This is a genomic window from Paenibacillus aurantius (genome assembly GCF_032268605.1).
GTDB classification, from domain to species: domain Bacteria; phylum Bacillota; class Bacilli; order Paenibacillales; family NBRC-103111; genus Paenibacillus_AO; species Paenibacillus_AO aurantius.
The window spans coordinates 15001-71325 of the sequence record NZ_CP130318.1 but is presented as its reverse complement, the minus strand read 5'-3'; the positions used below and the strand labels follow the sequence as shown (position 1 = coordinate 71325).

The 56325-nt window shown below is 56.4% G+C and carries 58 protein-coding genes, 3 tRNA genes, 2 rRNA genes and 1 riboswitch (2 of these 64 cut by a window edge); of the genes, 10 read left to right on the top strand and 53 right to left on the bottom strand.

Annotation, left to right across the window (positions count from 1 at the left end; translation table 11 throughout):
• The 25 genes from MJA45_RS00365 to upp all read right to left on the bottom strand — a co-directional run.
• Positions 1–401, bottom strand: the 5' portion of a protein-coding gene (locus MJA45_RS00365; RefSeq protein ID WP_315605344.1) for an NADH-quinone oxidoreductase subunit N. The gene continues 1114 nt to the left of window position 1, outside the view; the window shows 401 of its 1515 coding nt (coding positions 1–401); it begins with the start codon at positions 399–401; its stop codon lies off the left edge, out of view.
• Between the two features lie 4 nt (positions 402–405).
• Entirely contained in the window at positions 406–2004 is a 1599-nt protein-coding gene (locus MJA45_RS00360) for a complex I subunit 4 family protein (protein WP_407083134.1), read from the bottom strand.
• Between the two features lie 16 nt (positions 2005–2020).
• Positions 2021–3916, bottom strand: a complete 1896-nt coding sequence (gene nuoL, locus MJA45_RS00355; protein ID WP_315605343.1) for an NADH-quinone oxidoreductase subunit L — start codon at positions 3914–3916, stop codon at positions 2021–2023.
• A 275-nt stretch (positions 3917–4191) separates the two neighbouring features.
• Positions 4192–4503 (bottom strand): NADH-quinone oxidoreductase subunit NuoK, encoded by a 312-nt coding sequence (nuoK, locus tag MJA45_RS00350; protein WP_315605342.1) that lies wholly within the window; start codon positions 4501–4503, stop codon positions 4192–4194.
• Positions 4504–4506: 3 nt separating this feature from the next.
• Complete coding sequence (locus MJA45_RS00345; protein ID WP_315605341.1) at positions 4507–5034, bottom strand: NADH-quinone oxidoreductase subunit J; 528 nt, start codon at positions 5032–5034, stop codon at positions 4507–4509.
• Positions 5024–5479: an NADH-quinone oxidoreductase subunit NuoI gene (nuoI, locus tag MJA45_RS00340; RefSeq protein WP_315607908.1), complete on the bottom strand. Its 456-nt coding sequence runs from the start codon at positions 5477–5479 to the stop codon at positions 5024–5026. Before nuoI ends, MJA45_RS00345 begins: the two co-directional genes overlap by 11 nt.
• A 22-nt stretch (positions 5480–5501) precedes the next feature.
• The gene (nuoH, locus tag MJA45_RS00335) at positions 5502–6512 is read right to left on the bottom strand and encodes an NADH-quinone oxidoreductase subunit NuoH (RefSeq protein WP_315605340.1); all 1011 of its coding nucleotides are present in this window, start codon (positions 6510–6512) and stop codon (positions 5502–5504) included.
• Complete coding sequence (locus MJA45_RS00330) at positions 6512–7612, bottom strand: NADH-quinone oxidoreductase subunit D (RefSeq protein ID WP_315605339.1); 1101 nt, start codon at positions 7610–7612, stop codon at positions 6512–6514. The genes nuoH and MJA45_RS00330 overlap by 1 nt, the downstream gene beginning before the upstream one ends.
• 3 nt (positions 7613–7615) lie before the next feature.
• Entirely contained in the window at positions 7616–8668 is a 1053-nt protein-coding gene (locus MJA45_RS00325; RefSeq protein ID WP_315605338.1) for an NADH-quinone oxidoreductase subunit C, read from the bottom strand.
• Entirely contained in the window at positions 8665–9183 is a 519-nt protein-coding gene (locus MJA45_RS00320; protein ID WP_315605337.1) for a NuoB/complex I 20 kDa subunit family protein, read from the bottom strand. Before MJA45_RS00320 ends, MJA45_RS00325 begins: the two co-directional genes overlap by 4 nt.
• Positions 9168–9533: an NADH-quinone oxidoreductase subunit A gene (locus tag MJA45_RS00315; protein WP_315605336.1), complete on the bottom strand. Its 366-nt coding sequence runs from the start codon at positions 9531–9533 to the stop codon at positions 9168–9170. The genes MJA45_RS00320 and MJA45_RS00315 overlap by 16 nt, the downstream gene beginning before the upstream one ends.
• 206 nt (positions 9534–9739) lie before the next feature.
• Entirely contained in the window at positions 9740–10801 is a 1062-nt protein-coding gene (locus MJA45_RS00310) for a Gfo/Idh/MocA family protein (RefSeq protein WP_315605335.1), read from the bottom strand.
• A gap of 430 nt (positions 10802–11231) precedes the next feature.
• A complete protein-coding gene (locus MJA45_RS00305) occupies positions 11232–12617 on the bottom strand; it encodes an extracellular solute-binding protein (protein ID WP_315605334.1) in 1386 nt (461 codons plus the stop codon).
• 199 nt (positions 12618–12816) lie between these two features.
• The gene (locus MJA45_RS00300; protein ID WP_315605333.1) at positions 12817–13218 is read right to left on the bottom strand and encodes a F0F1 ATP synthase subunit epsilon; all 402 of its coding nucleotides are present in this window, start codon (positions 13216–13218) and stop codon (positions 12817–12819) included.
• Positions 13219–13387: 169 nt separating this feature from the next.
• Positions 13388–14794, bottom strand: a complete 1407-nt coding sequence (gene atpD, locus MJA45_RS00295) for a F0F1 ATP synthase subunit beta (RefSeq protein WP_315605332.1) — start codon at positions 14792–14794, stop codon at positions 13388–13390.
• A 41-nt stretch (positions 14795–14835) separates the two neighbouring features.
• Positions 14836–15702, bottom strand: coding sequence for an ATP synthase F1 subunit gamma (gene atpG / locus MJA45_RS00290; RefSeq protein WP_315605331.1), 867 nt, complete (start codon positions 15700–15702; stop codon positions 14836–14838).
• Positions 15703–15815: 113 nt separating this feature from the next.
• Positions 15816–17330, bottom strand: coding sequence for a F0F1 ATP synthase subunit alpha (gene atpA / locus MJA45_RS00285; protein WP_315605330.1), 1515 nt, complete (start codon positions 17328–17330; stop codon positions 15816–15818).
• Between the two features lie 16 nt (positions 17331–17346).
• Positions 17347–17898, bottom strand: a complete 552-nt coding sequence (locus MJA45_RS00280; RefSeq protein ID WP_315605329.1) for a F0F1 ATP synthase subunit delta — start codon at positions 17896–17898, stop codon at positions 17347–17349.
• Positions 17895–18380: a F0F1 ATP synthase subunit B gene (gene atpF, locus MJA45_RS00275; protein WP_315605328.1), complete on the bottom strand. Its 486-nt coding sequence runs from the start codon at positions 18378–18380 to the stop codon at positions 17895–17897. Before atpF ends, MJA45_RS00280 begins: the two co-directional genes overlap by 4 nt.
• Positions 18381–18471: 91 nt before the next feature.
• Positions 18472–18696 carry a F0F1 ATP synthase subunit C gene (atpE, locus tag MJA45_RS00270; RefSeq protein ID WP_315605327.1) on the bottom strand — a complete coding sequence of 75 codons (225 nt, stop codon included), beginning with the start codon at positions 18694–18696 and terminating at the stop codon, positions 18472–18474.
• 113 nt (positions 18697–18809) lie between these two features.
• Positions 18810–19613, bottom strand: a complete 804-nt coding sequence (gene atpB, locus MJA45_RS00265) for a F0F1 ATP synthase subunit A (protein WP_315605326.1) — start codon at positions 19611–19613, stop codon at positions 18810–18812.
• Positions 19613–20023 (bottom strand): ATP synthase subunit I, encoded by a 411-nt coding sequence (locus tag MJA45_RS00260; protein ID WP_315605325.1) that lies wholly within the window; start codon positions 20021–20023, stop codon positions 19613–19615. The genes atpB and MJA45_RS00260 overlap by 1 nt, the downstream gene beginning before the upstream one ends.
• Positions 20016–20249: an AtpZ/AtpI family protein gene (locus tag MJA45_RS00255; protein ID WP_315605324.1), complete on the bottom strand. Its 234-nt coding sequence runs from the start codon at positions 20247–20249 to the stop codon at positions 20016–20018. The genes MJA45_RS00260 and MJA45_RS00255 overlap by 8 nt, the downstream gene beginning before the upstream one ends.
• Before the next feature lie 194 nt (positions 20250–20443).
• Positions 20444–21595, bottom strand: coding sequence for a non-hydrolyzing UDP-N-acetylglucosamine 2-epimerase (wecB, locus tag MJA45_RS00250; protein WP_315605323.1), 1152 nt, complete (start codon positions 21593–21595; stop codon positions 20444–20446).
• Positions 21596–21673: 78 nt separating this feature from the next.
• Positions 21674–22303 carry a uracil phosphoribosyltransferase gene (gene upp, locus MJA45_RS00245; RefSeq protein WP_315605322.1) on the bottom strand — a complete coding sequence of 210 codons (630 nt, stop codon included), beginning with the start codon at positions 22301–22303 and terminating at the stop codon, positions 21674–21676.
• 90 nt (positions 22304–22393) lie between these two features.
• Here upp and MJA45_RS00240 point away from each other — a divergent pair, with 90 nt between their 5' ends.
• A complete protein-coding gene (locus tag MJA45_RS00240) occupies positions 22394–22540 on the top strand; it encodes a hypothetical protein (protein WP_315605321.1) in 147 nt (48 codons plus the stop codon).
• On the opposite strand, the gene MJA45_RS00235 is transcribed toward MJA45_RS00240, so the two are convergent.
• The 7 genes from MJA45_RS00235 to spoIIR form a co-directional block, all read right to left on the bottom strand.
• A complete protein-coding gene (locus MJA45_RS00235; protein WP_315605320.1) occupies positions 22537–23790 on the bottom strand; it encodes a serine hydroxymethyltransferase in 1254 nt (417 codons plus the stop codon). The genes MJA45_RS00240 and MJA45_RS00235 overlap by 4 nt on opposite strands.
• A gap of 61 nt (positions 23791–23851) precedes the next feature.
• The gene (locus MJA45_RS00230; RefSeq protein ID WP_407083094.1) at positions 23852–24472 is read right to left on the bottom strand and encodes a TIGR01440 family protein; all 621 of its coding nucleotides are present in this window, start codon (positions 24470–24472) and stop codon (positions 23852–23854) included.
• Positions 24473–24587: 115 nt separating this feature from the next.
• A complete protein-coding gene (gene rpiB, locus MJA45_RS00225) occupies positions 24588–25046 on the bottom strand; it encodes a ribose 5-phosphate isomerase B (RefSeq protein ID WP_315605318.1) in 459 nt (152 codons plus the stop codon).
• A gap of 143 nt (positions 25047–25189) precedes the next feature.
• Positions 25190–25271, bottom strand: a riboswitch (ZMP/ZTP riboswitch).
• A gap of 157 nt (positions 25272–25428) precedes the next feature.
• Complete coding sequence (locus tag MJA45_RS00220; protein ID WP_315605317.1) at positions 25429–26001, bottom strand: low molecular weight protein arginine phosphatase; 573 nt, start codon at positions 25999–26001, stop codon at positions 25429–25431.
• A gap of 133 nt (positions 26002–26134) precedes the next feature.
• Positions 26135–26692, bottom strand: a complete 558-nt coding sequence (locus tag MJA45_RS00215) for a manganese efflux pump MntP (RefSeq protein WP_315605316.1) — start codon at positions 26690–26692, stop codon at positions 26135–26137.
• A 331-nt stretch (positions 26693–27023) separates the two neighbouring features.
• Positions 27024–28094 (bottom strand): L-threonylcarbamoyladenylate synthase, encoded by a 1071-nt coding sequence (locus tag MJA45_RS00210; protein WP_315605315.1) that lies wholly within the window; start codon positions 28092–28094, stop codon positions 27024–27026.
• 176 nt (positions 28095–28270) lie between these two features.
• The gene (gene spoIIR / locus MJA45_RS00205; RefSeq protein ID WP_315605314.1) at positions 28271–29059 is read right to left on the bottom strand and encodes a stage II sporulation protein R; all 789 of its coding nucleotides are present in this window, start codon (positions 29057–29059) and stop codon (positions 28271–28273) included.
• Between the two features lie 206 nt (positions 29060–29265).
• On the opposite strand from spoIIR, the gene MJA45_RS00200 reads away from it, so the two are divergent.
• Entirely contained in the window at positions 29266–31200 is a 1935-nt protein-coding gene (locus tag MJA45_RS00200) for an ATP-binding protein (RefSeq protein WP_315605313.1), read from the top strand.
• A 70-nt stretch (positions 31201–31270) separates the two neighbouring features.
• The gene (locus MJA45_RS00195) at positions 31271–31552 is read left to right on the top strand and encodes a hypothetical protein (RefSeq protein WP_315605312.1); all 282 of its coding nucleotides are present in this window, start codon (positions 31271–31273) and stop codon (positions 31550–31552) included.
• Between the two features lie 173 nt (positions 31553–31725).
• Here the strand turns inward: MJA45_RS00195 and prmC are convergent, their stop codons facing one another.
• From prmC to MJA45_RS00170, 5 genes are all read right to left on the bottom strand, one after another.
• Positions 31726–32610, bottom strand: coding sequence for a peptide chain release factor N(5)-glutamine methyltransferase (gene prmC, locus MJA45_RS00190; protein ID WP_315605311.1), 885 nt, complete (start codon positions 32608–32610; stop codon positions 31726–31728).
• 7 nt (positions 32611–32617) lie between these two features.
• A complete protein-coding gene (gene prfA, locus MJA45_RS00185; protein ID WP_315605310.1) occupies positions 32618–33685 on the bottom strand; it encodes a peptide chain release factor 1 in 1068 nt (355 codons plus the stop codon).
• Between the two features lie 42 nt (positions 33686–33727).
• Positions 33728–34828, bottom strand: coding sequence for a redox-regulated ATPase YchF (ychF, locus tag MJA45_RS00180; protein ID WP_315605309.1), 1101 nt, complete (start codon positions 34826–34828; stop codon positions 33728–33730).
• A gap of 173 nt (positions 34829–35001) precedes the next feature.
• Positions 35002–35208 (bottom strand): hypothetical protein, encoded by a 207-nt coding sequence (locus MJA45_RS00175; protein WP_315605308.1) that lies wholly within the window; start codon positions 35206–35208, stop codon positions 35002–35004.
• A 285-nt stretch (positions 35209–35493) separates the two neighbouring features.
• Positions 35494–37134, bottom strand: a complete 1641-nt coding sequence (locus tag MJA45_RS00170; RefSeq protein ID WP_315605307.1) for a PAS domain S-box protein — start codon at positions 37132–37134, stop codon at positions 35494–35496.
• Positions 37135–37654: 520 nt separating this feature from the next.
• Between MJA45_RS00170 and tadA the strand changes: the two genes are divergently transcribed.
• The 6 genes from tadA (at position 37655) to MJA45_RS00140 (ending at position 41995) form a co-directional block, all read left to right on the top strand.
• A complete protein-coding gene (tadA, locus tag MJA45_RS00165; RefSeq protein WP_407083093.1) occupies positions 37655–38125 on the top strand; it encodes a tRNA adenosine(34) deaminase TadA in 471 nt (156 codons plus the stop codon).
• Between the two features lie 20 nt (positions 38126–38145).
• Positions 38146–39396 (top strand): ArnT family glycosyltransferase, encoded by a 1251-nt coding sequence (locus tag MJA45_RS00160; protein WP_315605306.1) that lies wholly within the window; start codon positions 38146–38148, stop codon positions 39394–39396.
• Positions 39397–39492: 96 nt separating this feature from the next.
• Entirely contained in the window at positions 39493–40419 is a 927-nt protein-coding gene (locus tag MJA45_RS00155; RefSeq protein WP_315607906.1) for a phosphatase PAP2 family protein, read from the top strand.
• Between the two features lie 149 nt (positions 40420–40568).
• Positions 40569–40645 (top strand) — tRNA-Arg (locus tag MJA45_RS00150).
• Positions 40646–40653: 8 nt separating this feature from the next.
• Positions 40654–40730 (top strand) — tRNA-Pro (locus tag MJA45_RS00145).
• Between the two features lie 281 nt (positions 40731–41011).
• A complete protein-coding gene (locus tag MJA45_RS00140) occupies positions 41012–41995 on the top strand; it encodes a Gfo/Idh/MocA family protein (protein WP_315605305.1) in 984 nt (327 codons plus the stop codon).
• Positions 41996–42163: 168 nt separating this feature from the next.
• Here MJA45_RS00140 and MJA45_RS00135 read toward each other — a convergent pair whose 3' ends face one another.
• Complete coding sequence (locus MJA45_RS00135) at positions 42164–43216, bottom strand: acyltransferase (protein WP_315605304.1); 1053 nt, start codon at positions 43214–43216, stop codon at positions 42164–42166.
• A 156-nt stretch (positions 43217–43372) separates the two neighbouring features.
• Here MJA45_RS00135 and MJA45_RS00130 point away from each other — a divergent pair, with 156 nt between their 5' ends.
• Positions 43373–44167: an alpha/beta fold hydrolase gene (locus tag MJA45_RS00130; protein WP_315605303.1), complete on the top strand. Its 795-nt coding sequence runs from the start codon at positions 43373–43375 to the stop codon at positions 44165–44167.
• A 115-nt stretch (positions 44168–44282) separates the two neighbouring features.
• Here MJA45_RS00130 and MJA45_RS00125 read toward each other — a convergent pair whose 3' ends face one another.
• From MJA45_RS00125 to MJA45_RS00055, 15 genes are all read right to left on the bottom strand, one after another.
• A complete protein-coding gene (locus MJA45_RS00125) occupies positions 44283–44948 on the bottom strand; it encodes a hypothetical protein (RefSeq protein WP_315605302.1) in 666 nt (221 codons plus the stop codon).
• Positions 44945–46108, bottom strand: a complete 1164-nt coding sequence (locus MJA45_RS00120; RefSeq protein WP_315605301.1) for a hypothetical protein — start codon at positions 46106–46108, stop codon at positions 44945–44947. The genes MJA45_RS00125 and MJA45_RS00120 overlap by 4 nt, the downstream gene beginning before the upstream one ends.
• Positions 46098–46658 carry a hypothetical protein gene (locus MJA45_RS00115; protein ID WP_315605300.1) on the bottom strand — a complete coding sequence of 187 codons (561 nt, stop codon included), beginning with the start codon at positions 46656–46658 and terminating at the stop codon, positions 46098–46100. Before MJA45_RS00115 ends, MJA45_RS00120 begins: the two co-directional genes overlap by 11 nt.
• Positions 46655–47233, bottom strand: coding sequence for an RNA polymerase sigma factor (locus tag MJA45_RS00110; RefSeq protein ID WP_315605299.1), 579 nt, complete (start codon positions 47231–47233; stop codon positions 46655–46657). The genes MJA45_RS00115 and MJA45_RS00110 overlap by 4 nt, the downstream gene beginning before the upstream one ends.
• A gap of 372 nt (positions 47234–47605) precedes the next feature.
• Positions 47606–47755 (bottom strand): small acid-soluble spore protein P, encoded by a 150-nt coding sequence (locus tag MJA45_RS00105; RefSeq protein ID WP_315605298.1) that lies wholly within the window; start codon positions 47753–47755, stop codon positions 47606–47608.
• Positions 47756–47795: 40 nt separating this feature from the next.
• Positions 47796–47948 carry a hypothetical protein gene (locus MJA45_RS00100; RefSeq protein ID WP_315605297.1) on the bottom strand — a complete coding sequence of 51 codons (153 nt, stop codon included), beginning with the start codon at positions 47946–47948 and terminating at the stop codon, positions 47796–47798.
• Between the two features lie 12 nt (positions 47949–47960).
• Positions 47961–48308: a hypothetical protein gene (locus tag MJA45_RS00095; protein ID WP_315605296.1), complete on the bottom strand. Its 348-nt coding sequence runs from the start codon at positions 48306–48308 to the stop codon at positions 47961–47963.
• Positions 48309–48454: 146 nt separating this feature from the next.
• A tRNA-Ser gene (locus tag MJA45_RS00090) sits at positions 48455–48544 on the bottom strand.
• 60 nt (positions 48545–48604) lie between these two features.
• Positions 48605–49885, bottom strand: coding sequence for a serine--tRNA ligase (gene serS, locus MJA45_RS00085; RefSeq protein WP_315605295.1), 1281 nt, complete (start codon positions 49883–49885; stop codon positions 48605–48607).
• Positions 49886–49951: 66 nt separating this feature from the next.
• Entirely contained in the window at positions 49952–50524 is a 573-nt protein-coding gene (gene pdxT, locus MJA45_RS00080; RefSeq protein ID WP_315605294.1) for a pyridoxal 5'-phosphate synthase glutaminase subunit PdxT, read from the bottom strand.
• A gap of 39 nt (positions 50525–50563) precedes the next feature.
• Positions 50564–51445 carry a pyridoxal 5'-phosphate synthase lyase subunit PdxS gene (pdxS, locus tag MJA45_RS00075; RefSeq protein ID WP_315605293.1) on the bottom strand — a complete coding sequence of 294 codons (882 nt, stop codon included), beginning with the start codon at positions 51443–51445 and terminating at the stop codon, positions 50564–50566.
• Between the two features lie 104 nt (positions 51446–51549).
• A complete protein-coding gene (locus MJA45_RS00070; protein WP_315605292.1) occupies positions 51550–52830 on the bottom strand; it encodes a D-alanyl-D-alanine carboxypeptidase family protein in 1281 nt (426 codons plus the stop codon).
• Between the two features lie 168 nt (positions 52831–52998).
• Positions 52999–54459, bottom strand: a complete 1461-nt coding sequence (gene guaB, locus MJA45_RS00065; RefSeq protein WP_315605291.1) for an IMP dehydrogenase — start codon at positions 54457–54459, stop codon at positions 52999–53001.
• Positions 54460–54877: 418 nt separating this feature from the next.
• Positions 54878–54994: ribosomal RNA gene (gene rrf, locus MJA45_RS00060) — 5S ribosomal RNA — on the bottom strand.
• Positions 54995–55068: 74 nt separating this feature from the next.
• Positions 55069–56325 (bottom strand): 23S ribosomal RNA (locus MJA45_RS00055); it runs 1669 nt beyond the window's last position.

Here is a 56325-nt window from a genome sequence, read left to right as displayed (position 1 = left end):
ATGAGATCGGCCGAGGCCGCCATGACCATGCCGCCCAAGGTAGCCGGTAGAAGCAGGTAATAATACTCCCCAACGTGGGGAATCTCTTCTTCCCGCACCGAGCCCAGGCTCATGAAGAGGACGAGGGCCGTACCGGTGAGCAGGACCAGCTTCAGCAGGCTTCCGAAGTCGTCCACCCGGAGGCTTTGCCCGAGGAGGGAGACCGGCTCGGCCGGATTCACCTGCCCGATCACGAATACGGCAGAGATCAGGACGCCCGCTAACGAAAGCCAGCCCAGCAGGGTCCGGCTCACCGTCCGCGGAAGGAACATATCCAGCAATGAAATTACGATAGCCGAGATGACCAAGGTCAATTCCGGCGCCAGATGAGTCAAATCGGCTAACTGGAGTCCTTGTGGCATTGGTCTATTCTCCTATCTTCGGGGTGGATTGAATAAAGTCGGTAAAGCCGGTCACCGTCTGCTCCAGCGGCTGGCTGAGAATCCCCGGATACACGCCAAGCAGCAGAATAAAAGCAACCAGCACGATCATCGGCACCGCCTCGATCAGTCGGGCGTCCCGGATCCCGGGGCGCTCCTCCTTCTGCGGTCCGAACGTGATGCTCAGCACCCCGCGAAGAACGTACACCGCAGCGAGAATAATGCCAAGGGCACTGATGATGGTCAGGGCCTTCATCGTGCCGAACAAGCCAAGGAAGGCGAGAAATTCGCTCACGAAGCCCGAGAGCCCCGGAAGCCCGAGCGAGGCCATCCCGGCCACCAGCAGAATGCCGCTCATGAACGGAAGGGACGAAGCCAGTCCGCCGAGCTTAGAGAGCTCGGTCGTTCCCGTGCGTTCATACAGACTTCCGACCAGCAGGAACATCAGCGCGGAGATCAGGCCGTGGGAGACGAGCTGGAACACCGCCCCCTGCATGCCGATCTGGTTAAAGGCGGCAAGGCCTAGAAGAACGACGCCCATATGGCTGATGCTGGAGTATGCGAGCACGAGCTTGAAGTCCTTTTGCACGAAGGCCAGAACCGCCCCGTACAGAATGTTGATCAGCCCGAGCAGTGCCAGAACAAACGCCCAGCTCTTCGCCTGTTCAGGGAACAGAAGCACGCCGAATCGTATCAAGCCGTATGCCCCCATCTTCAGCAGAATGCCGGAGTGGATCATGACGATGGAAGGCGGCGCTTCCGTATGCACCTTAAGCATCCACGTATGGAAAGGGAAGATCGGCAGCTTGATGCCGAACGCCACCAGGAGCAGTGCGAACAGAGCGCTCTTCGCCCCGGCGCTTAGGTAGAACGGAAGATTCTGCTCCTGAATGTGAACATAGGCATTCGGATTGTTATAGAGGTTATCCGTGATGTCCCGCAGGCTGCCGCTGAAATAGAGCGACGCCCCGTTCGCATCCTGAACCGCCGAGAAGCCGGCCGTGGTCACCAGGATGAGGAACACGATCAGCATGACGGCCGAGCCGAGCCCGTTGTAGATCAGGAACTTGTTCGCCGCCTGCTCCCGGTTGATGTAGCCCCAAATGCCGATCAGGAAGAACATCGGAACGAGGGTAATCTCGAAGAACAGGAAGAACAGGAACAGGTCCTGGGCCATGAATACCCCGAAAATACCGGTTTCCAGAAGAAGAAAAAGAATGTAGTAGAGCTTCCAACGCTTTTTGATATAGACCGAGGCCAGTGCCGCCATCGTGCAGATCAGCGCCGTCAGGAAGACCAGGGAAAGCGACAAGCCGTCCACAGCCAGGCTGTAATCGAATTTGAAATAAAGCGAGGTGATCTCGCTTAAGTGCTGAGCCTCTTTGTTAAGGGGAACCGTGATCCAGTTGTGAAGCTCGGAGTACTGGAAGCCTCCCTCCTGCTGGTTAAAGTCGGCATACAGCAAGCCGGCCAACACAAGCGGGATGAACGTAGTGGCCGCCCCGATGACTTTGATCCATTTTCCTTGATCCTTTGGCATAAAAAGCAGGATGAGAACCCCAAGCAAGGGAGAGAAGGCAATCATGCTCAGAATGGGTAAATTAGCCAAGATGGATGAACCTCCTTCCCGCCAGGGCCAGAACCAGAATGACAAAGCCTAGAAGCGTGACGAGCCCGTACGTTTGAACCTGACCGTTCTGCAGACGCGTGCCCAGGCGGCCGAGCCCGACCGCCATTCCCGTCAGCAGCTTAACGATTCCATCCACGACATAATCGTCGAAGACGTTCAACAGCGCTCCGAGTCCCTTAAGAGGAGCCACGATAACGGCTTGGTACAGCTCATCGATATAGAACTTCCGCTGAACGATCCGGTGCAGCCACGGAAGCGGGCCCGCGACCAGATCGGCCGGTACGGAACGCTTGGCATACATCGCCCAGCCGAGCCCAATGCCGCTCAAGCCGGCCAAGGTAGACAGCCCCATAACGAGCCAATCGGCCGATTCCTCCAGATGCTCTCCGGTCAGCCAGCCGCCAAGCCAAGGGTTAACCCCCGGGATCATGACGAAGCCGGCAACCACGGCAAGAGCAGCCAAGACGATTAGAGGCAGCGTCATGGAAGGCGGCGATTCGTGCGGCTCCACTTGGGTGCGCAGCTTGCCGGTGAAGACGAGGAAGAACAGCCTGGCCATGTAGAAGGCGGTGAAGAAGGCCGCAATCAGGCCGACCCAGAACAGCGGCTGGCTGTGATGATAAGCCTCGGTGAGAATGGCATCCTTCGACCAGAAGCCCGACAGCGGGAAGATGCCTGAGAGAGCCAACGCTCCGATCCCGAAGGTCCAGGCGGTTATCTTCATGCGGCGGCCCAGCCCGCCCATCTCGTGGATATCCTGGGTATGTACGGCGTGAATGACGCTCCCTGCCCCAAGGAACAGAAGAGCCTTGAAGAACGCATGCGTGAACAGGTGAAAAATTCCCGCGGAATAAGCCGCCCACGTTCCCAAGCCAAGCGCCATCATCATGTAGCCGAGCTGGCTGACCGTGGAATAGGCGAGAATCCGCTTGATGTCATTCTGGGCCGTGCCGATAATAGCGGCGAAGATGGCGGTAAATCCGCCCACGACCGCTACTACGGTCAGCGCATCCGGCGAGGCCCGGAAAATATCGAACGTCCGGGCGACCAGGTATACCCCGGCGGCGACCATCGTCGCGGCGTGGATAAGGGCGGAGATCGGCGTCGGCCCTTCCATTGCATCCGGAAGCCACGTATGCAGCGGGAACTGGCCCGATTTGCCCATAGCGCCGATAAAGATCAGAATGGCGATGGCCGTAATCACTCCGGCGCTAATGGCTGATGCTTCCGGATTAGCGAACGTATTGTGAAGGGAAATGAAATCGAGCTTGTGCTCGGGCATGTACCAGAACAGGAGCAGAATGCCAATGAACAGCCCCACATCCCCGATCCGGGTGACGATAAACGCCTTCTTCGCCGCCGCCCGCGCCTCCGGCTTGAAGTACCAGAAGCCGACCAGGAGGAAGGAGCAGACCCCTACCAATTCCCAGAAAATATACAGCTCGATCAGGTTAACGGATAGGACAAGGCCGAGCATCGAGAACGTAAAAAGCGAAACATAGCTGTAGAACACGGTGATGCGCTCGTCATCGTGCATATACCCGCGCGAATAAACATTCACCAGCAGGCTGACCAGCGTAACCACCACCAGCATCAGCGCGTTGAGGTTGGTCACCTCGAAGCCCATGTTCAAGGTAAAATCGCCGATTTTGAGCCATTCCCAATCGTCCCACGTATAATCGGCGACCCCGCTGCCCAGTCGTCCTGCCAGGATGAGAAGGGCAAGGACGAAGGAAACGGCCGCCGCCGCGATGCTCACCGCCACCCCCACCGTTTTCATCTGTCTCCCGATGGCGGTTAGGACGAGGAAGGCCGCGAGCGGGAAAAGCGGCACCAGCCAGGCGTATTGCGATAAGTCGGATGACATGATTTTGCCTCCTAAAAGCTTACTCGTAGAGTAAGGTGACTTCGTAAGCATTTGCTGGGTTTTCCCAGAGGGAAAGCCACTTCGTAAGGAAGTGCTAAGCTTACTCGTAGAGTAAGGTGACTTCGTAAGCATTTGCTGGGTTTTCCCAGAGGGAAAGCCACTTCGTAAGGAACTGCTAAGCTTACTCGTAGAGTAAGGTGACTTCGTAAGCATTTGCTGGGTTTTCCCGAAGGGAAAGCCACTTCGTAAGGAACTGCTGGAGCGGAAAGCCCCGGTTAATGCTTCATCGAGTCCATCTCGGTCACGTCGGCCGTGCCTTTGTTGCGGTACAGCGCAATCAGAAGGGCAATGCCCACCGCCGCCTCCGCCGCCGCGACCGTAATGTTGAACAAGGAGAAGATTTGACCCGTCAGGGACGGATTGACGCCCATCTTGGAGAAGGCGATCAAGTTCAGGTTAACGCCGTTCAGCATAAGCTCGATGGACAGCAGCACAACCACGGCGTTCTTCTTCGCCAAGGCGCCGTACAAGCCGATGCAGAACAGAATCGCCCCGAGCGTCAAATAAGGAGTCAGCACGTCGCTCATCCGTTAATCCTCCTCCCTCTTCGCCACCACGATCGCCCCGATGAAGGCCACGGTCAGCAGCACCGACATCAGCTCAAACGGAATGACATGAACGTTAAAGAGCAGCTTGCCAATCTCAAGGGTATTTTTCTCCTGGACCTCCAAAGCTTGAGCCGGGAATGTCGAGTTCTGGATGGCATAGAACAGAAAGCCGAACAGCCCGAGAACCCCTACGAGCAGGAGACCGTTGTGCCACGGACGCTTGGGCTCTTCTTCCTCTTCCCCCTGGTGCTTGGTCATCATGATACCGAAAATCATCAGGATGGAGATGGCTCCCGCGTAAATCAGCACCTGGACGAACGCGACGAACTCCGCATTAAGCAGCACATAGAGTCCGGCCAGACTGATAAAGGTTAAGGCCAGCGCCGTAACCATGTGCACGACCCGGGTCAGGCTGATCATGGAGACCGCCCCGCCGATGGCCAGCACGGCAAAGATAAAGAACATGATGTTGCTTCCGCTGGACAAATAGTCCATCAGATTAGTCAGCATCCTTCTTCGCCCCTCCCTTCGGAAGTGCGGAATTGTTCTCCTGCCGGATGTTCACGTTGTTGTCGTTCAGCCATTCGAGGTTCTTGAACAGCTCGTCGCGGCTGTAAGACGCAAGCTCGAAGTTGTTCGTCATCACAATGGCTTCCGTCGGGCAAACCTCCGTACACAGGTCGCAGAGAATGCAGAGCTCGAAGTTAATGTCGTACGTGTCGATGACCTTTCCCTTCTTCTCAGGATCGGGATTCTTCTTGCCGGTCAGCGTGATGCATTCCGTCGGACAGATCCGGGCGCACTGGTTGCAGACGATGCACTTCTCCGGGTCAAAATGCTGAATCCCCCGGAACCGGTCCGGCATTTCGAGTGGGACGTCCGGGTAGGCGTATGTGATTTTTTTCTGGGTCATGTTTTTGAGGGTTATGCCCATTCCCTTGATCAGGCCCTTCACAGCCATCACCTCTCTAGGCTCGTTATTTCACGAACAGCTCCATGTAGGCAGCGGTAACGAAGATATTAACCAGGGACAACGGCAGCAGAACCTTCCAGCCCATTCCCATCAGCTGATCGACCCGGATTCTCGGCATGGTGGCGCGCAGCCAGAACAGGAAGAACACCACAAAGGCAAACTTCAGCAGGAACCACAGAATGCCCGGGATGAAATCCAGGAAGCCGAAGGGAGCATGCCAGCCGCCCAGGAACAACACCGTGGTCATGGATGCAATGGCGAACACGTAGACGTACTCCGCCAGCATGAAGAAGGCAAAACGGAATCCGCTGTACTCGACGTGATACCCCGCCACAAGCTCCGATTCCGCCTCCGGCAGGTCAAAGGGCGTCCGGTTCAGCTCGGAGATGGCCGCGATGACGAACACGATGAATCCGATAATCTGGGGCAGAAAGTTCCAGTGCCAGAACCCGCCTGCTTGCCAGGCGACAATGTCTCTGAGATTCAAACTGCCTGCCATCATGATGACCCCTACCACGGAGATGACCAGCGGGATTTCGTAGGAAATCATCTGGGCGGCGGACCGCATGCCTCCGAGCAGCGCATATTTGTTGTTGGAGGCCCATCCCCCGAGCACGATCCCGATCGTCGAAATGCCCGACAAGGCTACGTAGTACAGAATTCCCACGTCAAGGTTCGCGTTGTACAAATTTTCAGAGAACGGAATGGTGGCCAGCACAACGAACGAAGGAACGAACGTAATGATCGGAGCGATAATAAAAAGGTACCTCTCCGCCTTGTTCGGAATCGTGTCTTCTTTAATGAGCAGCTTCGTCACGTCCGCCACCGTTTGCAGCAGTCCCAGCGGGCCGACCCGGTTCGGGCCGATCCTCAGCTGCATCCAGCCGATGACCTTGCGTTCAAAATAGATGGCGTAGGTAACGAATCCGAGAACGAGCAGCAGCATGATGATCCCGAAGAGGAGAAAGAGAAAAAAGGATCCCCACGTCAAGCCCTGCGTCAGAAGATCGCCCATCAGCAGTCTACCTCCCCGACGACAATATCGATTCCACCCAGTATCGTGATCAGGTTCGTCATCGTTTCCCCGACCAAGAGCTTCGGTAAAATTTGCAGGTTTACAAAGGATGGTCTACGGAACTTCAGCCGGTACGGCTTATCCTTTCCTTTGGAAACGATATGCACGCCGATTTCCCCCCGGGGGGACTCGATGCCGGCGTATACTTCCCCTTCGGGTACCCTCAGGACACGCGGTACTTTGCCCATCGTTTCCCCGCCTTCGGGGAACTGCTCCAGCGCCTGCTCCAGAATACGGAGCGACTGCTTGATTTCTTCCATACGGATAAGATAGCGGTCATAGCAATCTCCTCCGTCCCGCACCGGCACGTCGAATTCGAAGCGGTCGTAGATGCAGTAAGGCTGAGCCTTGCGCAGGTCCCAATCCACACCGGTGCAGCGAAGGTTGGCTCCGCTTAGTCCGAAATCGATGGCCGTTTGGGCATCGTATTTGCCGATCCCCTTGATCCGCGCCAGGAAAATCTCATTTCCGCTCACCAGATTATGGTATTCCTCGAGCTTTTCTTTCATGTACGGGACGAATTCCCGCACCTTCTGGATCCAGCCATCGGGAGCATCCCATTTCACGCCTCCAACCCGCATGTAGTTGTAGGTCAGCCGCGCTCCGCACAACTCGTTAAACAGATTGATGATGATCTCCCGGTCCCGGAAGGCAAAAAGAAACGGGCTCATCGCCCCGATGTCGAGCAAATACGTTCCCCACCAAACCATGTGGCTCGCAATCCGCTGGAGCTCCATGACGATGAGACGAAGAAATTCCGCCCGTTCGGGAATTTCCAGGCCCATCAGCTTCTCTACCGCGTTCACCAGGACATAGTTGTTGGTCATCGCGGATACATAATCCATGCGGTCCGTATAGGGAATGATTTGGGTATAGGTCAAATTCTCGGCCAGCTTCTCGGTCCCGCGGTGCAGGTATCCCATCACGGGGATCGCTTCGGTGATGATCTCCCCGTCCAGCTTGACAATGATGCGGAACACTCCATGCGTACTCGGATGCTGCGGGCCTACATTAAGCAGCAGCTCTTCTGTGCGTATCACTGGTTACACCTCCGGGTCAATCGGTTCGTAATCTTTGCGCAGCGGATACCCGACCCAATCATCCGGCATCATAATGCGGCGCAAATCGGGGTGGCCCGGAAAATCCACTCCAAGCAAGTCATAAATCTCCCGCTCATTCCAATTCGCCGTCGCCCAGACGGGAGTAACGGATGGCACCGAGGGCTGGTCGCGGTCCGTTTTCACCTTGACGCAGTATTCCTGCTTCGTTTCCAGGGAGATGAGATGGTAAACGACCTCCAGATGCGTTTCCATGTCCGTCCCGGTCACATTGCGCAAGTAGTTCTGCCTGAGCTCCTCATGGGTCTTCAGAAGCCCGGCGGCGGCCACCCAATGCTCCGGAGCCATCACGAGAGTCGGACAGTCCCCGTCCTTCTCGTTGATGTAGGCCTCCGCGACCGCCTCGGCTCCCACCGCCTCCTTCAGCAGCTCGACCACGCGGTCGAGCCTCGGCTGGTTCGGCGAAGGTGCCTTCGGCTCCGCGGGCGCGGCGTCCTCGGCCGCCTTGGCGGCTCTTGCCGCAGCCCGCGCGGCGCGCGCCTCTTCGGCGGCCTTGGCCTTCGCTTCCGCGTCGCCGCCAGCCGGCGCGCCGTCGCCTGCGGCTCCCGCAGCGGCCGCTCGAGCCGCTCTTGCCGCGGCACGCGCTTCGCGGGCTTCCGCCGCCGCGCGCGCCTTCGCCTCGGCCTCCGCGTCGCCATCGGCAGCCGCGCTCCCGCCGCCGGCATCAGCCGCCTTCGCCGGCTCACCGCCCGCCGGGGCGGGCTCTGCGCTCGCTTCGTCCGATGACGGCTTGGCTGCCACGAGCGGTGCTTCCTCGCCCTTCACCGGCTCAGCCGGCTCCGCTCCTTTCGCCGGGGCTTCGCTTCCTCCGACCGGGACGGAAGCCTCGCCTTCTACCGGCAAGCCTGCCGTCTCGGATGTTTTCGGCTCTAGTCCCGCCTCCCCGCCTTCCACCGGCTTGCCTGCCGGCTCGGATGCTTTCGGCTCTTGTCCGGTTTCTCCCCCGGCGGGGACGGAATCCTTTTTCTCCTCGGTCATCGGCTGGTCACCCGCTTCCCGGTCTTCGCTTCATAGCGGATTTTCTCCTGCAGCTTGTTGATGCCATAGATAAGCGCAGCCGGATTAGGCGGGCAGCCCGGGATGTACACATCGACCGGCACGACTTGGTCGACTCCTTTGACGACGGCATAGGACTTGATATACGGTCCCCCTGCCGTTGCACAGGAGCCCATGGCGATAACCCATTTCGGCTCCGGCATCTGGTCGTACAGCCTTCTGAGCAGCGGGGCCATTTTCTTCGTGACGGTTCCCGCCACAATCATCACGTCCGACTGCCGGGGCGAAGTCCGGAAGATTACCCCGAACCGGTCCAGGTCATAGTGAGAAGCTCCGGTTCCCATCATCTCGATGGCGCAGCAGGCCAGTCCGAAAGTAAGCGGCCAGAGGGAGTTGCTGCGGGCCCACGCCTTCAGTTGTTCGAGGGTTGTTAGGAATACATTGCGTTCGAGCTCTTCCCGTTCCTCGGGAGTCACCGATTCTAAAGAGAAGTCCATTGCAGCACCTTCTTCTTCCAGGCATAGAGTAGACCCACCACAAGGAGGGCGACGAAAATACACATTTCCACGAGCACAAACAACCCGAGCTGGTTATACGCAACCGCCCATGGGTACAGGAAGACCGTTTCCACATCAAAAATAACAAACATTAACGCAAAGAGGTAATACCGGATGTTGAACCGGACCTGCCCCTCGCCGACGGGTTCGTTACCGCTTTCATAAGTCGTCAGCTTCTCCGACAACGGCTTGCTGGGCCGGAGCAGACGCCCTATCGTGAGTGCGGCCGCCGGAAGAAACAGACCCAACGCCAGAAAGATGGCCACAATCACATAATTGTTGGTATACATTCGACCGGATCCCCTCCGTTCTTCTGTTATAAACACCTTCACAATTATATCAAATGTCTCAATTTTTTGTCTAACTAATTCCTGATCCATCCAACATTGCGCTTTCTTAACCAGCTTTGTTCCAAAAAATTGAACCGGGAGAAGGAATACCCCCGGTTCAAATGGTCAGATCCCTATAGACGCATGCCGTTTCCCAATCGCTTACTTCAGGAGAAGCGGACTTCCTTGCCCGTTTCGGCGGACTCATAAATGGCGCAAAGAATTTTCATCATCTCGACGCCATCCTCCACCGGACTTCTCGTCTCTTTCTGTCCGAGTAAAGTATCAATAAAATGATTGATTTCATTCTGAAAGGCATCCTTGAAATCGAAACGTAAATTGTTCACCTGGGGGGTAATATTCAGAATGGTATCATGATTTTCCGTCACCAGATGTAGTTCCGGCTCCAGCTCCGCGCCTCCCCGTTCGCCAAATATCGCCACGGACAGAACATCCTGCTTGGCATGAAGCGTAAAACTTACGTCCACCATCAGGGAAGCCCCGTTCTCGAAGCGGATCAGCGCGTTGGCAAGATCCTCTACCGTGTTTTTCGAAGCATCGTAATCGGACGCCTTATAGAAGTCCAGGTTTTTGATGTTGGATCGATTGCCCAACCGGTTATAGGTATTTCCGGATACGGACTTTACTTTGGGCTGCCCCATGAGATACCAGCAAATATCAATGAGATGAACTCCAAGGTCGATCAACGGACCGCCGCCGGAACGTTCCGCATCGGCAAACCATCCCCCGGGGTTGCCCAATCTGCGCAGGCAGGAAGCCTTGGCGTAATAGATCGGACCCAGTTCCTCATGATCGATAAATTGCTTTACAATTTGGTTGTTGCTTGCATATCTCCTGACAAACCCTACCTGAAGCACCTTCCCGCTGCGGCGAACGGCCTCTTCTACACGCAAAGCCTCCTCTACCGTTATGCAAAGCGGCTTTTCCACCAATACATGCTTACCCGCCTCCAACGCGGCAATGGCAATTTCGGCATGGGAATTGTTCCAGGTACAGATGCTAACCCCCTGCAGCTCCGGAAGGGCAAGGATCTCCTTGTAATCGGTAAAAACCTTCTTAGCGCCATAGGCTGAGGCTTTCGCCTTCGCCCTTTCCTCATTCAAATCACAAACCGCATAGATCTCCGCATGGGGATTGTTTTGGTAAGAGTTGAAATGAACCTCCGAAATGGAACCCGCGCCGATAATGCCAATTTTTAATTTTGTCATAGCCAATCCTCCCTCATAATCAAAACCTTCTCAAAACGGCCAAGCCAGCTCAATTCCTTGACGGACAATCGGCGACTGGAAACCCGCCCCCCTCTATCACATGAAGCTCCCCTGCATGACGAACCTTCACGAAGCGAACCCGTTCCAACCGATCATCCCTGACACCCTTTTTGACCATTAATCGGAATCGTTGGTACTTATGTAGTTTATTTACCTCGCAAACATACTACCATTTACATTTTTATATAGTCAACTGGTTTTTATGTGGTTCATTAAGTGGTTGGTCTTAGTACTTTATCCACGCATTTCTCCTCAGGACTTCCTAATTTCGGGATTCCGAGCACACAAAAAAAAGCGGACCCGAATTGTCCGCTTTTCGTTCATATCGCTCAAAAGATAATAGGAAAATTCTCTTCGCTTGCCGCTTCTCCTATGGCATTGATGGCTCAGGCTCTAGTTTTAATTGTTTATTAAACAGCCGAATCAGCCCTTCCTCGTCGACCAATTGGGAGAAATATTCTCCTAAACATTCTCCCAATACTTTCAATTCTTCCATGGTTAACTGAAGCCGATCATGGGTCGCATAATAGGAAATCAATTCCCTATGAAGCTCCAACCGCGCAGGTTGATTCGGCAATTCGGTCTGTACGGATTCCGCAACCAATCGATTGGCCGGCAGGCTGAACGTATGACGGCGAATGTTCCTCTGGCTTTCTTCCGAAAGAAGGTAATCCGCAAAGCACTTTGCTTCTTCCTTGTTGGCGGACATGGCCCCTATGGCAATGCCGGTTGTCAACAGAAGCGTATCATGGGTACGAAACTTCGGGAGAGGGGAAATGTCGAAGGGAAAATCGGCATCCTTTAGTTGATTCAGACGGTAATAGGTCGTCAGGATGACCGATACCTTTTGCTGCTTGAACAGTTTCTCGGCATCATGGTCACCGAACGAAATCACCAGGGGGTATAAGCCGTCTTCATGGATCAGAGAACGGATAAATCGCAGCAAGGCCAGCATTTCCGGATCCTCAGGCTTCAGAAAATCGTTCTCATCCCTCCGAAATTGCGCAAGGTTCTGCAAAAGAAAGATAGGCCAACGGGTATACGAGGATAAGTGAAAATACAAGCCAAACCGATTCGGAGCCACCACCTTGGCCAATGTTTCGCGCAACTCCTGCCAATCCCAGCTGCTGTCGGGCTCAAACAGCCGGCGTTCCCGGAAATGATCTTTGTTGTAACAAAGGACAACCGGCGAAAAAACAAACGGCCTCACGAACAAGGCACCCTCTTCCATCGCGAATAAGTCATTCAAGAAGGGGTACGTTTCCTGCTGGGGGGGTAACGGTTCCAGTACGTTCAATTGATTCGTTTCCCGGAAGTGAACGTAATCATTATGATTTAGGGTAAGTACGTCAACGATTCCGGATTCCAGCAGCTCCTTGACGTTATCCGCTTGAAAATAGGGAAGTTTTAGCGCCTCTATTCGGATATGGGGATGCTCTGCCTGGAACTTTTCGATAAGCTCGCCCATATTAGCTTCTTCGTACAGGGACGGGTACACACCAAAGCGAACTACCTTTTGCTGGGGAGCCATAACCTGGGAGCCAACCCTAGGGAGCTTGACGATCATCTTTTCTTCTACCAGTTTATCCAGTATGAGACGTACGGAGTTCTTGCTCAAATGGAACTGTTCGGCCAATGCCGTCTCCGCAGGCAAATAATCGCCGGGCTTGTAAACCCCGGTCAAAATGTTATGACGAATGGAATTCAGCATCTCGTTTAATCGGTTCTGAAAAGTATTACGGTCCGGTTTGGCCATCCTGCTTGCTCCTTAAAGAGAAAAATAATTCCCATTCTGCCCTCGATTAGTCTATTCTAGTCTATGTATAGTATACAAAATTATCGAAATGATGACCAGAATGTGCGGTTTATAAACCAGACGACTGATTTAGCCTTCACATCGTTTTCCGCATACAAAAAAAGCAGAGGGAATCCCTCTGCTTTTCGGTGGTCTTGCTTTATTTGCCGGCCACGTCCAACCGGTTCAAGGCCCGCTGAAGCGCCATTTCGGCACGGCGGAAGTCCAGCTCGTCCTGTTTGCTTCCTCCCAGACGCTTCTCGGCTCTCTCCTTGGCGGAGCGGGCCCGTTCCACGTCGATATCGGCAGGCAGCTCGGCCGATTCGGCCAGGATGACGACCTTGTCTTTGCGCACTTCCATAAAGCCGCCGTTTACGGCGATGAGCTCCGTGGAATTGCCCTTTTTGATTTTGACGGGAGCGATCTTAAGAGGAGTCACCAACGGAATGTGGTTTGGCAAAATCCCCAGCTCACCGGCTACCCCTTTGACAACGATCATATCCGCTTCTTCCGCGTATACTTTGCGCTCCGGGGTAACGATCTCCAACAAGAAAGTACTCACGTGCAACCCTCCTTCCAGGTTTCCCGGGGGAAACCCCTTCATGAAGCAACTGCTTTATACAATTCATCCACCGACCGGGGGAAGCGTGCCCGGGGAACCGGCGTCGGCGCCGCTTCGTTTATGCCTTTCCGGATCGTTTTTCCCGCTTTCGATGGATGAGGAATGGGTCTTACAGGGTTTTGGCTTTCTCTACCGCTTCTTCGATCGTCCCTACGTACATGAAGGCTGCTTCCGGAAGATCGTCGTGCTTGCCTTCCAGCAGTTCTTTGAAGCTGCGGACGGTTTCTTTAACCGGAACGTATTTACCCGAAATCCCCGTGAACTGCTCGGCTACGTGGAAAGGCTGAGACAAGAAGCGCTCGACCTTACGGGCACGCTGTACGGTCAGTTTGTCCTCGTCGGACAATTCGTCCATACCGAGGATGGCGATGATATCTTGAAGCTCTTTGTAGCGCTGAAGCAGACGCTTAACGCCTTGAGCCACTTCATAGTGTTCTTCCCCAACCACTTCCGGAGCCAGGATCCGCGAGGAAGACGCCAACGGGTCAACCGCCGGGAAGATCCCTTTCTCGGAAATTTTACGCTCCAGGTTGGTCGTAGCGTCCAAGTGAGCAAACGCCGTAGCCGGAGCCGGGTCAGTGTAGTCATCCGCCGGAACGTAGATCGCCTGTATCGACGTAACGGAACCGGTTTTGGTGGAGGTGATCCGCTCTTGCAGCTGGCCCATTTCGGTAGCCAGGGTTGGCTGGTAACCTACCGCCGAAGGCATACGTCCCAGAAGGGCCGAAACCTCGGAACCGGCTTGGGTAAAGCGGAAGATGTTGTCGACGAAGAGCAGCGTATCGCGGCCTTCTTGGTCACGGAAGTGCTCGGCCATGGTCAGACCGGACAAGGCGACGCGAAGACGTGCACCCGGAGGCTCGTTCATCTGGCCGAAGACCATCGCCGTTTTGCTGATAACGCCGGAGTCCTTCATCTCGTGGTAAAGGTCGTTCCCTTCACGGGTTCTTTCCCCTACCCCGGCGAATACGGAAATCCCGCCGTGCTCCTGGGCGATGTTATTGATAAGCTCCTGGATCGTAACGGTCTTCCCTACGCCGGCACCGCCGAAGAGGCCGATCTTACCGCCCTTGGCATAAGGAGCCAACAGGTCGATAACTTTGATCCCGGTTTCCAGAATTTCCGCCTGCGTAGACAGCTGATCGAACGAAGGAGCCGCTTTGTGAATCGGGCTCGTATACGTGCGGTCTACCGGCTCATCGGAGTCGATCGCTTCTCCCAGGACGTTAAACACGCGGCCCAGGGTAGCATTCCCTACCGGAACGGTAATCGGGACGCCGAGGTCAACGGCTTCCATTCCGCGAACCACGCCGTCCGTGGTGGACATGGCTACGCAGCGAACGGAATTGTCTCCCAGGTGAACGGCAACTTCAACGGTAAGGTCGATGTCGTGCTCGCCGGCAGTCTGCGCTTTTTTCTCGATTTTGATCGCATTCAGGATTTCAGGCAGTTGTCCGCGTTCGAACTCGATGTCGACAACCGGACCTGTTACCTGGATAACGCGTCCTTTGCTCATTGTATACCCTCCTAAAACTTCATTAACAACGCTCTATATCATTAAGACTGGGAATTGGCACCTGCCACAATTTCCGTGATTTCCTGAGTGATGGCAGCCTGACGGGCACGGTTGTAAACAATGGTCAAGCTGGAGATCAGCTTGGTCGCATTCTTCGTCGCGCTGCCCATGGCAGTCATCCGGGCGCCGAACTCACTTGCCTTTCCTTCCAAGACGGCACTGTAAATCAAGGTTTCCGCATATTTCGGGAGCAGAACCTCGAGTACGCCTTCTGGAGACGGTTCGTATTCGTAGTTGGCGACAGCCCCGGTGCTTGATCCCTGGAGGTCATCCAGAGGAAGAAGCCGCTTCTCTACAGGGGTTTGGGAAATGGCATTGTTAAACCGGTTATAAACCAAATAGAGTTCGTCATAGGATCCGTTCTCGAAGTTGCGCACGGCAGCCGAAGCAACGGATCGAATATCGGCGAAGCTCGGCGAATCCGGTAGTCCCGTCACTTCCTCCACGATCGGAATATTCCGCTTGCGGAAGAAATCACGGCCCTTACGGCCGATAACGAAGACGGCGTATTCGCTGGTCGATTGGTGCCTTTCCCGAATGGTGTTCAGGACTTTACGCAGAACGTTGGCGTTGTATCCGCCGGCAAGCCCGCGGTCCGATGTGATGACCAGGTATCCGGTGCGCTTGATCTCCCGGCTTTGGAGCATGGGGTGCTTAACCCCTTTGGTGCCGGCCGCAATGCTGGCTACCACGTCCTTGATCTTATCCGCATAAGGACGGGCTGCTTCGGCGCTGTTCTGGGCGCGCTTCAACTTGGATGCCGCCACCATCTCCATCGCCTTCGTGATCTGCTTCATGTTCTGCTTGCTCTTGATTTGGCGTTTGATTTCGCGTATTCCTTTGGCCACTTTTTCACCACCTAGAAGTTTTCCCTTGGGAAAACGGACTTCACTAACATCACCCTGCCCCGAAACGGTCGGAACAAGGGGTTAGGCTTGCTTGCGCAAGCCTGGTTCTATCTTTACGCCGATACGGCAAATCCTTTGAGGAACTTGGTGATGGCTTCACCCAGTGCTTTTTCGTTATCCGCTACAATATCTTTCGTATCGCGGATGGAAGCGAGAATTTCCGGATGGCTGGAATCCAGGAACGCCAGGAATTCCTTCTCGAAGCGGCCGATATCCTGAACCGGAACTTCGTCCAGGTAGCCTTTGATAACGGAGTAAATGCTCACAACCTGCTTCTCAACCGGAAGCGGCTGGTTTACCCCTTGCTTCAGAATTTCCAGCGTACGGGCACCGCGGTTCAGACGGGCCTGGGTCGATTTATCGAGGTCGGAACCGAACTGGGCGAAAGCCGCCAGCTCGCGGTAAGCCGCAAGATCCAGACGGAGCGTACCCGCTACCTTCTTCATTGCTTTGATCTGAGCCGAGCTACCTACCCGGGATACGGAGATACCAACGTTAACCGCCGGACGCTGACCGGAGTAGAACAGGTCGGACTCCAGGAAGATCTGGCCGTCCGTAATGGAGATAACGTTCGTCGGAATGTACGCCGACACGTCACTCGCTTGGGTTTCGATGAACGGAAGGGCCGTCAGGGACCCGCCGCCCAGTTCATCGTTCAATTTAGCGGAGCGCTCCAGCAAGCGGGAGTGCAGGTAGAATACGTCACCCGGATAAGCTTCGCGGCCCGGAGGACGTCTCAGAAGCAGGGACAGCTCGCGGTAAGCGGCTGCTTGTTTGGTCAAGTCATCGTAGATAACGAGCACGTGCTCGCCTTTGTACATGAAGTACTCACCCATGGAGCATCCGGCAAATGGAGCCAGGAACAGCAGCGGGGACGGTTCGGAAGCACTTGCGGTTACGACGATGGTGTAGTCCATTGCACCGAAACGGCGGAGGGTTTCCACAACGCCGGCAACCGTGGACTGCTTCTGTCCGATGGCCACGTAAATACATTTTACGCCGTTGCCCTTCTGGTTGATGATCGTATCGATAGCGATCGCCGTTTTACCGGTCTGACGGTCCCCGATGATCAATTCCCGCTGGCCGCGGCCGATAGGAATCATCGCGTCGATTGCTTTGATCCCGGTCTGCATCGGCTCGTGAACCGATTTACGGGCCATAACGCCAGGCGCCGGGGATTCCACCGGACGGAATTGCGTCGTATTGATCGGACCCTTGCCGTCAAGCGGCTGGCCCAGAGGGTTAACGACACGGCCGAGGAGTTCTTCCCCTACCGGTACTTCCATGATGCGTCCCGTACGCTTCACTTGGTCTCCTTCACGGATATCCGTGAATGGCCCCAGGATAACGATACCGACGTTGTTTTCTTCGAGGTTAAGAGCCATCCCCATTACGCCGTTAGCAAATTCCAACAGCTCTCCGGACATGACGTTCTCAAGACCGTGAGCACGGGCGATCCCGTCACCGACTTGAATAACCGTACCTACGTCAAAAACTTGAATTTCCGATTTATATTGTTCAATTTGACTTTTAATCAGCGTGCTGATTTCTTCAGGTCTGATACTCAACTATCCTCACCCCTATCTACAGTGCTTGTGATCCTGCCAAAGTCTTCTGCAGCCTGTTCAGCTTACCGGACAAGCTGCCGTCATACAGACGATCGCCGATGCGAACCTGCAGCCCACCGAGCAGGCTGGAATCTATCACGTTCTCGACGCGGATGGTTTTGCCGGTCAGCTGGCCGAATTGAGCCGCGATGTGCTCGGTTTCCTCTGCCGTAAGCGGCAGGGGAGTCGTGACGATCGCCTTCGCCTGGCCCAGCTCTTCATTCGCGATTTTGACATAGTCGTTCAACAGGTAAGGAAGCAGGGACTCGCGCCCTCTGTCTACCAGGAGACGCAGCGTATTGAATACGGCCTCCGAGACCTTACCTTCGTATATCCCGGTTAAGAGATTGGTTTTGACGGAAGCGTCCAGGTTAGGATGTTCCAGCAGACGGCGGAAGTCGGCGTTCTCTCGAATAGAAGAAACGACAGCCGCCAGCTCTTCCTCGACCTGGGCGATTTGGTTCCGGCCTCTGGCCACTTCGAAAAGCGCCTTGGCATACCGCTTCGCTACGATCGTGTCCTGGCTCATTGCTTGCCTCCTACCTCTTGCAGGTATTGGTCAATCAACTGCTCCTGGGACTTCTGATCGACTTGCTTCTCGATAATTTTCGAAGCGATCAACACGGACATAGCGCTGACTTGACTGCGCAGAGCCGCAACCGCTTTGTTCTTCTCGTTCTCGATATCTTTAAGAGCCTCTTCCTTAAGACGGCCGGCTTCCGCTTTGGCGTTCTGAATGAGCTCATCCGCCTGGCGTCCGCTCGTCTGTCTGGCCTGCTCCAGAATATCATAAGCTTCCTTGCGGGCCGTTTCGATCGCCTGCTTCTGTTCAGCGAGAAGCTGTTCCGTCTGCTTGCGGTTCGATTCGGCGGTTTGGATCTGTTCCTGAACGAGCTCTTTGCGCTTCTCCATGATGCTGAACAAAGGACCGAACGCATACTTTTTGAGGAGCCAGAAGAGGATCAGGAATGCCACGAGCTGGATAAAAAACGAAGACCATACTATATGCACCGAACGTCACTCCTTTCTGAGCGATGGGGTAATCCGTTAAAGGCAAAACGAAGGCGTGGAGGCTGTGGCCATCCCCGCCAATCCGTCATCATTAAGCTTGGCCGTAGAAAATGAAAGCCAATACGAGGGTGATAACCGGCAGGGCCTCGACCAGCGCAACCCCGATAAACATCGTCGTTTGAAGCGTTCCGCGAAGCTCAGGCTGACGGGAAATTCCCTCTACCGTACGTCCTACGATCAAACCGTTACCGATACCGGCGCCCAAGGCACCCAGACCAAACACGATTGCTGCTGCTACTAATGCTAAAGCTCCCATTGATAAATATCCTCCCTAAATTTCAATTTAATGAGTGGTTAACTTATATTCACCCGAACTTGTTAGATTCAGAGATCCGCATTCGAGGTAAATCCTTGTTGCCTGCTGTGAAACTAGTGGCTGTGCTCTTCATGTATGATCGCTTGAGACATATACACCATCGTCAGCATAACGAATACGAAGGCTTGAATCGCGCCAACGAACACACTAAAGCCCTGCCAGACGATCAGAGCCGGGATTCCGAACCAGCTCAAGCCTTTGATGACCGCAATCATCACCTCGCCGGCATAGATATTCCCGTATAGACGAAGAGCGAGAGACAGCGGCTTGGCGACTTCCTTGATCAGGTTAAGCGGCAGGAAAGGAATGTACGGGTCGACATAGTGCTTCAAGTAGTACTTCCGGTTTCTTCTCAAGCCTTCAAAGTGGGTCAGCCCGATAACCAGCACGGTTAGAGCTCCCGTAACGGCAACGTCGGCTGTCGGGGATTTGTACCAGGAGACCTCAACCCCATGGGACTCGGTTCCTTTGGCTTCCGCTTTATGGTGAGCCTCATCCAGCTGCTCCTGCGTGACGAATTCCTGACCGAATGCGCTGGCCGGCTTCTCATGCTCGGTAATGATCGCTGCCGGCAGCCCCAGCATATTTCCTACGAAAATATACATAATGAGAGCCAGGCCCAAGCTAAGATAGAGTTTGCCTTTTTTGAAATCCATCGTGGATCCGATGATGTTAACGACAAATTCGATAACCCATTCCAGGAAGTTCTGCATCTTGGTCGGATTGGTGACCGAAGCGTTGCGGACGGCCATCAAACCAAGGATAAGCACAATCGCGCTGGTAACCAGAATCATCAGAATGACGGACAGATCGAATTCGATGCCGCCCAGGTGAATAATCGGTGCAATGTGTTCCATTATTCTTTTTCACCCCTTTCATCGGAAGAGTCTGAATCTTTGGATCTTGCCGTAGAAAGATAACCCAGTACGAGTGTTGCCAACTGCGAAAAAATTAATCCAACAATAGTGGCGAATAAATCGAAATGAAGCGTCCGGGTGGAAACCAGTACGGCCAGCAGCGCAAAGGCGGCTCTGGTCGGATACCCGAGAGTGACTCTTCGGCCGGTCCGTTCGGCTGCAGCTCCCCCAACCTTATGTACCTTCCAGCCCAAGTGATACATATTGATCACGCTTGCAAGCACGCCGATAACCAGCCCCCCAAAAATCGGCTGATACCGAGGGAAGACCGCCCAGCAAAGAAAGCAAACGGACAAAAAAAAGAAGGATATTCGGGTCACTCGTTTAAGATGAACCAGCAAGTCAGTCATGGTTGTCCTCCGCAAAGAGTCGGATCAGGAAGAATACACCGACACCGCCGATGACCAATCCTGCCATAAGCCCGACCAGCGTCCAAAGCTGTCCGCCTCCGAACCGGTCATCGAGCTTGGAACCGATCCAGTAGCCCGCTCCGACACAAACGGCCAGGTCCGCCCCCATGGCGCTGACGATAGCCGCCCCCCGCCAAGGGTTCTCATCGGATTTGCGATCTTTCATCTTAACCTCCTAACGAAGTCACCTGAAACACCCTAGTAATCCTCATTCATTTTATCTAAGTAAAGTTCGGTTTGTCAATTATTATAAATTGGAACACTTTGTGAACGGAAGTGGGAAAAACCCTTGAGAATCAAGCATTTTTCCCATTTCCAAACCACACAGTAGAACTGTACAGTGTGACCCTGTGATCTTGGTTACAGCTTATTCGCGGAGAACGGTTTCGGAGGCTCCTCGTTTTTGTCAAAATGGTGAAGAATGGCTTGGACGATCCGCTCCGATGCGTGGCCGTCGCCGTACGGGTTGGCCGCCTGACTCATCCGCCGGTACAGCTCTTCATCCGTCAGGAGAGCCCTTGCCCGGTTGAACACATGATCCTCGTCGGAGCCCGCAAGCTCAAGCGTTCCGGCTTCGATGCCCTCGGGACGCTCGGTCGTGTCGCGCAGCACCAACACCGGAATGCCGAAGGACGGGGCTTCTTCTTGAATGCCGCCGGAGTCGGTCAGAATCAGGTGGGTATGCGGGAAAAAGTTGTGCACGTCCATAACATCGACCGGATCAATGAGCTTGATGCGCGGATGATCGCCGAGAATTTCGTAGGCCGGCTCGCGGACGGCCGGGCTCAGATGAACCGGATAGACGATGGCGATATCCTCGAACTCATCGGCGAGCCTTCTGACGGCCCGGAAGATTTGCCGGTGCGGCTCCCCTTGGGACTCTCTCCGGTGAGCGGTCATGAAGATGAGACGCTTGCCTTCCGCCCATTCGAGCACCGGATGCTGATAATCCTGCTTAACCGTGTACTGGAACACGTCCGTAGCGGTGTTTCCGGTTATGTAGATCGTCTCCGGATTCTTGTTCTCCTTCAGCAGGTTGCCGGCCGACCAGTCCGTAGGGGCAAAATGCAGGTCGGCCAGGACGCCGGTCAGCTGGCGGTTCATTTCCTCCGGATACGGGGACAGCTTGTTCCACGTGCGCAGGCCCGCTTCCACATGGCCGACCTTGATCTGCTGGAGGAAGGCGGCGTAGCTCGCGAGGAACGTCGTCAGCGTATCCCCGTGGACCAGGACGATATCGGGCTTCGCTTCCGTAAAAACGGGCTCCAGTCCCTGAAGCACGCGAACGGTCAATTCCTGCAAGGTCTGGCGGTCCTTCATGACATCCAGGTCATAATCGGCCTTGATGCGGAATACCTCCAGCACCTGGTCCAGCATTTGACGGTGCTGCGCCGTCAGACAGACGACCGATTCGATCTTATCGGGATGCTTTTCCAATTCCAAAATAAGCGGAGCCATCTTGATCGCTTCGGGTCTCGTGCCGAAAACAGTCATTACTTTGATACGACTCATGCGTTTCATTCCCCCGTTTCGCTTGTCTGTTGGCTCATCCCGGCAAGCCTCTAGCTTAAGCCCGGACAAGCGGTCCTTCTACTTCGTTCCGAACAGGCGGTCCCCCGCGTCTCCCAAGCCGGGAACAATGTAGCCGTGGTCATCTAGGTGATCGTCTATGGCGGCTACGTAAATATCGATATCCGGATGCGCTTCCTGCATCGCCTTGATGCCTTCCGGAGCGGCAATCAGGCACATCAGCTTGATCTGGGTGCACTGCCGCTTCTTGAGCACGTCGATGGCGGCGATCGCCGAGCCCCCGGTGGCGAGCATCGGGTCAATCACGATCAGCTCGCGCTCGAGCACGTCGGTCGGAAGCTTGACGTAATATTCCACCGGCTGCAAGGTTTCGGGGTCGCGGTACAAACCCACATGGCCGACCTTGGCGGCCGGAAGCAGCTTGAGGATGCCGTCCACCATGCCGAGGCCCGCCCGAAGAATCGGAATGAGGCCGAGCATGCGGCCGGAAATGATTTTACCGTCGGTCGTTGTGACCGGTGTCTTGACTTGGATCGTCTCGAGCGGAATTTCCCTCGTAATTTCATAAGCCATCAGCGTGGCGACTTCATCGACCAGTTCGCGGAAGTCCTTGGTCGTGGTATTCTCATCCCGTATGTAGGTGAGCTTATGCTGAATCAGCGGATGGTCGCAAATAAATACTTTACCCATAACAGTCCTCCCGAGCGTCGTTTAGCCCTTCTTTAACTCCTGATGCCTGACAAACCTCGTACATTATACCATAAACATCCTCGTATAATCTTGTCCAAAAAAGAGCGCGAATACCCGGACGGACCGAACGGAGCCCGTCCCTTGCCGAAAGCGGCCGATACCGTCCATGCCAAAAGAAAAGGCTCCCTCGCAAGGGAGCCGGATGCCGCCCGAACGGGCGCCTGTTTCCTGGATTAAGCTTCGTATTTCATGTTGGCGTAGAGAGGGAACTGCGCGGTCAGATCGCGGACCATGCCGCGGGCTTTCTCGTGCACCGAGCTGTCGTCCGGATTCTTCAGCGTCATGGCGATAATCTCGGCGATCTTCTTCATCGCTTCCTGATCCATGCCGCGGGAAGTAGCCGCCGGTGTTCCGAGCCGGATGCCGCTTGTGACGAATGGGCTCGTCGGGTCGAACGGAATGGCGTTCTTGTTGGCCGTTACGCCCACTTCGTCGAGAAGATGCTGGGCGGCTTTACCTGTCATGTTGATGCTGCGCAGATCAACCAGAATCAGGTGGTTGTCGGTTCCGCCCGATACGATGTTCAAGCCTTCAGCGGCCAAGGATTCGGCCAGCGTAGCGGCGTTCTTCACGACATTCTCCTGATACGTCTTGAAATCAGGCTGCAGGGCTTCGCCGAAGGAAACGGCTTTCGCCGCGATAACGTGCATCAGCGGTCCGCCCTGGGTTCCCGGGAACACGGCCTTGTCGATTTCCCGTGCCCAAGGCTGCTTGCAGAGAATCAAGCCGCCGCGGGGACCGCGAAGCGTTTTGTGTGTGGTCGAGGTCACGAAATGAGCGTGCGGAACCGGGTTCGGATGAAGACCTGCCGCTACCAGACCTGCGATGTGCGCCATATCTACCATGAACAGGGCGCCCACATCGTTCGCGATCGAAGCGAAGGCTTCGAAATCGATGGTGCGCGGATAAGCGCTCGCTCCGGCCACGATCAGCTTCGGACGATGCTTGAAGGCCGCCTTGCGGACTTCGTCGTAGTCGATGCGGAACGTGTTCGGATCAACGCCATACGCCACGAAGTTATAGAGCAGGCCGGACGCGTTCGCCGGGTTACCGTGCGTTAGATGGCCGCCATGGGCCAAGTTCATGCCGAGGATGGTGTCTCCCGGCTTGACGGTGGCGAGATAAACGGCCAGGTTCGCTTGAGCGCCCGAATGGGGCTGAACGTTCGCGTGCTCGGCTCCGAAAATTTCCTTCACGCGGTTGCGGGCAATGTCCTCCACCACGTCGACGTGCTCGCAGCCGCCGTAGAAGCGCTTGCCGGGATAGCCTTCGGCGTACTTGTTCGTCAGCACGGTGCCCAGGGCATCCAGCACGGCCTCGCTGACGAAGTTCTCCGAGGCGATCAGTTCAATGTTGTCGCGCTGGCGGTTGAGCTCCTTGCTCATGGCCGCCAACACTTCCGGATCCTGCTTGCGTAAATGTTCCATGTTCGATTCCTCCCCATTGATTAAAAGGCGGTTCAAGCCCGCTTATCCTGCCATCCCAAACTCAGTCACACGTTCCGGCATCCGTCACCGTCTCGACCACATAGACGGCACGGGCGCCGCCAATCAGCTTCGGCCTCGTGTAGGCCATGGAGACGGGGGCCTCCCCGATCATCCGCACGGAGGAGCGGAGCGGCACGGCTACCGGGATCAGGTGCATCCCGATCAGCGTTCCTCCGATATCGATTCCGGCGTGAGCCCGGATCGTCTCCACCACTACCGGCTGCTTCAGCTTGCGGAAGGCGTATGCCGCCATCGACCCGCCTGCCCGCGGAACCGGAATCACCGATACCGGTTCGAGCAGAGGGTACCTCGAGAGCAGCTCCTTTTCCACCACAAGCGCGCGGTTCAAATGCTCGCAGCACTGGAAAGCGGGGAAGAAGCCGATTCGCCCGCGGACCCTTTGCACGCCTTCGAAGATGGCGGCTGCCGCCTCCTCGCTCCCGGCCGTCCCGATATGCCGCCCGATCACTTCGCTTGTGCTCGTCCCGATGACGACAATCTGGCCCTCTTCGACCTTTCCGGCCTGGACCAGCTCCGTCAGCGCGGTTTCCACACGCTGCGACAGATCCGCCTCCGGGTCCCACTCCGGCTGTCCCGCCCGGTTCGCTTCGTTCTCCTTCACCGCCATCACGCCTCCTTGCCGAATTTTCGGATTCTGGTGCCTTACCTTGCGGATAAGACACTGCGAGGCCCCTACCTCCCGGCCTCCTGCTTAGGATAGGTGGAACAGGCGAGTTTTATGGATGAAGGGAGTACTTCTCTTCCAGCGAGCGAACCTTTCCGACGCGGTTCTGGTGACGGGGCCCTTCGGAGAATTCCGTCTCCAGCCAGAGGCGGGTAATCTCCTGCGCGATGCCCGGCCCCACTACGCGCTCGCCCATGGCCAGCACATTGGTGTCATTGTGCTCGCGGGTCGCCTTCGCGCTGAACAGATCGTGCACAAGCGCACAGCGGATGCCGGGGATTTTGTTCGCCGCAATCGACATGCCGATGCCGGTTCCACAGAGGAGAATGCCTTTATCGGCTTCTCCCGAAGCCACCTTCTCGCAAACGGCGGACGCGAAATCCGGGTAGTCCACGGACTCCTCGTTCTGGGTGCCCATGTCGGTCACCTCATGGCCCAGACCGGCGACGAACGTCTTGATTTCTTCCTTCAAACGGTATCCTGCGTGATCGGCTCCGATTACAATTTTCATAGGTTCTGGTCCTCCCAAGATAGGTGTAGAATGTCAAGGCCCGCAAGAGACGGGCACGGATAGACAAGTCCCCTTCATTATACCCGATAACGCCGATCCCGCCCAACAAATAGAAAAAGAGCACACTCGTGCACGCACGAGATGCTCTTTGCCCAGGCGACCGGCCGTATGGCCCGGTGCTCCATTGTGGTTGGTTCCACGTTGTCGCCAGTTACACCGGGTCCAGTGGGAGAATTCCGCGTGAGCGGCTTCCTCCTTGAATATGCCTTTATCTTACCGCATTTTGCGGAGGCTGTAAAGCCCGGAAGGCGGCCTCCCTGCGGAAAAGTCAGGGGACGTACCGTCTTTGGCTCCCTCGCCTCCTCCTCCTCCAGGCTGCCGGTTACAGCTTGTCGAGGAGCTTCTCCACGCTCTCCTCAATCTCCAGCGCGCAGGCCTGGTATTCCTCCAAGGAGCCTCCGAAAGGATCGCGGATGTCGAGGTCCGCCCCTGTACCTTCCAGCTCGGCCAGCCTGCGCCGGTCCTCAGCCGTAATGGGCTGACCAAGCGCCTGCTTGATCTGCAGGTCCACAATGAGCCGTTCCTTCTCGCCGGCCTCACCGGAATCCGCGGCAGCGTGGGCTGTATATTCTTTTAAGGTGTACGTTTTGTCCACGGCCTCCGGGAAGCGTTGGAGGAGAAGCCTTTTGTGGCTGACGGTCATGGTCAGGATGAGGTCCGCCCGGCGGATCAGCTCCGGGGAGAGCGACTTGGAGGACAGGGCTTCGTTCAGCCCCTTGTCCTGTAGAATCCGGCGCGAATGCCCCGAAATCGAGCAGCCGTCCACTGCGGATACTCCGGCGGAGGACACGGTCACGCGGATTCCCTTGCGCTCCGCAAGCAGCCGGAAAATCCCTTCCGCCAAAGGACTTCGGCACGTATTTCCCGTACAAACGAACAGCACATGGTTGATCATTCTGCCCACTCCTTTTTCTTCCGGCATGTCTCTCTTATATTATAATAGGAAGGGTCCGGGCTTATCCACCCGGACCCGCTGCAGCGTGTTAGGCGCAGGCGAACGCCCGCTTTTCCTGCCCTTGACGAAAGCTCTACATCAGAAACTTCAGGCCGAAAGCAAGAAGAATCAAGCCGCCGAAGGCTTCCCCGTAATCTCCCACCCACTGGCCCACCCGGCGCCCGAGCAGCAGGCCGAGCACCGACATAAACCCTCCCAGCAGCCCGAAAAGAAGAACCGTCAGCAGCAGGTCCGACGCGAACATACCGAGCGATACGCCCACCGAGAAAGAATCAATGCTGACCGTTAAGGAGAACAGCATCAACCCCCAGAACGTCCGGTGGTCGATGGATTGAACGGCGTCTCCCCGCATAGCGCTGTACACCATATGAGCACCGAGCACCACCAGCAGGCCCCCTCCGGCCGCCGTCGCGACTCCGCCGAGCAGCTCGCCCGCATAATGCCCCATAAACATGCCGGTCAAAGGCATGACAATATGGAAAAGGCCGATGGTGAAACTGATTTTGCAAATGTCGAGTAGGCGAATTCCTTTCAAGCCGATCCCGATTCCGAGGGAGAACGCATCCATCCCCAGAGCCACCGCCATCAGCAAAAGAGTGATCAATTCGCCCCACACCGGTGCCGCTTCCATGCTCCTCTCCCCTTTGTCCGCCTATTCTTTCCCAAGATATGCGGAGCTTGAGGGAAACATGTCCGGTTTGTCCCAGGGAGGGACCGCCTTACCCGGAGCAGGACGGAGGCGGTAACGCGCCGGACGGGCAAAGGGCGGGGATGCCGGCGAATGCTACGGGGCAGAGGCGCCTGCCTAAGTTAGAAGCGGTTCGGAAGGGGGAATCCGCTGAAGGATGCAAAAAAAGGCCGGGAAACCAAAAGTTCCCCCGCCCCTCGTGCGGCAAGCAAGCCTGCGTCTTTGGCGCAAAAAGCAAGTCGCCGCGGGCATCGCCAAACCGTTCAGGCGGAGCTTAAAGCCGGATGACCCGGCCTCCGGCCGCCTTGCGCAGCCGGTTCATCACCGCGGCGCCGATGCCGCTCTCTTCGACGGCCTCGGCGAGGATGAAGGTCACCCCGGCCTCGTCAAAGCCGCGCAGGGCGTCGTAGAGCCCGCGGGCTGCGGAGCCGGGATCGCCGAGCCGGCCGCAGGCGATGACGGCGTCGGCGTCGTAGCGCGCCGCATGCTCGGCGCAGGCGAGCACGCCCGTGCGTTCGCCGGCGGCCTTCGCCCGCGCGAGTTCCTGGCGGATCCAGGAACTCACCGCCTCGGGCGACGGGCCCTGCACGACGGCAAGGCGCCCGCGCGGGGCGTAGTGCGCGTACTTCATGCCCGGTGCCTTCGGGGCATGAAGCGCGTCCTCGCCGCCCGGAGCGCCAGGCTCGCCGTCCGGGCCCGCGCCGGCGACGGGCGCGAACCGCTCGAGTGCTTCGGCGCTTACGCCGCCCGGGCGCAGCACGTGCACGGCGCCGCCGGCGGCTTCGACGACCGTCGACTCGACGCCGACGCCCGTCGGGCCGCCGTCGAGCACGCCTTCGATGACCCCGTTCAGGTCATCGAGCACGTGCTCGGCTCGCGTCGGGCTCGGGCGGCCGGAGCGGTTCGCGCTCGGCGCGGCGACCGGGCAGCCCGCCACGCGGATCAGCGCCAGCGCGAGCGGGTGATCGGGCATGCGGACGCCGACAGTCGCAAGCCCCGCGGTGACGCGGGGCGAGAGGGCGCCCGGCTTGACCGGGAGCACGAGCGTCAGGGGGCCGGGCCAGAAGGCGTCCATGAGGCGGGCCGACAGCTCGTCCACGCCGGCGACGATCTCGCCGAGCTGGGCGCGGTCGGCGATATGCACGATGAGGGGATTGTCGGAAGGGCGTCCCTTCGCGGCAAAAATCCCCTCTACCGCTTCCGTGCTGCGGGCGTCCGCCCCGAGGCCGTACACCGTTTCCGTCGGAAAGGCGACCCGCCCCCCTTCTTTCAGCAAACGTGCCGCCGCTTCCACGGCCTCCTGATGGCCGGCTCCAGCGGGCTCCGCCCTCCATACCTGTGTCATCTTCCACTCATCCTTACTGGTTTTTGCCTCATTATAGCGTTCCGTCCGTTCCGTGTCACGGCGGGCCTCTCCCTTAGGCTGCTGCCTAGCCAGCCGCTTACCTATTCCTATTATGTCCATCGTTTTACATGGTTTAAGAGGCGGATAACTTGGACTTTTTTGGCCGGCACCGGTTTTTAGGCGAACAGCCCTTTTATCCATCCGAAGAAGCTCTTGAGCAGATCCCAGAAGAACGATCGCGCCTCCACCTTCGACGTTTCCGTGCTTTCTTCGGCTTGGCTGCCGCCGCTTGGCGTCTCTGCGTTCCGGACCTCCGCCTTCCCGCTTCCTTCTCCCGTCTTCGCCGTTTGGCTCTTCGAGAGCGTTACCGCCTTGTCCTTGCTTTCCTGGCCCTGGCCGGAAGTCATCGACGTCTTCGTAACGGCCGGCTTGGCTGCCGCCGGGGCGGCCTCGGCTTTGTTTTCTTTTTTGACGGCATCCCCGAAGCAGAGAGGAGGGAATAGCACGCACCACCAGTTCTTGCCCTGGCCGGAACCGAGCGTGATCCGCAGCGCCTCGTAGCTGCCCGCGGGATAAAGCTGGCCCCCGTACATTTTTTCCGGGAATGGCACCGTGTCCAGTTCAACCTTGTGTCCGTAGCCAAACCCTTTCTCTTGCAGCACCTGGCCGACGATCTCATCCAGCTCGCCCAGATGGGCCCGAATGTCCTCCCGCGCCATCTCCAGGTTGTGGGGCTCCGTCACCCATCCGTTGATTTCCTCCACCACGCGGTCTCGCACGATTTTCTTGACGGCCTGGTCCTGCAGATTGTCCGAGTTGCCCAGAATGCGCACCCGGATGGATTCCTGCGGAATCCCGGAAGCGGCTACGGCCGCATTGGTTTTGTTCGACTCCCAATTCATCATAAGAACAATAAGGGCAAAAGCGATATAAATGAATTTGGCATATTCCGTTCTTCTGACCATGGTTCCGGCCCCTTCCCTCTGCCGTTTATCGGTTATCGGCGGGTATAGCTACAGTATGGACAGGGGACCGATTCTCTAAACCTAGCAATCTATCAAATGCTGCGAGCTCCTGTCTGGTCTGCTTTGCCCCCTCAGCGGGATGCGGTATAATAAGGCAAAAGGAAGGCTTGGAACTAGACGTTTCCTGCGTCGGGAAGGATTCCCCCATGGACTTATCCAGATATTTTTTTACCAATCTTTGCACCCTCCTTGCCTTGACCTACTTAGCCGGGCTGATCAATAAGAATCTCCTGCCCCGCGTCAGCCCGAAGCGAAGAGAGATTTTTTTTGTAACGGGGGCTATTCTCGGGGGCTGGACCTCGATGTTCTTCGGCCTGCGGTTGGATGAATCGGTGCTGTTCGACCTTCGGTTCATTCCTTTGATTGCGGCTCCACTTTTTGTAAGCCGGCCCCTGTCCATCTTTCTGATCGGGATCGGCATCGGGGTAACCCGTCTTACCTTCGGTCTTCAAACGGCCTCCTGGGTGGGGTTCGTCAACATGGTGATCCTGGGCATCGTTTGTGCGCTGGTGCATGAATGGCTCCGCCGGAACGGCCGCAGCCAGCTGACCCGGATGGCGGTTCTGATCGCCGTGATCAATGTCGTGAATGTCGTGGATATCGCCGTGCTGGGGGTCATCGAACCGGCCGTCTACCTGTGGCAGATCGCGAGCCGGACGCTGCCCTTGAGCTTGGTCCTCAGTGCTTTCTTTACATGGGTGCTGTGGGATTTGAGAGAGGATTACCGCTCCCGGGAGGAACTTCAGCTCATCAATCACCGGCTGGAAGAACAGGTGAAAATATCGGGGGAAAAAACCGAGGAGCTGATCCGTACCCAATCCGCTCTCGAAGAAAAAGCCCGGCTCCTGACGGAGACGAACCGGTACAAATCAGAATTTCTCGCCAACATGTCTCATGAGCTGCGCACACCCCTTAACAGCCTGCTTATCCTCTCGCAGCTGCTGAAGGACAACCGCAACCACACCCTCCTCCCCGAGGAGGTCCAGTATGCTTCGCTGATCCATAGTTCGGGGAACGACCTGCTTCACTTGATCAACGATATTTTGGACCTCTCCAAGGTGGAAGCCGGCAAAATGGAAATGCATTACGGGGAAGTGAATGTCAACGAGCTTCCCTTCTTGATGAAGCGAGCCTTTGACCCGATGGCCCGTCAAAAAGGGCTGTCCTTCTTTGTAAGCCGGGATGCCGACGTGCCGGATATTGTCTATACGGACGGACAGCGCCTGCAGCAAATCCTTAAAAACCTTCTCTCGAACGCCTTCAAGTTCACCGAATCGGGATCGGTTACGTTCCGGGTCAGTTTGGCCGAGAAACCCGGGGAGATTTCGGCCCATGAGGTTGGCGGCGGCGTCCTTGGCTGGTTGAAATTCGTCATTTCGGATACCGGAATCGGGATCTCGCCGGATAAGCTTACCCTCGTGTTCGAAGCCTTTCAGCAGGCGGACGGCACCACCAGCCGGAGATACGGAGGCACCGGACTGGGCCTGTCGATTTCAAAGCAGTTCGCCCAGCTGCTGGGAGGCCATATCGAGCTAAGAAGCCGGGAAGAGGAAGGCAGCACCTTCACCTTCTTCCTCCCCCTTCTGGAGGTGCCCGCCGAAGAAGCCATTGTCCTTCCTCCCGCGGCTCTGCCTTCCGGGAGCAAGCCCGCTCTTCCCCCGTCGGCTTCCGCTTCCCCCGCGGCTCTTCTTTCCCAGTCGGAGGGGCCTAAAGCGAAGGTGCTGATCGTCGATGACGACCGGCGGAATCTTCTATCGCTGCAAGCGATTCTGAAGGACCAGCCCTATCACGTTCTCGTGGCTTACAACGGAAGGGAAGGCCTGGAAAGCCTCCGCCGCCATCCGGATGTAAGGCTTGTGCTCATGGATATTATGATGCCGGAGATGAACGGTCTGGACGCCATCCGGCATCTGCGGCGCAACCCCCGTTTGAAGGACCTCCCGGTGATCGCGGTTTCGGCCCAAGCCATGGAAGGCGACCGGGAGAAATGCTTGATGGCTGGGGCGACGGATTATATCAGCAAGCCCCTGGAGCCCGATCGGCTTCTGCGGCTCATGAAGAAACGGCTGGCTCCTGCATAGGGCCAGCCTGTCTTAGCCATGCTAAGCCTGACAAGCCGCCCATCATGAGGCGGCGAAAGGAGGAATGGGCATGGCCGACCAAACGCTTATGCAGCGGCTGATGAAAGCCTTCGGGCTGGGAGCCGGCACCCCGTCTGCGCCTCCCGCAGCCGGTGCCCCCGCCGAGGAAGCAGTAACGGCTTCCGCCGTGGAGATGGAGGCGGGCAACCCCGAGCTCGAAACCCTCAGGACCCACGCGGCCGGAGCCACGGATCTTCAAGAGACCCGGGTCACGGATACGCCGGTCGCGATTCAGCCTCCCGTTAACTCGGGAGCCGTGGACATGCGGGAAGATCGGTTCCACGGGGAGTAACAAGTCCTGCCGACTGGATCCGGTGAGGCTTTCTCTTTGTCAGAGGCTTCGTGGCCGGATCCATCCATTGACACCGTCCCCCTCTTTCCACGATCAAAAGGCCGCTCCCGGTAGAAGGAGCGGCCTTTTTGGGCCGTTAGGCCGGACGGATGGTTCTTTCCCGGCTTTCCGGTTTAGTCGTGTTCGCGCAGGGCCAGCACGTGACGCTCGATGCCGGCCAGATCTTTGACGTAGAAGACCCGGTCCCAAGCCCTTTGCTGCTCCAGCAGCGAGCCAACTTCCCTTGCCTGGCCTTGCCCCACCTCGAAACCGACAAGACGGGGGTACCGCGGCAGCCGCTGCATCTGGGCCGCCATCCGGCGGTAGAGGTCCAAGCCGTCTTCGCCCCCGTCCAGGGCGCTCCGGGGCTCGTGGCTTTTCACCTCCGGCTGCAGCTCCTCGACCTCCCGGCTGGGAATATAGGGAGGATTGGACACGAGAATGTCGATAGCGGTTCCTCGTTTGAGGTGAGGCTCCAGCAAATCCCCTTGGAGCAGCTCCACGCGCTCGGCTACGCCATGACGCCCGGCATTGGCCGCGGCGACCTTCAAGGCCGCTTCCGAAATATCGGAACTGCAGATCGTCCAGTCCGGGCATTCGACCGCCAGGGTAACCGGGATCGCCCCGCTGCCGGTCCCGATGTCGACGGCAGAGGGAGCCCGCTGCGGAAACAGCTGCCTTCCGTACCGGATGACGGCTTCCACCAAGAGCTCCGTCTCCGGGCGGGGGATCAGGACGGCCGGGGTTACCGTGAAGGCCAGCCCGTAAAATTCCTGCTCGCCGATGATGTACTGGACCGGCTCCCCCGCCGCTTTCCTTTGCAGCGCAAGAAGCCAGGCCTCCCGCTTGTCCTCAGGAAAAGGATCGCCGAGAGCCAGCAGAAACGCCGTCCGGTCCGCTCCGAGCACATGCTGCAGCAGAAGCTCGGCATTCGCTCCCGGATCCCGGACCCCCGCCTCCGCTAAAAAAGAAGAAGCCTTGGCATAGGCTTCCCGTATGGTTCCGAATGAGTAAGTCATCTTCGGATTATTCTCCTTTGTCCATGAGCTCCGCCTGCGTGGCAATGGTCAGGGCCGAAACGATCTCTTCCATGTCTCCGTTCAGCACGGAATCGAGCCGGTGCAGCGTCAAGCCGATCCGGTGGTCGGTGACGCGGCTTTGCGGGAAGTTGTACGTGCGGATCCGCTCGCTGCGGTCGCCCGTGCCCACCTTGCTCTTGCGCTCGTCGGCGTACTTGGCCTGCTCTTCCTGCAGGAATTTGTCATAGATTCTTGCCCGCAGCACCTTCATGGCCTGGTCTTTGTTGGAGTTCTGCGACTTGCCGTCCTGGCACGTGGCCACGATCCCCGTCGGTACGTGGGTCACCCGCACCGCCGACTTCGTCGTGTTGACGGACTGGCCGCCCGCACCGCTCGAGCAGAACGTATCGACACGGATGTCGCTTTCCTTGATCTCGATCTCGACTTCCTCAGCTTCCGGAATAACGGCCACCGTCGAGGTCGACGTGTGAATCCGGCCGCCCGATTCCGTTGTCGGGATCCGCTGGACCCTATGGGCGCCGCTCTCGTATTTCAGCTTGCTGTAGGCTCCCTTCCCGTTCACCATAAAGATGACCTCCTTGAAGCCCCCGAGGTCATTCAAGCTGGAATCAAGCACCTCGACCTTCCAGCCCTGGGTGTCGGCATACTTCGTGTACATCCGGTACAGATCCCCTGCGAACAGGGCCGCTTCGTCGCCGCCTGCCGCCCCGCGAATCTCCACAATTACGTTCTTGTCATCATTGGGATCCTTCGGAAGCATAAGGACTTTGATCTTCTCCTCAAGCTCCGTCTTCCGGCCGCTCAGCTCTTCGACTTCCATCTTCACCAGCTCGCGCATTTCGGCGTCGAGCGGTTCATTCTGCATGGCCTTGGCCGCATCGAGCTGCTCGGAAACCGTCTTGTATTCCATATACGCTTCGTACGACTCCTGAAGATCGGATTGCTCCTTGGAGTACTCCCTCAGCTTCTTCGTGTCGTTCGCCACGTCGGGATCGCAGAGAAGCTCGCTCAGCTTCTCGTAGCGGTCCGCCAACGCTTGAAGTTTGTCTAGCATGATACTCACCCCTTTTGGTAATCGATTTTGCCGCCTGTTTCTCTATACATTAAAGCGGAAATGCATCACATCGCCGTCCGCCACGACATATTCCTTGCCTTCGAGCCGAAGCTGGCCCTTTTCCTTCGCGGCGTTCATGGAACCCGCATTCACCAGGTCGTCGTAGGAAACAACTTCGGCCCGGATAAAGCCCCGCTCAAAATCGGTATGAATCACGCCCGCCGCCTGAGGCGCCTTCATTCCTCTGCGGATCGTCCAAGCTCGTACCTCCTGAACGCCGGCGGTAAAATACGTGTACAGGCCGAGCAGGCGGTAAGCCGCGCGAATCAGCCGGTTGAGACCGGATTCCTCCAGGCCGAGCTCCTCAAGAAACATGGCCTTGTCTTCGCCCTCGAGCTCGGCGATCTCCGCTTCCACCTTCGCGCTGATCGGAACGACCTCCGCCCCTTCCTGGGCGGCGTATTCGCATACCTTCTGTACATAAGGGTTGCCGTCCGTGTCGGCGACTTCCTCTTCGCTGACGTTCGCCGCGTAGAGGATCGGCTTCATGGTCAGCAGATGCAGGTCGCGGACCAGCAGCCGCTCGTCCTCGGTCAGCTCGAGGCTGCGGGCCGGCTTATCGGCGTACAGCGTCTCCTTGATGCGCTCTAGAAGCTCGACCTCCGCCGCGTACTTCTTGTCTCCGCCCTTCATGTTCTTGCGCGAACGGTCGATTCGCTTCTCCACGGAATCGAGGTCGGCCAGAATCAGCTCCAGGTTGATCGTTTCGATATCGCTGATCGGATCCACCGTGCCGGATACGTGCGTGATGTTCTCATCCTGGAAGCAGCGGACGACGTGAACAATCGCATCCACCTCGCGGATATGCGCGAGGAACTTGTTGCCGAGCCCTTCGCCCTTACTCGCTCCCTTGACCAGTCCGGCGATGTCGACAAATTCGAAAGCCGTCGGAACGATGCGGTTCGGCACCACAATCTCGGCCAGCTTGGCCAGACGTTCATCGGGAACCTCCACCACGCCCACGTTCGGATCAATCGTACAGAATGGGTAGTTCGCCGATTCGGCCCCCGCCTGCGTAATCGCATTGAAGAGCGTCGATTTGCCTACGTTCGGCAGCCCGACGATACCTGCTTTTAAAGCCATATATGTGACAGCTCCTTATCCTCTTAAGTACATCCTTTTTATTATACAGAAAAACGCCAAAAAAGCCTAGTTTTAATTCCCGCCCGAAACCTGGCTCCTTCTTCCTTTCGGAGCTGTCCGCCGTTTCGGCCGTTCTCAAAACTAGAGCCTGGGTAAGCCTCCAAGGGCGCTGTCTATCCCGCAAAAGACTGGACAGGCATGACCGCCAGCACCTGCTCCTTGCGGAACAAGCGAGGGGCTTTGCGTTCATAGCAGTAGGCCGTCAGGCAGTGCCGGTCGACCGAAAGCACCTTCACCTTTCGCTGGGAAAGCTTATGATTCCGGTCCAAGTAAATGATTTCGACAGTCCGTCCTATAAACCGCATGAAAGTTTCCCGCATCCCTTCTTATCCCTCCGATATAATAGAAACGTATGTTCCTATTATACCTGATTTTGTTCCTTTTATGCAAACATTCATTCGCCTTTTTCGTCCAATAAATATTACCAAGCATTATAAAGTATTACTAAAGGAAATAAAAAAAAGACCCTCCCTATAGAAAGCCGGAAGAGCCAAAAGCTCCGCGGCTTTTTAGAAAGAGTCCTTCCCTTCTCCGTTTCCCCCATCGGGGTTTCCTTCCCCTCCCAGGAGACCAAAGGCTGCCCGCCTGCGTTACCTTCCCTCCCTTTAATCAGAGTCGTAAAGATGCCAGCGCCCTTTGCCGTTTTCTTTCGCCCGGAACATCGCGGCGTGGGCATGGTCAATCAAGGCTACGCTGTCCAGGCAATCGTCCGGATAAACCGCGATGCCGATACTGGCGGTCAGCGGGACGGCCTTCCCCTGCAGATCAAACGGCTCGGCGAGCTGATCCGCAATGCGCTCCGCGATCCGAACCGCATCCTGCTTACGCTCGATTCCATGCAGATAAACGGTAAACTCATCCCCGCTTATGCGGCCCACCGTCCCCTTCTCCCGAATCCCGCTCATCAACCGTTCGGCCACGGCCTTGAGCACCGCATTCCCGGCTTCATAGCCGTAAGCCGTGTTGATTTTGCGGAAGCCGTCCAGGCTCACATAGAACAGCGCAAGGCCGTGATAGAATCGCCGGGCCGTCCGGACCGCCTCGTTCAGCCGGTCCTTGAAAAGATACAAATTGGGAGCTCCGGTAATGGTATCGTAATAGCTCATATGGATCATCTGTTCCTCCAGCTGCTTCCGCTCGGAGATGTCCCGGCCCACGGCCAAATACCGGTTGATGCCGCCGCTTGCGAGTACCGACAACCGGAGTTCTACCCACAGCAGCCGGCCGTCCGCCTTGAGATGCCGGTATTCCACGGAATGGGACATTCCCGTATCCGTCTCGGCCAGCTTTTTGCGGAACCGGAGAGCGTCCTCCGAATAAACGAACCGGTCGGCGCATTGACCGAGCAATTCCTCCGGCCGGTAGCCCAGCTTGCTTTCATAGGAAGGCGAGACGAACAAATACCGCCGCTCGTTGTCCAGCAGGGCGATCATTTCGGTCATGTTGGACGTGATCAGCTTGTAGCGGGCTTCGCTTTCCTGAATGGCGTTCTGGGTCCGCTTGTGCTCGGTAATATCTTTATAAACAGACGTGAGCCCGGTTATTTCTTTGCCCTGTTCCCGGATGGGCGTCATCGAAATGGACACGTCAAGCGGGATGCCCCCCCTGGTCAGTCGGACGGTTTCATAATTATAGATGGCTTCTCCGGCTGCGAGCCGGGTATAGATCGAAGATTGGGCATCCTTATCAAAAGCAGGCAGTATGGGAAGGTTCCGGCGGTCCAGGCCGATGAGCTCCGCCCGGCTGTACCCGAACATGACCTCGAAGGCTTCGTTGCAGTATGTAATGATCCCCTTCCTGTCGCTCGACAGAACGGCATCCGGTATACAATCCAGCATGTTCTCCAGCACGGCCTGTGCCGGCTGGTGGTTCTGGTTAGGATGAAACGTCTTCACAAGAAGGAACTCGACGGTTCCCCGGCTTCCCTTTATCGGCAGCAAGCTCAGCTCTCCCGCTCCGCCCGTTTCCCCAAGGGAAAGGGCTTGGCCGACAACCAGCGGAGTCCCTCTTTGAACCGCCTGGCTGCAGTAATACTTTAACGAACGAGTCTCTTCCTCCGGATAAATCTCTTCCAGGAGGAGGCCGTATTGTCCCGGACCGAGCCCGCTTGATTTTCGAGCCGCCCGGTTCGCCATCTGTAGGCGGTAACCCGTTTCGGCAACCGAATAGACAACCACCGCCTCAGGGGAATCTTCCACCAAGGCGGACAGCTCCTCAACACTTAACTTCAGCCCGTCATTGACCACCCTTTCCCTCCTTCCTCCGGTTTGTCGTGCTGTTATCGTGAACCCTCCCCTTTCTTGGGTAGATGCCTTTCTTTCCAGAAGATTTCCACCGTTCCCCTTTTATCCCTCCTCCGATTTTTTCTCCAAACAGAAAAAGCCGCCTCGTTCTCCGAAGCAGCCGTTGTAGGAATTGCCCGTCATAAGCATCTAGCGGACAACCCGACTGCCTTTTTCTAAGGCCCTTTCAGGTAAGACGTACTGCTGGCGGCAGGCTGCCTACTCATCCCTCTGCTTACAATCGTTATAAGTTAAGTATAGTAGCTAGTTTCCTTTTCGACAATCCGGTTAGGGAATAATTAAGAAAGGTTTTTTGTGGAAGAACCGGGCCTCTTTCCGTTTGCCCTGATGCCCTTCAATCAGTACAATAGATAAAGTTATCCACGGAACAACCAGTTATCCACAACATTATCCACAACATGTTAACAACGAATAAGTGTTCGATATTTTATCCACAATCTTGACGAGAGAAAGGAGGCTGCCCATGGAGGACCACCAGGTTTGGATGAGGGAAGCCTTGAAAGAAGCGGAGAAGGCTAAAGCGTTGGGCGAAGTGCCGATTGGAGCCGTCGTGGTCAAGAACGGGCAGGTCATTGGCAGAGGCCATAACTTGCGGGAAACCTCCTATGACCCTACCTCCCATGCCGAAATGCTCGCCATCCGTGAAGCAAGCGGCCGCCTGGGTGCATGGAGGCTCCTGGACTGCCGGCTCTATGTCACGCTCGAGCCTTGCCCGATGTGTGCCGGGGCCATCGTTCAATCCCGCGTTCCTCATGTTATCTACGGGACGCCCGATCCGAAAGCCGGCTGTGCGGGTACGCTAATGAATCTGCTCCAGGAGCCCCGGTTCAATCACCGGGTGGAGATTACGGCCGGTGTGCTGCAGGAGGAATGCTCCTCCATGCTGAGCCGGTTTTTTCGGGAGCTTCGGGAAAGCCGCCGAAAGCCGCTTTAACTCGAATCCCCGTATTTCACTTGGAAAGGAAGCTGCTGTCGATGGAATCCCCCCGCATCCGCTGGATGCTATGGCTGCTGCTCGGTGGAAGTCTGCTGCTCAAAATCTTGCTTGTTCTCCTGCACGGAGCCGCTTATGACTATCATTCCGATGATAGAGGCTATCTGGAATCGGCACGGATTCTGCTAGAAACGGGAAGGTTCACCTATAACGACCCCTCCCGGCCGACAGCCTTTATAACGCCGGCCCTTCCCGGTTTTCTGGCGGCCGTTATGACCATAACCGGACCCGGTTTGATTCTGGAGCAGACGGTGCGTATTCTGCAGGCCGTCATGGTGACGGGAGCGCTGTGGCTGCTCTACCGAATCGGGCTCCGGATGGTTTCCGCGAAGGCCTCCCTGCTCGCCGTGGCCCTATGCTGCCTATACCCGCCTCTATGGCTCGTATCGAATTTTATATTCACCGAGGCGCTGTTCACCTTGTTGGTGATGCTTCTTCTGTACATGGCCTTGCTGGCGGAGGAAAGACCCACCTGGAGTCGAGCCCTGCTGTTCGGACTCGTCTGGGCCGCTGCGGTTTATGTTCGGCCGACGATCGCCTTATGGCCCGGCCTGCTCTTCCTTCTGCTGCTCTACCGCCGTAACATTCCTTGGCCGCGGCTGATCCGCTCGGGTCTCGTTACCGCGGCCGTGTTTGTGCTTTGCCTGCTTCCCTGGTGGGTGCGCAACTACGAGGTATCCGGCGGGGAATTCATCCCCCTGACCCGGGCGAGCGGCAACCCGCTTCTTCTCGGAACGTACCCGTGGACCGTCCCCTCTCTTTTTCTTGAGGAGCAGCGGACTTGGCACACCACCGACGACCTGTGGATCAATGACCAGATCGACCGGGAGCGAGCTATGGAACGGATTAAGGAAGGATTCACCCATTCGTTCTGGACCTACGCGAGCTGGTATACCGTCGGGAAATTTCTTCTGTTCTGGGGCGATGTGTTCTATTGGATGCCGATTCCGGGGGTTCCTCTCGCCGCCGCCATCCTGTGCCATTACGTGATTCTCCTCCCCGGCTTTATCGGCATGTGGAAAGCCCGCCGTCATCCGGTGGCGCAGGTTATTCTGCTCCTGCTTGGCTACATGAGCCTACTGCATATGATTTATTTGGCCCATTCCCGCTATTCCGTGCCGTTGATGCCGCTGGTCGCTCTTTTCGCCGCTTCCTATCTGCTGTCCCTAAGGCGACTCAGGAAACCGGCTCCTGCCTCAGCAGCTTCCTAAAAAAACCGGGTTGTCCCGCCCCTCGCCTGCGCTATAATAGAGGGTGCGCTTTCTGCGCGAACCGAACGAACCAAAGGAGATTTTATCTTGTCTGCTATGACCAAGCTTTACATGACGGGCCTCGCCGCGGCCACGGCAGCGGTCCTTTACGCGATTACCCGCGTCCAGAATTGGGGCATTCTGTGCATCCTCGTGCTGCTCGCCGCCCTATGGGGGACCCGCAAAGACGCCAAGCCCATTTCGTGGATTCAGTTTATGCCGGCGGGCTTCATTACCCTGCTCGCTTTTTTCGTGATCTATACCTACGCCAATCCTTTGTGGGAGAAGGTCGTCGGCTGGCAGACCTCGTCGGTCCATCATATCGTCAACTGGAACGAGTGGTTTAATTCGATCCCGCTGAACGACGCCGCCTTCCTGCGGGTTTGGCAGCCCTACTGGCTTACCAAGTACATGCAGTGGGTCTACAGCTACGGCTTCACGCTATCCTATTGGATCTGTGTCATTCGCGCTTTCTTCACTAAGGACGTGCGCAAGCTTGGGCAGTATTCCCTGGCCGGCTACCTGCTGCAGGTTCCGCTCATTCTGCCGTTCTACAACACCATCCTTCTTCAGGAGGTGTGGCATGTGCAGGGGACGCCGGATCTGCTTGAGCGCGGGCTGACCGGCGACGATGTGTTCTTTACCGTCATCAATTGTTTTCCGAGTATGCATACCTCCATCGCCTTTGCCGCCATCCTGCTTGCTTACCGGGAGAAAAGCCGCTGGTATCGCTGGGTCATCGGCGTCTACGGCTTCTCGATTATCACCGCCACCATGTACCTCAAAATTCACTGGGTGCTTGATGTCGCGGCGGGCATGCTCTTCGCGTACGGCTGCGTGAAGCTCTCCGACTGGATCGTCGGATCCCGGTTCTACGCCGCCTTCACCGAGCGGTTCGAAGGGCTGGGCCGCAAGCTGGAGGCCGCCCGCCCGTCGCGTTCCCGACCGGAAGCGGGAAGGGAAACCACGAAGGATATCGCTTAAGGGCTTTTCCGGTAACTTGGCGGGCGGGATAGATTTCGTTGTGCCGACGATCCTATCCACGGACTCCATCTTTGGCAGATAAGGCACGGACAGGGAAAAGTTAGAGTCTTCCTCAAACGAGGGGTTTATGCTATAATAATGATTGCTGCGTTCCCGTAGCTCAGCAGGATAGAGCGACAGTTTCCTAAACTGCAGGTCGGAGGTTCGAATCCTCTCGGGAACGCCATTCATCCTCGAGACGTGGCTCAGCTTGGTAGAGCGCTTGCTTCGGGAGCAAGAGGTCGCAGGTTCAAATCCTGTCGTCTCGACCATACATACCCGCAACAGCGGCATTGTCTATGTAGACGATGCCGCTTTTTTGATTGGAACGCGGTTGGACGTACCGGATTATCCCCTACAGGCCTCGCTTTTTCCGCCCCTTCCCTCTTGCCGCCCGTCCTTTTCTCTCATCCTCATGGAAGGACGTACCCAGGGAAGCAGGCTGTCGAAAGACCGTGCCGCTTACGCCCCCTCCTGCTCCCCGGGTTGGTTCGCTCCCCCCGGTTCCGGTATAATAGATAGGTACCCCAAGGCAAAAAGGAGGCCTGATGTGATGACTCTTCAAATAGGATTTGTGGGAACCGGCGGAATCGCCCGTGCCCACCAAAATCATTTGTCTTCTCTTGAGGGAGTGACCGTCGCCGGCTTTACCGGCACCCGGATGGCCCACTCCGAGAAAGCGGCGCGCGAGTGGAAGGATGCCCGCGCCTATGAGTCCCTGGAGCAGATGCTCGACGACCGGAGGCTCGACGCTGTCTACATCTGCGTCCCTCCCGACAGCCATGACGGGCTGGAGGAGCTCCTGATCGACCGGGGCATTCCTTTTCTGGTGGAGAAGCCTCTTGGCACCGATCTCGCCCTTCCCCGCCGGCTGGCGGCCCGCATCCGGGAGCAGAACCTGCTTACGTCGGTAGGGTATCACTGGCGTTACCTCGATTCGGCCCAGAAGGCGAAGGAACTCCTGCTGAATACTAAGATCGGGATGTCCCTCGGCTACTGGATGGGCACGATGCCCCGGGCTCCGTGGTGGATCGTTCAGAAGGGCTCCGGCGGCCAATTCGTGGAACAGACGACCCATATCACGGATCTTCTCCGCTACCTGGTTGGCGAGATCACAGAGGTCTATGCCGCTTACAGCCACCGGGTGATGCATGAAGTCGTGGAAGGCGCCGATGTATCCGACGTCGGCACGGTGACGATGAAGCTCGCCGATGGCTCAGTGGCCACGATTTCCAACACGTGCCTTATCCCGAACTACCATACCGTCGGCCTTGATATTTATACGAACGACGGCATTTACGAAATTCGCGAGGCTTGCTTAAAAAGAGCTACCGCGGACACCGTGACCCAGTACAACAACCAGACGAAGCCGATGTACAACGAGAATGAAGCCTTCATCCGGGCCCTCCGGACGGGGGACCGTTCCGGCATCCTCTCCGATTACGAAGATTCCTTGAAGACGCACGAGGTGACGATGGCGGCCAACGAATCGGCCCGCACGGGCCTACCGGTCACGATCCCCGGGAACGGGGCTTAAGGTTCCGGGCTGCTTTCCCTGTGCACCGGCTGGCCAGGCTGGCTCCTGGCGTTCAGCGACGGTACGCTCGGCAGCTGGTCGGACCGCCTTTCCTGCTATAAGCATAATAAAAAGCCGTCCAGCGGACGGCCAAAGGTCGAGAACGTCCTCAGGACTTCTCGGCCTATTTTATTTTCCAAGCAGGACCCAGCCGGCTTTGGCTCTTCTTAGGAGCAGAAAGACCCCCCAGGACACAGCCAGACCAACCGCGAAGGCTCCCGCATTTGACAAGTGATACGCGGGTGATCCCGGCGGGTACGAGAAGGAAACCGCCCAGGCCGTGAGCACGGCGGGATGGATAAGGTACACGCCGAAGGATGCGGCGCCGAGCGCGGTGAGGAATCGGGCCATCCCCGGCGAGGATCGAAGCAGGGAGCTCCCGGCCAGCAGCAGCGCGACCGAGACGGCGACGGAGTAAGCGTGCACGATTGCCTCCGCCCCCTCAGGGCCCCAGGAGAAGCGGTCCGGTCCCGCCAGGTGAATCCACGCCAGGCCCGCTCCCAGAAGCCCGGACAGGGCCCACACGGCCGTCTGGCGGGGCTTCAAGCGGCTAATCCACTCCCGGTAGCCCAGACCCAGGGCGCCCCCGATGCAGAATTCCCCCAGGTAGGTCAGCCCAAAAGCCGAACGGTGGGGAATTTCCGCTACCGCATGGTTATAATAGAACGCCCCTGCTTGAAGAACAAGACCGATGAGAAGCAGGGACCCGCCCCCTCCTTTTTTGGCGGCGGCCATCAATAGAGGAAACAGGGCATAATATTGAACGATCAGCACGATGAAATAGAGATGATACGACGCTTCTCCCCACAGCAGGTTGTCCCCGAGCCGGGAAAGCGTGATTCCGGTGACCGCCTCCCCATGGATAAGCCGGTTATAGACGATATAGAAGCCCGACCACACGAGGTAAGGCAGAACGATGTACTGCAGCCGCTTGCGGTAGAAGGCCGCGGCCTGTCCCTTTCCCCAGTCGTCCCCGTACCGGTAGAACAGCACCAGGCCGCTCATCAGCACAAAGGCCGGCACCGAGAAATTGCTGAGCTTGTTCAACACCAAATATATCCCTCGGGAAACTCCACCGGACGGAAGCTCGACGGTTCCCGATGCGGTTACGTGGATCACCAGGACGGCCAATATCGCCAAAGCCCGAACGGTTTCCAGTTCCGTGATTCTTTCCTTGCGCATGCCTTCCTCCTTGCCCGAACCTCTAACATTATTGCCTTACTTACTATAGCACCCCTGCCCATCCTCAACAACGGACGACAGCGGCTTTTCCTCCAGACGTCCCCTTGTTTGGGCCTCCCCCTCAATTGGGGTATAGTAATAGGAGGAGGGATGGACATGGAGAGCAAGAAAATAAACGTTAACGGGACTACCCTAGCCTATCAAGAGCAGGGAAGCGGAAACCCCGTGGTTTTGCTTCATGGGTTTTGCGGAAGCTCCCGGTATTGGGAGAAAGTTATTCCCGCAATTAGCGGCCAATACCGGGTGATCGTGCCGGACCTGCGGGGTCACGGCCAATCGGACGCCCCCCCAGGACCATACGAGATGGAAGCCTTCGCTTCCGATATCGAGGCTCTGCTTCAGGAGCTCGGCATAGCCAAGACGGTCGTACTTGGGCATTCCCTCGGCGGCTACATTACTTTAGCCCTGGCCGAGAAGAACCCGGGCTTATTGGCCGGATGGGGGCTCGTTCATTCGACGGCCCATCCCGATTCGGAGGAAGGCAAGGCCAACCGTCTCAAAGGAATCGAAACGATCGACACGAAGGGCTTGCCGGAATTCATCGAAGGATTGGTCCCCAAGCTGTTTGCCCCTGCGCACTTGGAGCCGATGGCCGCTGCGGTAGAGGACGTTAAGGCGATCGGGCGGGAAACGTCACCGGAAGGGGCGAAGGCTACCCTGGAGGGAATGCGCCGCCGTCCGGACCGGAACCACGTGCTGGAGAATGCCCAGGTGCCGGTTCTGCTAGCAGCCGGAACGGAGGACAAAGTCATTACTCCGGACAAAACCTTCTCCGTTGACCGGCCATCCATCACCAAAGTGACGATCGACGGTTCCGGCCATATGAGCATGTATGAGGCTCCCGACCAACTGATTGTGGGGCTTACAAGCTTTTTGGGCCGCCTCTATTGAGCAATTGAACAAACGAAAACCCTTGGGGAAAGAGCCGCCTTGCGGTCGGTTTCCTTTTTCCAAGGGTTTTTCTGCGCGGCGGAAATCATTTGTAAAAATGTTCCACGGGGAACAATTATTCCATCTCTTCGCCATAACCGCGCCTTTCCACCGGAATGCCCGCCGGAAGCACAAGCGTCGCTGTCTCCGACGGATACCCGTCGACCAGGCCTCTCTTCCGGGGTAGCTCCTTAACTTGAACGTAAAGGGTGCGGCCGACCGTGCGGACGGAAGCGACCTCCTGCTCCGTTACCGACGGGCCGGCCGCCGTTTCCTTATCCTCGTCCATGACACGATAGCTGCCGAAGAGATGAAGCTCTTTATCCGGCATGGTGTCGACCTTCAGGGCGGGAATCGCCGACTGTATCACAATCTTCTCCACTTCGGCCGGTACCGCCTGCTTGATATAGGGAAGCTCCCTAGTCCGTTCCACCCTTCCTGCCGCCATGCGGAGCTCTTGGACCAAACCGGTGGAGGTGAGAACAGCCATGCCGATGCCCGCAGCGACTAGAGTTCCTACGATGAAGAGACTGAACAGATCGTAAGACACCATAGACTTCTCTTCCTTGGATAAGAACAGATGCAGAAGAATCTCCCCGCCGAGCAGAAGGAAGATCACCGGCCACCAATCGAGCAGCAAGCCCGCCGAGTCTTTCCCGCTCCCTATCGACATCAGAAGGCTTAATCCCATAAGCAGGAGCGCTGCCCCCATCGAGAACGTGCCAACACGCCAACGCTTCACTCTTCTCCCTCCTTCCCTTTCGGTTTGCCGCTTCCGGCCATAAGCTTAATCCCCCCTCCGATCAGAAGGAGGGAAACGAGGACCGTCTGGAAGTAGGCATGGAATCTCCAAGCCAGCCTCAGCTCCGGGGCATAACGGTCCAGAATGGGCAGAAGCATGTTATCCAGCAGGTAATAGCCTCCCAGCGCGAGAAGGGCGATTCCGATCCATCGTTGATGGTTCATGAGCCAATCCACAAGGGGCGTATCCTTGAGCTCCTCCCTCCCGTACTTTGAAATGTTCTGCAGGGCATCAAACAGGCTGTAGCACCAAATGATCGGAATGAGAAAAAGAAACAAAGACAGGCGCAGCGTATCCAGCACGTAGATGGAGAGCAGGAAGGCAGCCATGAACTGCAGGCCCCGCCGCTGCAGCCCCAGGTACATATGACCCGCTCCCGGGACGACAGCCAGCAAGGTAGCCGCTATCCGGCTTTTCCGCCCCTGCTCACGGTTTTCCTCCAACTCTTCGAAGATGGACTTGTCCTGCAGCTCTTCTCCCTTCTGCTTGCGGTGGACGAGCTGAACGGCATCGAACATGCAGTACAGCCAAATGATGGGCAGGCCGAAGAGAAACACCAGGAAGCCCTCCAGACGGGTAACGAAGGTAACGAACACGATCATCGTAAACAACCCAAAGAACGAGATCAGAAAGGCCAGGCCTCTCTGCATCAGCCCCAGCTGCAAATGACCCAAACCGGGAATAAACGAAAGCAGAATGGTAAACACCCGCTCGTTATGCTGACGTTCCGATGTCCCCGGCCAAGGAGCCCCATCACTCGGGACAGGGCCAGCTCCTCCCGCTTCCGAAAAGCTCCCGGATAGATTCGGGTTTCCCGCTGCTCGGGGATCCGGATAGCCATAGCCGGGGGCTGGCCGATAGTTCACCAGAGTAAAGACCATGTCGATCATGTTGATGATCCAGACGACTCCAGCAAACAGGACAGGTACCATCACTTCTTTATGGATCCCATTATTGGAAACCACAAACAGGAACGCCAAGGCCAGCGGTCCAAAAAACAATCCCCCGTACAGCAGCCCCCGGATGGTCCTGTTCATGTACAGGTGTCCCATTCCCGGTATGACGGCCATAAGCAAAGCTACGACAACATTACGGTGCAATCCGGTCTCCCCCTTTATCATCCTCGTGGATCGTATCAAGCAGTGTGGTGGTACGCGCCATCAGCTTTCCGGTGAACGTCTCCTGCCGCTCCTTGGAGGCCGTCTCGAATTGCTCCAAACCGGAGGTCAGCTTCTGGAAGACGCCTGTAGACATTAGAACGACCGTCAGGCTGGCGGCCGCAGCATAAAGCGTAAGGGGCTTCTGGAGCCACATAAACCGCCTTCTGCGGGAAGCCTCCCTTGCAACAGAAGGAAGATCCGGACGAAGGGCCTGCCGCTCCTCTACCACCTCTTCTGTAACGATAGACGAGAATTCGGGACCATCCCCCTGCAGCGGTTCCCATTCCGCCACAGCGGCCATAAGGGCATCGTCCCACCGTTTAACCGTCTCGGTCTCCCATTCCACAGGTACCGCATCCGGAAGGTCTTCCATGTATAAAGCTAAGCATTGGTCGCATTGGTACAGATGCTCTTCTCGGCGGGCTCTCTCGTCGTCCGGCAGCCGGTTCTCCCGATAGTCGGCCCACTCTTCGCTGGTATAATGAGTCATCGAAAATCCTCCTCCTTCCAATGCTTGCGCAGCCACTGTCTGGCGCGGTACAGCTTCGATTCCACGCTTTTTCGTTCAATCCCCTGCTCGGCGGCAATTTCCTGGTAGGACTTGTCCTCTATGTAGTAAGCGTGAAGGATGTCCCGGTAGTTGTCCGGGATTTGCTGCAGGCTTCGGTGCAGAAGCTCTTTTTTTTCCTTGTCAAGGTAAGCTCCCTCCACGGAAGGCTCGTCCTCTCTGAAGGAGGCATAATCTTCTATGCATTCGACAGGCTCGGCTTTTTGGCTCCGGGCCCGGCGGGTATGGTCAATCGCTTTATTGACGGCAATGCGGGTGATCCAGGTTTTGAACCCTTGGTACTGGTATTGGGGGAGAGCGGAATAGATCCTCAGGAACACTTCCTGCGTCACATCTTCGGCATCCTTCGGGTGGCGGACCACCGAAAGCACAACCTGAAACAGGTACCCCCTATATCTCTCGATCAGAATCCGAAAGGACTCCGTTTCCCCGTTCCTAATCCGCTTTACGAGATCATCCTCTTCCGAAATAGCTCTCCCCTCCTTCCCCGTAACCATAGACGCAGCCGCTGCCTCTTTCCCCTGCACTTATTTGAAAATATTTATCCTTATATCCTCTAATGAACGGCTTCCTCTATTTGGCGATTCTTCCCAAACCCGGCTGGTTCAGCGCCTGACATCCCCGTTATTCTAGATGGCCCCCGATCTCCCGTCAATGCTGGGCTCCATCCTTTGACCCGGCTCAACATTTCCCCGGAAATATCGACATTCTCCGACGGCACATAAAAAAGAGACCCGACGGGTCTCTCTCCAACCATTATTCTACTGGCCAAGCCCTCCGGCATGACCTTAGTTAGGACAAGCTATCCATCTGCCAATAAGCCAAACAGGGGTCACCCCTCCCTGTTGTCTTGCGCTTCCGCGTTCGGGTCAGCTTCCCTCTGCGTGGTTGTTGCGGGAATGATTGCGGTTCTTCACGCTCTTCGAGCCGGACAGAGGCTCCTGCTGCCGGTTGTCCTGCTCCCGCTGATTGGCCTGTCCGGTGGGCGGGTTGGTCGGCTGGGGAATGTCTTTAGGCATCTGGCATCCTCCTCTCCTGCAGCCTTATAAAAGAAAGGCTTTAGTCGCTCTTGTGATTCAGCGCCGTTTCATGGCGGCGGTCGTTCACATCCTGCTGCATTTGCTGGGCCTGGTGGCTGTTCACCGGAGTATGGGCCAGATCCTCCGCCACGTTCTGCAGGTTCCGGTCCTTCCGGTTCTTCTTCCCGCTCATCGTTTCCCCTCCTTATCCGTGCGTCAGCTTATGAAGAACTTGGGCGCATTCGTGGATATGACGCACGTAATCCTCGATCAAGGTTTGGATAATGTCGGTATGCTCATCCACGGAAACGCGGTCTTTCTCCACGTCCACAAATTCCACTTTGATTTCCCGGGAATCGAGATAAGTCACCTTGAAGTCAAACGAATAGCCCGAATGGCCGGCCGTATCGATATGAATGCGGTACACATCCGGATCGGCCGCATCCGCCAGTACCTCTGCCCGGTCGGATTCGTTTAGCGTTGTCGGCAGGGTCTTCTGCCACGCATCCAGCAGACGCTCGCGGTTGACCACCGGAGCCTCGGTTTTGTTCATGTCCACACCTCCCTGAAGCTTAACATACGGAGTTTGGATTCAATTTATTTAAGAGGAGTAGAGGAGATTGCAGGAAGAGGGGCAGGCGAAAATAAAAAACCTGCCTCAGGAAAACCTGAAGCAGGGTTGTTGGTTCGAATGTAAGATGGCGGAGAGGGTGGGATTCGAACCCACGGTGCCCTCGCGAACACGGCGGTTTTCAAGACCGCTGCCTTAAACCACTCGACCACCTCTCCGAATGGGTCAAACGGTGTAACGTATGAATTTTATCATAATCGTTAGAGGCTTTTCAACCTTTATTTTCTGCCAATGACCGTCTGCCCGCCCATATAAGGACGCAGCACTTCAGGAATAACCACGCTTCCATCTTCCTGCTGGTAATTCTCGAGGATGGCGGCCACCGTACGTCCCAGGGCAAGTCCCGAGCCATTCAGCGTATGCACGAACTCCGGCTTGGCCTTCGCATCGCGGCGGAACCGGATATTGGCGCGGCGTGCCTGGAAATCCTCAAAGTTGCTGCACGAGGAAATTTCCCGGTACGTTCCGCTCTCGGGAAGCCAGACCTCCAGATCATAGGTTTTGGCCGACGAGAAGCCCAAGTCCCCGGTGCACAGGGTGAGCACCCGGTAAGGAAGCTTAAGCAGCTGGAGCACCTTCTCCGCATTGTCCGTCAGCTTCTCCAGCTCCTCGTAAGAGGACTCCGGATGAACCAGCTTCACCAGCTCCACCTTATTGAACTGATGCTGGCGGATGAGCCCGCGGGTATCCCGTCCGGCCGATCCGGCCTCCGAGCGGAAGCAGGCGCTGAACGCCACAAAATACTTCGGAAGGTCCTCGTTCGCCAGAATATCGTCCCGGTGATAATTCGTAACGGGAACCTCCGCCGTCGGAATAAGGAAATAATCCGTATCCGCCAGCTTGAACACGTCCTCCGCAAACTTCGGAAGCTGTCCCGTTCCGGTCATGCTGTCCCGGTTGACGATATACGGAGGAAGCATTTCTTCGTATCCGTGCTCTCCGCTGTGAAGGTCCATCATGAAATTGATCAGGGCACGCTCCAGGCGGGCACCCAAGCCCTTGTAGAAGACAAAACGGGACCCGGTTACCTTGGCCGCGGCCTCAAAATCCAGAATCCCCAGGTTTTGAGCCAATTCCCAGTGGGCTTTGGGCGTATAGGCAAAAGCGGCTGGCTCCCCCCAGCGGCGGATCTCCACATTCTCCTCTTCGGAAGTTCCTACCGGCACGCTGGCATGAGGAACGTTCGGGATCGACAGCAGAATGTGATTCAGCTCCACTTCGACCACACGGATCTCTTCGTCCAATGCCTTGATGCGGTCCCCGACCTGACGCATTTCCAGAATCGTGGCTTCGGCATCCTCTCCGGCCTTTTTCTTAGCGGCAACCTCCTGGGAAACCACGTTTCTCCGGTTCTTCAGCTGCTCCACTTCCTGCAGAAGCTCGCGGCGTTTGACGTCCAAGTCCGTAAACTTGCTTATGTCGTCCAGCGGTTTCCCGCGGTTTATCATAGCCTGCTTGGCGGCATCATAATCGTTTCTAAGCAGCTTTGCATCAAACAAAAGAAATTCCTCCCCGACAGGGAATAGTTGACCGGACCTCTTGCGGGGTCCGGCTAGTCCTAATCTTTAGTTGTAGTCTTTAACCATCTCCAGAAAATACGCGTGCAGCCGGTAATCATCGGTCAGCTCCGGGTGGAAGGAGGCAGCGAGCAGATGACCCTCGCGGGCCGCTACAATTTCGTCCTTGTAGGTCGCCAGCACGTCCACTCCTTCGCCCACTTCTTTAATGAGCGGGGCCCGGATGAATACGGCACGTACGTCGTCTCCCACGCCTTGGATGGCGAGGTCCGTTTCGAAGCTTTCCCTCTGGCGGCCAAACGCATTGCGTGAAACGATCATGTTCATCAACCCGAGATGAGCCTCTTCCTGACCGGCGATTTCCTTGGCGATGACGATCAGGCCGGCGCAGGTTCCGAATACCGGCTTCTTGCGGCCGGCGAACTCACGCAGGGCGTCGATAAAGCCGTACGTCCTCATCAACTTGCCGATGGTGGTGCTTTCCCCACCGGGGATAATGATGCCGTCCAGGTCCTGCAGCTGTTCGGTTTTCTTAACGGCCACACCTTCGGCACCGGCTTGTCCCAAGAGACGAATATGCTCGGCCACGGCACCCTGGAGGGCCAGCACTCCGATCTTCATGTTGTCCATCCTTCTTTCTGATCCTTAGAGAAGCCTGGCTTACCAGCCGCGCTCCTGCATACGCTCGGAAGCGCCCAGGCTCGAAATTTCAATGCCCTTCATCGGCGTTCCCAGGTTTTTGGAAAGCTCGGCAATCAGGCCGAAATCGGTATAATGGGTCGTGGCTTCCACGATCGCTTTGGCAAATTTCTCTGGAGCATCGGATTTGAAAATCCCGGAACCGACGAATACGCCGTCCGCACCCAGATGCATCATCAGAGCCGCATCAGCCGGAGTCGCTACCCCGCCGGCGGCAAAGTTAACAACCGGCAGCTTTCCGGTTTCGTGAACCTGCAGGAGCAGGTCGAAGGAAGCTCCCAGCAGCTTGGCTTCGTTGTAGAGCTCGTCGCGGGACATGCTCTGTACTTTGCGGATTTGGGCCATCATCATACGCATATGACGGACCGCTTCGACGATGTTTCCGGTACCCGGCTCGCCCTTGGTCCGCAGCATGGAGGCACCTTCAGCAATCCGGCGCAGGGCTTCTCCAAGGTCTCTGGCGCCGCAAACGAAAGGAACGGTGAAATCATGCTTGTTGATGTGGTACACTTCATCGGCGGGAGTGAGCACTTCGCTCTCGTCAATGTAATCGACGCCGAGGGATTCCAGGATTTTGGCTTCGACGAAATGCCCGATACGGGCTTTGGCCATAACCGGGATGGAGACGACCTTGGTCACTTCTTCTACGATCGTAGGATCCGCCATACGGGCTACGCCGCCTGCTGCACGAATGTCGGCAGGAACGCGCTCCAGCGCCATGACGGCTACTGCGCCGGCTGCCTCCGCAATTTTGGCCTGCTCGGCGTTCATGACGTCCATGATAACGCCGCCTTTTTGCATTTCCGCCATACCTCTTTTAACCCGGGATGTACCTGTTTCCATTGCCCTTAAACCTCCTGAAATTCTATATCGAAATCCTGTTACGGAAAGAAACTCCTAACAAAATATTTTACATGAGGAGTCCCGTTTCGACAACCCGAACCGCGTTAAAATAAGTTTTTGACTCCACTGAACAACCCGCCGAAGAAGTCTTTGATTCCCCGGAACATGAGCCGGATCCAGCTGCCCTTCTCTACATCTTCCGCCGCCACCAGCTTAACGGTCGACGTCTGGTTGTTATAAGTGACGTTTAAGGTTCCCACTTCCGTCCCTTTCTTAATCGGCGCCACCAGCTTACTCGCGTCAATCGCTTTGGCTTCCTGCACGAATTCCTCCGGCTTGGCTCCCTTTTTGGCGACGACGGTCAAGGCTTTTTCGGTTACGGCCGGTACGGTCAGGCTGACGCCTTTCGTAATGGGAACGGTTTTTAACGAATCAACGGCGGTGCTCGCGGCTATTACATTCTTCGCTTCGAAATTATCGAACCCGTAGTTCAAGAGCTTGGCCGTTTCCGTAAATCGCTTCGGCTCGTCGGGTGCTCCCATAACAACACTGATCAGCCTCATCCCGTTGCGTTCGGCCGTTCCGGTGAAGCAATACCCCGCCTCATCGGTATGCCCCGTTTTGAGCCCGTCCAATCCCGGATACGCATACTGCTTCAAATAAACATTGTCCTTGTTCCCCTCGAGCATCCAATTCCAGTTAACCATCGGTTCCTTGTCGGTGGGCCGAAGCTTCTGGGAGGTAATCTTCGTAAAATCGAGTACTTCCTTATGATCCCGAATGATAGCATAGGCCAGCTTGGCGGCGTCCTTGGCCGTGAGCATGGTCTCCCCTTCAATCGAAGCGGGGGCATACTTCCCGATGTCGGCCCGGCCTAAGCCCGTGGAATTAATAAAATGAGCCTTATCCGAAAGCCCGAGCTCCTTCGCCTTAGCGTTCATCATTTTGGCGAAATTCTCTTCAGATCCGCCTATTTTCTCAGCAAGAGCCACGGCCGCATCGTTAGCCGAATAGATGGATAGCTGCGAAAACATATCCTTCATCGTCATCTGTTCATTCAGCGCCAGAAGCTGCCCGGACCCAATGACGTCGGACGCATATTGACTGGTCGTGACCATGTCGGTCCACTTGAATTTGCCGCTCTGTATGTTCTCCATCACCAGATATTCCGTCATCATTTTCGCCATACTGGCCGGAGGATAAGCAACGTCCGAATTGTTATCATACAGAATCTGACCGGTCCCCGCATCCATCAGGATAGCGGACTTCACATTTAGCTTCAGGTCGGCAGCTTCCGCCGCTTGCACCGTCTTCGTCCCTAGCACGGGCATAAGCAGCGAGCCCAAAAGCACGGCCGTCAACCCAAGCGCTACTCGTTTTCCCACAAACAAACTTTTCACCATTCACACTCCCATGTTTTTCATCGCTCAGTCATTATTTTATTGTAACATAGCCTTTTGGGCAAAAAAAGAAAACAGGGCGATTTCCCTGCTTTCTTCCCGTATATAGAGTCTTTGGTTGTAAGAAAACGTTCGTTTCTTGCGCCGTTCGGCCTACAACGAGTAGTTGGGGGCTTCCTTCGTAATTTGAACGTCATGCGGATGGCTTTCCCGGAGACCGGCACCGGTGATGCGGATAAATTGGGTGTCGTTCTTCAGCTCCGTCAAGTTTCTCGTTCCGCAGTAGCCCATTCCTTGAACCAAACCGCCGATCAGCTGATGAACCGTATCCTTGAGAGGCCCTTTGTAAGGCACACGGCCTTCAATTCCTTCCGGAACAAGCTTAGACTCGTTCTCTTGGAAGTAACGGTCCTTGCTGCCTTCCTTCATAGCCCCAATAGAGCCCATCCCGCGGTACACCTTGAACCGGCGGCCTTGGTAGATCTCGGATTCTCCAGGGCTTTCCTCCGTCCCGGCAAAAAGGCTTCCGATCATGATCGCGTCCGCTCCCGCGGCTATCGCCTTCGTGATATCACCGGAATACTTAACCCCGCCGTCCGCAATAATCGGCACGTTGTATTCACGCGCAACGGTAGCACAATCGTAGATTGCCGTGATCTGAGGAACGCCGATCCCCGCAATGACCCGGGTGGTACAGATGGAGCCCGGTCCCATGCCGACCTTGATAATAGAAGCGCCCGCTTCAATCAGATCGCGCGTCCCTTGTCCCGTTGCCACGTTGCCCGCCACGATGGTCAGATCCGGATAAGCCGCTCTAACTTTACGCACCGTTTCGACAATGTTAACGTGATGGCCGTGAGCCGAGTCCACTACGATCAGGTCCACTCCCGCTTCCACGAGAGCGGCCGTCCGCTCCATGGCCTCCTTGGATCCGCCTATTGCCGCACCTACCACGAGACGGCCGTGCTCGTCCTTCGCCGCATTCGGGAACTGGATGGCCTTCTCAATGTCCTTGATCGTAATCAAGCCTTTGAGCTCATAGGAATCATCCACAAGAGGAAGCTTTTCGATTTTGTGCTGCTGAAGGATGCCTTCCGCCTGTTGCAGGGTGGTTCCCACCGGAGCGGTCACCAGGTTTTCTTTGGTCATCACTTCACTGATTTTGATGCTGTAATCGTGCACGAACCGCAGATCGCGGTTGGTCAGGATACCGACCAGCTTGTTGTTCGAATCGACGATCGGCACGCCGGAAATCCGATACTTGCCCATCAGCTCTTCGGCGTCATAAATATGATGTTCCGGAGTCAACGAGAACGGATTGGTGATTACTCCGCTTTCCGAACGCTTTACCCGATCCACTTCCTCCGCCTGCTGGGCGATGGACATGTTTTTATGAATAATGCCGATTCCGCCTTCGCGGGCCATGGCAATGGCCAGAACGGCTTCCGTTACGGTATCCATGGCGGAACTAAGCAAAGGAATATTGATCTTCAATTTGCTGCTTAAACGGGTGGACACATCTACTTCGCGAGGACCGAAAACCTCCGATTTCCTTGGAACCAACAGAACATCGTCGAAGGTAAGCCCCTCTTTATTGAATTTATCTTCCCACACGTATAGCGTCCTCCTTTGATTTCTGTCCATGTGTATATTATTGCAATATTATCAAAAGCCCATTTTTCGTGTCAAGGCGTTTTGAAAGTGGCTTCCTTCTTTACATTGTGCCCCAATGCTTTCGCTTTTCTTTCCCCGACTATAAAATGGGAAATGTTAGGACCCCCTAGCCGTGAACCAAAGCAATCCTATCCCCTTCTCTCTGTCCTTTAAGGAAGAGCATTAGGTCAAAAAAGCAGCCTTTCGCTCTCCCTTTGATCCGACTTAGAACAGCAAAAAGCCCCTCTGGTTTTCACCAGAGAGGCTTCGGTTCGCTTGGCCATCTATTCCTCCAAGACAGGCTTCGCCGTGATCTAAGCACCATCTTCGCTGGAACAGCAAAAAGCCCCTCTGGCTTTAACCAGAGAGGCTTCATTTCGCTTGGCAACGTCCTACTCTCCCAAGATCCTGCGATCTAAGTACCATTGGCGCTGGAGGGCTTAACGGTCGTGTTCGAGATGGGAACGCGTGGTTCCCCTCCGCCATCATCACCAAACGTCAGAGTTTGCACCCTGAAAACTGGATTCGAAGCTTACGTTTGTTCATCCTTTATGCTCCCCTAGTGGGGTCATGAATAAGCCCTCGACCGATTAGTATTCGTCCGCTGCATGCTTTACAGCACTTCCACGCCGAACCTATCTACCTCGTCGTCTACAAGGGGTCTTACTAATTGGGAAATCTCATCTTGAGGGGGGCTTCACGCTTAGATGCTTTCAGCGCTTATCCCGTCCGTACTTGGCTACCCAGCGGTGCTCCTGGCGGAACAACTGGTACACCAGCGGTACGTCCATCCCGGTCCTCTCGTACTAAGGACAGCTCCTCTCAAATTTCCTGCGCCCGCGACAGATAGGGACCGAACTGTCTCACGACGTTCTGAACCCAGCTCGCGTACCGCTTTAATGGGCGAACAGCCCAACCCTTGGGACCTACTTCAGCCCCAGGATGCGATGAGCCGACATCGAGGTGCCAAACCTCCCCGTCGATGTGGACTCTTGGGGGAGATAAGCCTGTTATCCCCAGGGTAGCTTTTATCCGTTGAGCGATGGCCCTTCCATTCGGTACCACCGGATCACTAAGCCCGACTTTCGTCCCTGCTCGACCTGTACGTCTTGCAGTCAAGCTCCCTTCTGCCTTTGCACTCTGCGAATGATTTCCAACCATTCTGAGGGAACCTTGGGGCGCCTCCGTTACGCTTTAGGAGGCGACCGCCCCAGTCAAACTGCCCGCCTGACACGGTCCCTCTCCCGGATTCACGGGAGGAGGTTAGAACCTAGATACGATCAGGGTGGTATCCCAACGTCGCCTCCTCACAAGCTGGCGCTCATGACTCTCTGGCTCCCACCTATCCTGTACAGATCGTACCCAAGTCCAATATCAAGCTGCAGTAAAGCTCCATGGGGTCTTTCCGTCTTGTCGCGGGTAACCTGCATCTTCACAGGTATTAAAATTTCACCGGATCTCTCGTTGAGACAGCGCCCAAGTCGTTACGCCATTCGTGCGGGTCAGAATTTACCTGACAAGGAATTTCGCTACCTTAGGACCGTTATAGTTACGGCCGCCGTTTACTGGGGCTTCGGTTCACAGCTTCGCTTGCGCTAACCGCTCCCCTTAACCTTCCAGCACCGGGCAGGCGTCAGCCCGTATACTTCGCCTTGCGGCTTCGCACAGACCTGTGTTTTTGCTAAACAGTCGCTTGGGCCTTTTCACTGCGGCCCCCTCGGGCTATTCACCCTACCGAGGCACCCCTTCTCCCGAAGTTACGGGGTCATTTTGCCGAGTTCCTTAACGAGAGTTCTTCCGCGCGCCTTAGAATTCTCTTCTTACCTA

What these genes read in the sequence shown, in the direction of transcription:
- upp (WP_315605322.1), bottom strand. Translation starts at nt 22,303, where the DNA reads ATGGGTAAAGTATTTATTTGCGACCATCCGCTGATTCAGCATAAGCTC.
- MJA45_RS00255 (WP_315605324.1), bottom strand. Translation starts at nt 20,249, where the DNA reads ATGAAAGATCGCAAATCCGATGAGAACCCTTGGCGGGGGGCGGCTATC.
- MJA45_RS00095 (WP_315605296.1), bottom strand. Translation starts at nt 48,308, where the DNA reads ATGAACAAAACCGAGGCTCCGGTGGTCAACCGCGAGCGTCTGCTGGAT.
- MJA45_RS00215 (WP_315605316.1), bottom strand. Translation starts at nt 26,692, where the DNA reads ATGGAAGCGGCACCGGTGTGGGGCGAATTGATCACTCTTTTGCTGATG.
- tadA (WP_407083093.1), top strand. Translation starts at nt 37,655, where the DNA reads ATGGAGGACCACCAGGTTTGGATGAGGGAAGCCTTGAAAGAAGCGGAG.
- MJA45_RS00345 (WP_315605341.1), bottom strand. Translation starts at nt 5,034, where the DNA reads ATGCTGACTAATCTGATGGACTATTTGTCCAGCGGAAGCAACATCATG.
- wecB (WP_315605323.1), bottom strand. Translation starts at nt 21,595, where the DNA reads ATGAGTCGTATCAAAGTAATGACTGTTTTCGGCACGAGACCCGAAGCG.
- MJA45_RS00135 (WP_315605304.1), bottom strand. Translation starts at nt 43,216, where the DNA reads ATGCGCAAGGAAAGAATCACGGAACTGGAAACCGTTCGGGCTTTGGCG.
- nuoH (WP_315605340.1), bottom strand. Translation starts at nt 6,512, where the DNA reads ATGGGCGATCTTCTGACGCAGGGCTTGACGTGGGGATCCTTTTTTCTC.
- MJA45_RS00110 (WP_315605299.1), bottom strand. Translation starts at nt 47,233, where the DNA reads ATGGTTACGGGGAAGGAGGGGAGAGCTATTTCGGAAGAGGATGATCTC.
- nuoK (WP_315605342.1), bottom strand. Translation starts at nt 4,503, where the DNA reads ATGAGCGACGTGCTGACTCCTTATTTGACGCTCGGGGCGATTCTGTTC.
- MJA45_RS00195 (WP_315605312.1), top strand. Translation starts at nt 31,271, where the DNA reads ATGGCCGACCAAACGCTTATGCAGCGGCTGATGAAAGCCTTCGGGCTG.
- MJA45_RS00220 (WP_315605317.1), bottom strand. Translation starts at nt 26,001, where the DNA reads ATGATCAACCATGTGCTGTTCGTTTGTACGGGAAATACGTGCCGAAGT.
- pdxT (WP_315605294.1), bottom strand. Translation starts at nt 50,524, where the DNA reads ATGAAGATCGGAGTGCTGGCCCTCCAGGGTGCCGTGGCCGAGCATATT.
- MJA45_RS00200 (WP_315605313.1), top strand. Translation starts at nt 29,266, where the DNA reads ATGGACTTATCCAGATATTTTTTTACCAATCTTTGCACCCTCCTTGCC.
- atpE (WP_315605327.1), bottom strand. Translation starts at nt 18,696, where the DNA reads ATGGGAGCTTTAGCATTAGTAGCAGCAGCAATCGTGTTTGGTCTGGGT.
- prfA (WP_315605310.1), bottom strand. Translation starts at nt 33,685, where the DNA reads ATGCTAGACAAACTTCAAGCGTTGGCGGACCGCTACGAGAAGCTGAGC.
- MJA45_RS00155 (WP_315607906.1), top strand. Translation starts at nt 39,493, where the DNA reads ATGACCAAGCTTTACATGACGGGCCTCGCCGCGGCCACGGCAGCGGTC.
- MJA45_RS00310 (WP_315605335.1), bottom strand. Translation starts at nt 10,801, where the DNA reads ATGACAAAATTAAAAATTGGCATTATCGGCGCGGGTTCCATTTCGGAG.
- MJA45_RS00140 (WP_315605305.1), top strand. Translation starts at nt 41,012, where the DNA reads ATGACTCTTCAAATAGGATTTGTGGGAACCGGCGGAATCGCCCGTGCC.
- prmC (WP_315605311.1), bottom strand. Translation starts at nt 32,610, where the DNA reads ATGACTTACTCATTCGGAACCATACGGGAAGCCTATGCCAAGGCTTCT.
- MJA45_RS00325 (WP_315605338.1), bottom strand. Translation starts at nt 8,668, where the DNA reads ATGACCGAGGAGAAAAAGGATTCCGTCCCCGCCGGGGGAGAAACCGGA.
- atpB (WP_315605326.1), bottom strand. Translation starts at nt 19,613, where the DNA reads ATGGAACACATTGCACCGATTATTCACCTGGGCGGCATCGAATTCGAT.
- MJA45_RS00130 (WP_315605303.1), top strand. Translation starts at nt 43,373, where the DNA reads ATGGAGAGCAAGAAAATAAACGTTAACGGGACTACCCTAGCCTATCAA.
- MJA45_RS00315 (WP_315605336.1), bottom strand. Translation starts at nt 9,533, where the DNA reads ATGTATACCAACAATTATGTGATTGTGGCCATCTTTCTGGCGTTGGGT.
- MJA45_RS00280 (WP_315605329.1), bottom strand. Translation starts at nt 17,898, where the DNA reads ATGAGCCAGGACACGATCGTAGCGAAGCGGTATGCCAAGGCGCTTTTC.
- MJA45_RS00210 (WP_315605315.1), bottom strand. Translation starts at nt 28,094, where the DNA reads ATGACACAGGTATGGAGGGCGGAGCCCGCTGGAGCCGGCCATCAGGAG.
- MJA45_RS00260 (WP_315605325.1), bottom strand. Translation starts at nt 20,023, where the DNA reads ATGACTGACTTGCTGGTTCATCTTAAACGAGTGACCCGAATATCCTTC.
- atpD (WP_315605332.1), bottom strand. Translation starts at nt 14,794, where the DNA reads ATGAGCAAAGGACGCGTTATCCAGGTAACAGGTCCGGTTGTCGACATC.
- ychF (WP_315605309.1), bottom strand. Translation starts at nt 34,828, where the DNA reads ATGGCTTTAAAAGCAGGTATCGTCGGGCTGCCGAACGTAGGCAAATCG.
- MJA45_RS00305 (WP_315605334.1), bottom strand. Translation starts at nt 12,617, where the DNA reads ATGGCCAAACCGGACCGTAATACTTTTCAGAACCGATTAAACGAGATG.
- MJA45_RS00320 (WP_315605337.1), bottom strand. Translation starts at nt 9,183, where the DNA reads ATGGACTTCTCTTTAGAATCGGTGACTCCCGAGGAACGGGAAGAGCTC.
- MJA45_RS00115 (WP_315605300.1), bottom strand. Translation starts at nt 46,658, where the DNA reads ATGACTCATTATACCAGCGAAGAGTGGGCCGACTATCGGGAGAACCGG.
- spoIIR (WP_315605314.1), bottom strand. Translation starts at nt 29,059, where the DNA reads ATGGTCAGAAGAACGGAATATGCCAAATTCATTTATATCGCTTTTGCC.
- MJA45_RS00360 (WP_407083134.1), bottom strand. Translation starts at nt 2,004, where the DNA reads ATGATTGCCTTCTCTCCCTTGCTTGGGGTTCTCATCCTGCTTTTTATG.
- nuoL (WP_315605343.1), bottom strand. Translation starts at nt 3,916, where the DNA reads ATGTCATCCGACTTATCGCAATACGCCTGGCTGGTGCCGCTTTTCCCG.
- MJA45_RS00175 (WP_315605308.1), bottom strand. Translation starts at nt 35,208, where the DNA reads ATGCGGGAAACTTTCATGCGGTTTATAGGACGGACTGTCGAAATCATT.
- MJA45_RS00105 (WP_315605298.1), bottom strand. Translation starts at nt 47,755, where the DNA reads ATGCCTAAAGACATTCCCCAGCCGACCAACCCGCCCACCGGACAGGCC.
- pdxS (WP_315605293.1), bottom strand. Translation starts at nt 51,445, where the DNA reads ATGGAAACAGGTACATCCCGGGTTAAAAGAGGTATGGCGGAAATGCAA.
- MJA45_RS00100 (WP_315605297.1), bottom strand. Translation starts at nt 47,948, where the DNA reads ATGAGCGGGAAGAAGAACCGGAAGGACCGGAACCTGCAGAACGTGGCG.
- rpiB (WP_315605318.1), bottom strand. Translation starts at nt 25,046, where the DNA reads ATGAAAATTGTAATCGGAGCCGATCACGCAGGATACCGTTTGAAGGAA.
- MJA45_RS00235 (WP_315605320.1), bottom strand. Translation starts at nt 23,790, where the DNA reads ATGGAACATTTACGCAAGCAGGATCCGGAAGTGTTGGCGGCCATGAGC.